Here is a 55,933-nt window from a genome sequence, read left to right on the forward strand (position 1 = left end):
CCGTCACAGCCCCGAAAATCCCGATTTATCGCGCCTCCCTCTCTTCATTTATCTCACTCCCGTTCAGTAGGCGCCCTCGGGGTTGCGCTGCGCGGGCGGCAGCACGTGCGAGTGGCCCAGCGACTGCTGCTTTGCGGTGCGCACCGCCATCCATTGGCCGCGCATCTGGTCGTACATCTCGCTGCCGGCCACGCCGCCCCAGGCGGTGCGCAGCAGGTCGCGCGGCGCGGCATAGAACTGCGCCATGGTGGCGATGCCGCAGCGCGCGAGCCGCGCCTGCATGCCGGGGCCGATGCCGGTGATGGCGGCCAGCGGCAGGTGCAGCAGCGCGGCGGGCAGGTCGCGCTGCTCCAGCACCACCAGGCCGTCGGGCTTTTGCATGTCGGAGGCCAGCTTGGCCAGCAGCGTGTTGGGCGCGATGCCGATGGAGGTGCGCAGGCATTCGCCCAATTCGCCGCAGATCGACTGCTTGATGCGCCTGGCGATCTCCAGCGCCTTGGCGCGCTGGCGCCAGGAGCCGGTCAGCTCGCATTCCATCTCGTCGATGGAGCGCACCTGCCGCACGGGCGCCACGCGCTCCACGGCGGCCAGCGCGCGCTGGTGGTAGTCCACGTACACCTCGGGGCGCGACTGCACGAACACGATGCCGGGACACAGGCGCCGCGCCTCGGCCACGTTGGTGCCGGTGCGCACGCCAAAGGCGCGGGCCTCGTAGCTGGCGGCGATGCAGCAGGTGCTGTCGGTCATGAGCTGCACCACGCCCACGGGCCTGCCGCGCAGGCGCGGGTCGGCCTGCTGCTCCACCGAGGCGAAGTAGGCGTTGAAGTCGATGAACAGGCTGCGCAGCATGGCTTTCCTCGGAATCTGTCGATGACTGTAATTAAAAACAGTATCATGCGCACTGTCCACCGCCATTTCCGGCGTCGGGCATGGGGTGAAGCCGAAAGGCAATCTCGACAGGGGGCTGGGGCCGATGCGACCGATGACGAAGAAACTGGCAGCGGCCGTGCTGCTGCTCATGGTGACCGGCCAGGCCGCGCTGGTCTGGGCCGAGCCCGCGCCGTGGTACCGCTGGCGTAGCCGCGTGAGCGGGGCCGTGGTGTGTGCGCAGGCCTCGCCCGGCGAAGGTTGGGTGCGCGGCGGCGGGCCGTTCCGCGACGCGCGCTGCGCGAAGCTGGTTCGGCCACCGGGCCAGTGAGCGGCGCACGTGCATTGCGCTTGGCAGCGCTACCATAATGGAGCCATGACTGAACTCATCCTCGTGCGCCACGGCGAAACCGACTGGAACCGCGAACTGCGCTTCCAGGGGCACATGGACGTGCCGCTCAACGCCGCGGGGCTGGAGCAGGCCCGCCGCGTGGCCGAGCGGCTGGCGGGCGAGGCGGCGCACCACCTAGCCTGCAGCGACCTGCTGCGTGCGCGCCAGACCGCCGAGCCGCTGGTGCGGCAGTTGTGGCCCGGGCTGCGGCTCGATATGGTGGCCAACGCGGCGCTGCGCGAGCAGCACTTCGGCATGATGGAGGGCCTGCGGTGGCAGGACATCGAGCGCGATCACCCCGAGGCATGGGCGCATTGGCGCACGTTCGGCGCCGACAGCGGCATGCCCGGCGGCGAGACGCGGCGCGAGTTCCATGCGCGCGTGATGGCCGCACTGCGTGCGCTGGCGGCGGCGCACGCGGGCCGCACGCTCGTCGTCGTCACGCACGGCGGCGTGCTCGACATGGTGTGGCGCACCGCGCGCGGCACGGGGCTCGATGGGCCGCGCCAGAGCGAGATTCCCAACGCCGGCATCAACCGCGTGCGCCTCGCGGGCGAGGCGGTGGAGATCCTGCAATGGGCCGATACGCGCCACCTCGCCGGCATGCCCGCGCAGCCCGTGTACGACCAGCGCGCGGTGGTGGCCCAGGCATCGGCCACGCCCTCGCGCCTGGATTCTCTGGCGTGATCCGCAGATGAGCTGCATGGATGGGGCATCAGGCACTCGCGCAGAGGGAAGGCAGGCGGTACCAGCACCGTAACCATGGTCTGGGAGATGCCGGTGAAACCCCGGCCCGGCAAAGAGCCGCGCAGTCCATTACACTGCCTTTCGCCGCAGGGTGCGGCTGCGTGCCGGCGCAACACCGGTCGCAAGAAGAATGATAGGAAAAACTTCCATGGAGATTCAGCATACCGGGCGGTCCGCCATGCGCGGCCTCCGTACCCTTGCTGCTGCGGGTGTTCTGCTGGCTTGTGGCGCGTCGCAGGCGCAGGAACTGGGCCTTTTGGTGGGTAATTATCATGGCAACCACCGGGTGACCCTGCTCTATACGGCAGCGGTGCCGTGGTACAGCAGCGAACTCGCGGGGCATACATTCGAGGTGGTGCCCGAGGCGGGCGTTTCGCGTTATTCCGCCTCGCAGGGCCCGGACCGCGTGCTCTACCAAGTGCATGCCACGCCCACGCTGCGCTATTGGCTCGGCGACCTGTATCTTGAAGGCGGCATAGGCGTGTCGCTGCTCGACGGCACCCGCCTGAATGAGCGAAGACTGTCCACGGCGTTCCTGTTTTCCGACCATCTCGGCCTGGGGTACAGGGTCTCGCCCAAGGTGCGTGTCGGCTACCGCTTCACCCATGTGTCCAACGCCAGCATCAAGCAGCCCAACATGGGCATCGACATGCAGCAGTTGTTCGTTAGCGTGGCGTTCTGACGAATGCTATTTATTTGATAGCTGTAAGTGTAGGTAAATCCTGCGCTGGAGGCCATTTTTATCTCAGGCGCCGGCCACGGTGCGGGAGCGGCAGAACCAGTGGCAGGTGTGCTGCATCAGCATCAGTTCGGCCAGCACGATGAAGGCGCGTTCCTTGGGCGGCAGGCGCGCCGCCCCGGAGGGTGCGCATGTCGAAGGTGGCGGAGGCGGTCATCGGGTCGGCTCCATGAGGGCATGGCGGGGGAAGGGAGGCAGGATTCCGCTGCGGCAGCGCCGCATTATCCTGGCACGGTGCAAGGGGGATGGGACGGCGCGGGATAATCGCGCCATGCCGAGCAGCCGCTTTTGCGACCAGAGTTTCCTCCGTCCCCGGGAGGGGCCGCCATGGCGTTGATGATCACCGACGAGTGCATCAACTGCGACGTCTGCGAGCCCGAGTGCCCCAACCAGGCCATCTACGCCGGCGCGCAGATCTACGAGATCGACCCTGGCAAGTGCACCGAGTGCGTGGGCCATTTCGACGAGCCCCAGTGCGTGCAGGTCTGCCCCGTGGCCTGCATTCCCGTGAACCCGGCGCACGTGGAAAGCCGCGCGACGCTGTGGCAGAAGTACCAGCGGCTGCAACTGGCGCAGTGAGGCCGGAGAAGTACCGGGGCGCGCCGCCACATCGGCTGGTACGTCTTTGCTCATGACCGCCCGCTGCCACGCAGCGGGCTCAGGCGGGCTGCGCGGCCATGGATCATCCTGGAAACAGCAGTTGACCGCTTTGCATCCCTTGCCAGGCCGCATGAAATCAAGCGTTGACGGCTTCGATGCGTTCACCTCATGGGTGAGAACGCTATGCACCTGCCAGCACCGCGCTCGGGGCGCCATGTGGCGTTGCTCCTCCTTGCGGGCAGTAGCCCGCCGCGTCGTCTCGCCTTGCCTGGCACCCCGATCACGGCACCGGCGGGCGCATCCAACTGCCGTTTCCAGGATCATCCGCGGGTGGTGTCCTGGCCTTGCGGCGCCTCGGCGGGGCGGGGCGGCTTGGGGCGCGGAGGCTTGCTCGTGTGCACGAGCAGCATGGCCTTGTCCATGTCGCCCGCGAGGAAGGCAGGTACGGCCTTGAGCGTGCGCTCTATTGTCTCGTCGATGGCGCGGCGGTGGTCGGGCGAGGGTTTCTTGAGCACCCAGTGGATTACCTCGCTCTTCACGCCGGGGTGGCCGATGCCGATGCGCAGGCGCCAGTAGTCGGGCGTGCCGAGCTGGGCCTGGATGTCGCGCAGACCATTGTGCCCTGCGTGGCTGCCGCCCTTCTTGAGTTTGGCCTGACCGGGCACCACGTCGAGCTCGTCGTGCGCGACGAGGATTTCGTCGGGCGCGATCTTGAAGAAGCGCCCCAGTGCCGCCACCGATTTACCCGAGAGGTTCATGAAGGTCTGCGGCTCCAGCAGCCAGACGGTTTGGCCCTGCACGCTGGTACGCGCCACGAGGCCGTGGTAGCCGCGATCCGGCACGAGCGATACCTTGAGCTCGCGCGCCAGCGCGTCGATCCACCAGAAGCCTGCGTTGTGGCGCGTGCCCTCGTACTCGGAGCCCGGGTTGCCGAGGCCGACGAACAGTTTGATCATGCTGCGATTATCGAGGCCTGAAAGCAGAACGGCCCGCGCAAGGCGGGCCGTGGATGCGATGGCGCTTTTCAGCGGACCATTACTTCTTGGCAGCCGGCGCTGCGCCGGCTGCCGCGGCTGGCGCAGCAGCGGCTTCGGCGGCCGTCGGCTCTTCGGTGCCTACCGTCGGCAGCGTGGCGTTCACCAGCACCGGGTTGGCGTCATGGCCATGCAGGCGCACGGTCACGCCCTTGGGCAACTGGACGTCACTCAGGTGCAGCGTGCCCTTCTTGAGGCTGCTCAAGTCCACCGCGATGAACTCGGGCAGATCGGCAGGCAGGCACGACACTTCGAGTTCGGTGACGATGTGGCTGACGAGGCACTTGTCGTCCTTGACGGCGGGCGAATTCTCTTCGCCGCTGTAGTGCAGCGGCACCTTCATGTGCAGCTTGGTCTTGGCGTCCACGCGCTGGAAGTCAACATGCAGCACGAACTGCTTGAACGGATGGTATTGCACGTCGCGCAGCAGCACCTTGGTCGCATTGCCGGCCAGTTCCATGTCGAGCACGCTGGAATGGAACGCTTCCTTCTTCAGCGCGTGCCACAGCGCGTTGTGGTCCAGCTCGATGAGCTGGGGCTCCCCGGTGCCACCGTAGACGATGCCGGGCGTCTTGCCCGAGTTGCGCAGACGGCGGCTCGCACCCGTACCTTGCTTGGCGCGCTCAAAAGCGACGAATTTCATCAAAGACTCCTCATGAAGCCGACCGCGACCAGTGCGGCTCCGGTTGCAAAAAGGCTCCGGGGAAACCGGAGCCGCTGTAAGCCCGGCAGCATCTGCAGCCGGGCGAATTTCTTTGGCTCAGAACAGGTTGACCTGGTCGGAGAACAGGCTCATCACCGAATCGCCCTTGGCGATGCGCTGGATGGTTTCGGCAAACAGCGGCGCCACCGTAAGCTGGCGGATCTTCGGGCAGGCCTTGGCCGCGTCGCTGAGCGGGATGGTGTTGGTGACCACCACTTCGTCGAGCGCGGGGCCCTGGGCGATGCGCTCGATGGCGGGGCCCGAGAAGATCGGGTGCGTGCAGTAGGCGTAGACGTTCTTGGCACCGCGCTCTTTCAGCACCTCGGCGGCCTTCACGAGCGTGCCGGCGGTGTCGATCATGTCGTCCATGACGACGCAGTTGCGGCCGTCGATGTCGCCGATCACATGCATGACTTCGCTCACGTTGGCCTTGGGGCGACGCTTGTCGATGATGGCCAGGTCGGTGTCGAGTTGCTTGGCCAGTGCGCGCGCGCGCACCACGCCGCCCACGTCGGGCGAAACCACGATCAGGTTGTCGTAGTTTTTCTGGCGCAGGTCGCCCAGCAGCACGGGCGAGGCGTAGATGTTGTCCACCGGGATGTCGAAGAAGCCCTGAATCTGGTCGGCATGCAGGTCCATGGTCAGCACGCGCGCCACGCCCACGGTCTGCAGCAGGTTGGCCACCACCTTGGCCGAGATCGGCACGCGCGTGGAGCGCGGGCGGCGGTCCTGGCGCGCATAGCCGAAGTAGGGGATCACGGCGCTGATGCGCTCTGCCGACGCGCGCTTGAGCGCATCGACCATGACCAGCAGTTCCATGAGGTTGTCATTGGTTGGCGCGCAGGTGGACTGCACGACGAACACGTCGCGGGCGCGCACGTTCTGCTTGATCTCGACGGTGACTTCACCGTCGGAGAAGCGACCGACATCTGCCGCGCCCAGCGAAATGCCGAGGTGGGCGGCAATTTCGGCGGCCATGCCAGGATTGGCATTGCCGGTGAAGACCATGAAATCGGGGTGATGAGCCTGCATGAGAGCACCAGCGAGCTGAAAGAATTGCCTGTACGCTGCAACGTATTTGGCAGGGGAGGAAGGACTCGAACCCTCGCATGCCGGAATCAAAATCCGGTGCCTTGACCAACTTGGCGACTCCCCTACACGGGTTGGCGCTGAAAATCAGACGCCCACCGATGACTTGTCGCTGGGTGCCCAGCCCACCAGGGGATGGACATCCAAATTACTGCACTGCCTGACCTGCCAGCCCGAAGGCGCGTCGGACAGATCGATATCGTGCGCCATTCGCGCAAACACTGCACTTCCGGAGCCCGTCATGCGGGGCTGCAAGCCTTTCGCGGCAAGCCATCCAAGGGCCTGCGTCACGTCGGAGCACAGCATCTGCGCAACAGGCTGGAGGTCGTTGTGGCCAAAGCCGTAGTGATCTGCAGCAAAGCCTGCAATTGTAGCAGGCTTTGAATCGCGTTTCAGTGCCGGGTGGGAAAAAATTGACGCGGTTTCCAGGCCCGCGGCAGGGCGTGCCACCGCGAATCGGGCGGGCGGCGGCGCGCAGGCGCCTTCCAGCGGCGTGATGCGCTCGCCCACGCCTTCGACCCAGGCATTGCGCCCGCGCAGGAAGAAGGGCACGTCGGCGCCGAGCGCGAGCCCGATGCGTTCCAGTTGTTCCAAACCCAGGTGCAGCCCCCAGAGCCGGTTGAGCGCCAGCAGGCAGGACGCGGCATCTGAAGAGCCTCCACCCATGCCGGCCTGCGCCGGCACGCGCTTGATGATGCCGATGTGCGCGCCCTGTGCCGTGCCCGTGGCGGCTTGCAAGGCTCGCGCGGCGCGCGTGGTCAGGTCGTCCGGCGGCAACGCAGGGCCCAGGTCCTCGCGGCTGATGCGTCCATCACTGCGCAACGCGAAGTGCAGGCTGTCGGCCCAATCGATCAGCATGAATGCCGACTGTAGCTGATGGTAGCCGTCGCTGCGGCGTCCCACGATATGCAGGAAAAGGTTGAGTTTGGCCGGCGCCGGTACGTCGTAGAGGACCTGCATGGTCGCTCACTGGTCGAGCACAAGGCGCAGTGTTGCGGCGGGCTGCGGCGCGAGGCGCGACGCCACAAGCCTGCCCTCGCCGGCCTGACGCAAGTCGGCCTGCCAGCCGGCGACGGTGGCAGGCTCGCCCGCGAGCCATTGGAACAGCGCGGCCACGGGGATGGCTGTACCGGTCACCTGCTGCAGCAATGCGTCAACCGACGCGAATGCGTGCGTGCCGTGTTCGTCGCGCAAGGTGGCGGTGCTGGCGTCCCAGCGGATTTGTGCGAGCGTGCTGCCGAGCGGCGTGTACAGGGTCAGTTCGCCCTGTCCGACATCGCCCTGCAGATCGAAGGAGGCGAAGAACGATTGCGGCTCGGGTGATTCGATCTGCAGCGCGAGCCGACCCGACCAGTGGTTGCTGGCGGCGGACGCGTCTGCATCCGGCTTGCGCGCCGGTGCGGCGCAACCCGCCGCCAGGACGGAAGCTGCCAGCACGGCCACGGCCAAGCACAGAAAACCGCGCCGCGCGCTTGCTGGCGGCATGCCGCCGGTCACAGCCGGGCCCGCAGCCGCTTGACCGTTTCGCGCAGCGTTTCGTTGTCGGCGCCACGCTGCATGCCTTCTTTCCAGATTGCCGTGGCGCGGTGGTATTCGCCCATGGTCCACAGCACTTCACCCAGGTGCGCGGCGATTTCGGGGTCGGGGCGCGACTTGTAGGCGCCTTCGAGCAGGCGCAATGCCTCGTTGTTGTTGCCCATGCGGAACTCGGCCCACGCCAGGCTGTCGACGATGAAGGGGTCGCCGGGCGCGTATTCGAGGGCCTTCTGGATGAGCTGCTTGGCTTCGGGCAGGCGCACGCCGCGGTCTGCGAGCGAATAGCCGAGGGCGTTGTAGGCGTTGTGGTAGTCGGGCTTGGCCGCGATCACGCGGCGCAGCAGTTGCTCCATGGCGTCGAGCCGATTGAGCTTTTCGGCGACCATGGCCTGGTCGTAGAGCAGATCGGGGTCGTCGGGCGTGGCCTTGGCGGCCTGCTCCAGCAGGTCGAAGGCAGCCTGGAACTGCCGCGCGTTGCGCAGCAGTTCCACCTCGGCCATGAGTTTGGCGCGCTGCTGCGCTGGCGTGTCAGCGGGTTGCCGCTGGATCAGCTTGCGCGCCTCGTCGAGCTTGCCTTGCGCGGCCAGCAGGGATGCGCGCCGCACCTGGGCGCTGAATACGTCGTCGGCATTGTCGATCTTGTCGAGCCAGGATTGGGCCGCGGCGTAGTCCTTGCGCTTTTCGGCGATCTGCGCCAGCAGCAGGTAGGCTTGCGTCTTCGCGCGCGCATTGTCGGTGGGGGCGCCTTCAGACGGGTTGTCCAGACGCGCGAGGTACTGTTGCAGCGAGGCTTCGGCGCGGGCGTACTGCCCCTCTTGCAGCAGCAGCGAGCCTTGCACCAGCCATGCCTGCGCCAGTTCGGGCTTGTCCTGCGTGACGATCTGCAACTGGCGCGCCGCTTCGCTGTAGCGCTGGGCTTCCAGTAGCGCGCGGGCATAGGCCATGCGCACCTCGGGCAGCGGCTTGCCCGCCAGGTAGGCGAGTACGATGGCTTCGGCGTTGGGCTGGCGGTTTTCCATCAACTCCAGTGCCAGTATCGCTGCGCCTTCGTTGGCAGGATCGGCGGCTTGCGCATTGCGCGCTGCGGCGATGGTTCCGTCGTGATCGCTGGCCGCCAGGCGCATTCGGCCTATCGTGACCCATGCCGTGGATGCCAGCGCCGGGTCGCTGCGCGCCGCTGTCAGGGCGTCTTCCACGATGGTGGCCGCCAGGGCCTTGTCGGCCACCCGCGCATACAGCGACGGGATGCCCTGCATGCTGGCAATCCTTCCCATTTCAGGGGCCAGCGAGAGTTCCGTGCGCAGGGGCTCCAGACTCTCCGCCACGCGGTTGAGCGCCACGAGGATCTGCAGCACGTAGCGGTTGGCCTCCTGCGAGCCGGGCAGGCTTTCCTTCCATGCCCGTGCCGCCGTCAGCGCTGCGTCGCCCGAGCGCGACTGCAGGGCAATGTCGGCGGCACGCTTGAAGAGTTCGGGGTCGCTGCTGCGGCGCGCAGCGTCGAGCATGAGGGCGAATCCCGCCCCCGGGTCGCTGCCTGCCGCGTTGAGCTCGCCCAATAGCACTTCGTAAAACAACTCCGCATCGCGCAGTGTGCTGTTGATGGAGCGTGGAATAGCTGGAGCAATGGTGGGCGCAGGGGCGCTGGGCGCGTCGCTCGTGGGGGTTTGGGCAAGCGCTGGAATGCCCGCCGCAAAGGCGGCCGCGGCCAGTAGAAAGACCGCGAAACGAGAGGACTGCGTCATCAAACCATGATAATCCAAGGCCGTAAACTCCATGTATCCATGCCCGAACTGCCCGAAGTAGAAGTCACCCGGCTGAGCTTTGCCGATCGCATCGCCGGGGCGCAGATCGAATCCGTGCGCATGGGCAAGCCGCTGCGCTGGCCCTTTGGGGGCGACCCTGCAGCACTCGTGGGCCGCAGCGTGCGGGCCGTGCGCCGGCGCGGCAAGTACCTGCTGCTCGATCTGGACGAAGGCATGCTGATTCTGCACCTGGGCATGTCGGGCAGCCTGGGCTTCGCTGCACAACTGCCCGCTGCGGGCCCGCACGACCATTTCGACATGGGTACTTCGCGCGGCATGCTGCGCCTCAACGACCCACGCCGCTTCGGTGCCGTGGTGCTCACGGCGGGGGAATCCTACCCGGAGGCGCAAAAACTGCTGGGGCGGTTGGGCATGGAGCCGCTGTCGGACGGCTTTGACCCGCATGCCTTCCATGCGGGACTGCAGCAGCGGCGTGCGCCAATCAAGCAGGTACTGCTGGCTGGAGAGGTGGTCGTGGGTGTGGGCAACATCTATGCGTCCGAGGTATTGTTCCTGGCCGGCATCCATCCAGAAACGCCGGCTGCACGCATCGGTGCCGTGCGCGCGCAGCGCCTCTGCGGCGCCATTCGCGGCGTGCTGGCACGGGCGGTGAGCAGGGGCGGCAGCACGCTGCGCGATTTTTCCAACGCCCATGGCGAAAGCGGCTACTTCCAACTTGAAGCCAATGTATACAACCGTGCCGGGCAGCCTTGCCGCACCTGCGCCACGCCGATACGCCTGCTGCGGCAGGGGCAGCGCTCCACGTATTTTTGTCCCCGCTGCCAGCATTTCTGAAAACAAGGCGCATGGCGGGTCGGTGCTATATTCTTTGAGCTTTCCACCGCTGGATCCGACCAGCCATCCCAGGGGCACCGTGAGCATATCTTTCAACGAGCAGTTCGACAGGCATGGCGCGTGGCGGCGCGAATTCGCGCTGCGGCTCAAGCTGCTGGACGATTGGCTGGCCAGCCACGACCTCATGGACGCCGCGGTGCAGGAGCGGCTGCAGCGGCTTGAAGAGCAGGTGCGCGCCGACAAGGTAACGGTCGCCTTCGTGGCCGAATTCTCGCGCGGCAAGTCCGAACTCATCAATGCCCTGTTCTTCGCGGGCTATGGCCGCCGCATCATGCCGGCCAGTGCAGGGCGCACCACCATGTGCCCAACCGAACTGGGCTATGACGCCGCGTTGTCTCCAAGCCTGCGCCTGCTGCCCATCGAAACGCGCCTGCAGCCGCAAGGCCTGGCCGAATGGCGCTCCACCCCCGAGAAATGGGCGCACACGCCGCTGGACATGCAGGACGCATCCCAGCTCGCCGCCGCCATGGAAAAAGTGGCGGAGGTGCGCAAGGTCACGAAGGCAGATGCCCAGGCGCTGGGTTTCTGGCACGACGACATGCCCGACGAGAACCCCTTGCCGGATGCGCAGGGGCTGGTCGAAGTGCCGATGTGGCGCCATGCCGTCATCAATATTCCCCATCCGCTGCTCAAGCAGGGGCTGGTCATCCTGGACACGCCGGGCCTCAATGCGGTGGGTGCCGAGCCCGAGCTGACCGTCAATCTGATCCCCCAGGCCCACGCCGTGGTGTTCATCCTGGGAGCCGACACGGGCGTCACGCGCTCCGACCTGACCATCTGGCGCGAGCATCTCGTGGTGCCGAGCGGCAGCGAGGCGCGCCTGGTCGTGCTCAACAAGATCGACACGCTCTGGAACGCGCTCAACACTCCGGCCCAGGTGCAGGCGCAGGTGGAGCGCCAGCGCGCCACGTCGGCGGAGATGCTGGGCCTGCCGGTCGGCCAGGTCATAGCCGTGTCGGCGCAGAAGGGTTTGATCGCCAAGATCAACCACGACGACGCGCTGTTGAAGAGCAGTGGCTTGCCCGTGCTCGAGGACGTGCTCGGCAAGGGCATCATGGGGCAGCGTCAGGTGATATTGCGGGCTGCAGTATCCGCCGGCATCGCCAGCCTGCGGTCCGAAACGGCGCGCGTCATCAACATCCGCCGCCGCGACCTCGATGACCAGATGCTTGAGCTGCGCAGCCTGCGCGGCAAGAATGCTGCAGTCATCGGCGCCATGCGTTCGCGCATCGAACAGGAGCAGCGCGAGTTCGACCAGAGTACGTCCAAGATACACGCCGTGCGCGCCGTGCACATCAAGCTGCTGCGCGAGGTGTTCCAAATGCTGGGCGGCCCCGCCATCAAGAGCGAGATGGCCGAACTGACGCAGATGCTGCAGCAGCGCGGGCTGAAGCTCGGCGTGCGCAAGGCGTATGTGCAGACCTTCGAGCGGCTACGCGCCATCCTGGAGCGCGCGGGCAGCGCGGGCATCGAGATCCATGCCATGCTGGGTGCGACCTTCCGCCAGCTCAATGCCGAATACGGGTTCTCGCTGCAGCCGCCGGGCGAGCCGGAACTGGCGCGCTTTACCGATGATCTGGCACGCATCGAGCAAGGGCATATGCAGTACCTGGGCGTCACCAATGCGCTCAAGCTCGCGCAGCCAGAATTCGCGCAGCGGCTCGTGCGTGCGCTGGCAACGCGGCTGCGTACGGTGTTCGAATCGGCAGCCAACGAGCTGGAGATCTGGAGCAAGTCCGCCACCGCGCAGCTCGATGCGCAACTGCGCGAGCGCAGGCGCAGCTTCGCGCGCCGCATCGAGGCGATCGACCGCATCCAGCATGCGGCCAATGGGCTGGCCGAGCGCATCGAAGAAATCGAGTCGCAGGAGCAGGCCCTGGCCGACCTCGAGTCCCGTCTGCAGGAACTGACCGGGCAGTTGCTCGCGCCGCCCGCGGCGGATGCAGCGCCGCCTGCGGTGGGCAGCCTGCAGCCGGCATGATGCAACAGTACGAGAGTTTCGCCGACGCCGTGGTGCGCTGGCAAGCGGCGCATGGCCGCAATGGCCTGCCCTGGCAGCAGACGCGCGACCCCTACTGCGTCTGGCTGTCGGAGATCATGCTGCAGCAGACGCAGGTGGCGACCGTGCTGGCATATTTCCCGCGTTTCGTCGCGCGATTTCCGGATGTGCATACACTGGCCGCTGCCTCGGGCGACGAGGTGCTGGGTCTCTGGAGCGGCCTGGGCTACTACAGCCGCGCCCGCAACCTGCACCGCTGCGCCCAGCGCATCGTGGCCGAGCACGGCGGGCAATTTCCCCTCACTGCTGAAGCATTGCAGACACTGCCCGGCATAGGCCGCTCGACCGCCGCGGCCATCGCGGCGTTCTGCTTTGGCGAGCGCGCGGCGATTTTGGACGCCAACGTCAAGCGCGTGCTGACGCGGATGCTGGGCTTCGACGCCGATCTGGCCGATGCTCGCAACGAGCGCTTGCTGTGGGCGCACGCCACGGACCTGCTGCCCGCCACGCAACTGGCTGACGCCATGCCGCGCTACACGCAGGGCCTCATGGATCTGGGCGCCACCGTCTGCCTGCCGCGCAAGCCTGCCTGCCTGCTGTGCCCCGTGCGCGAGCGTTGCACGGCGCATCGCCAGGGGCAGCCCGAACGCTACCCCGTCAAGACCCGCAAACTGCGCCGCAGCAGCGAAGCATGGTGGATGCTGCTGGTGCGCGATGCCGGTGGGCGGGTGTGGCTGGAGCGGCGTCCGTCGGCAGGCATCTGGGCGGGCCTGCACTGCCTGCCGACGGCCACGGGTATCGATGCCTGGCGCGGCTCGGCGTTGGGGAACGACGCATCGCAATGGCGCGAGCTGCCAGCATTCGTGCACGTGCTGACCCACAAGGACCTGCACCTGCACCCCGTGCTGGTCGACGGCGTGGCACCGCATGCCCTGGGAGGGCAGGGCGACTGGTTCAGCCCGGACCAGTGGCAGGCGCTGGGTCTGCCGGCGCCAGTGCGCCGACTGCTGCAGTCGGCGTGAAGGTCTGCGCGGACGGATTGTTGTCCAGTTCGCGGTGGCGCTTGAGCGTCACCCAGCGCGTGCCGAAGTGCGCTGCCAGGCGCTCGACCAGGTAGACCGAACGGTGCTGCCCGCCCGTGCAGCCGATGGCCACGGTGACATAGCTGCGGTGGTCGCGCGCCAGCGGCTCCAGCCAGTGGCCGAGAAACTGTTCGATGTGCGCGGCCATGTGCTCCACCGCCTCGTGCCCGGCCAGGAATGCGGCCACGGGCGCGTCCTTGCCCGTGAGCGGACGCAGCGCTGGCTCGTAGTGCGGGTTGGGCAGCATGCGCACGTCGAAGACGAAATCCGCATCCACCGGAATGCCGCGCTTGAACGCGAAAGACTCGAACACCAGCGTCAGGTGGCTCGCGGGCACGGAGAGCAGATCTTTCACATAGCTTTGCAGCTGCGCGGTGCGCATCAGGCTGGTGTCGAGGACGTGGGCCTGGTCGCGCAGGTCCGACAGCAGCTCGCGTTCCAGCTCGATGGCCTGCACCAGCGCGCGCTGGCGGTCCGTGATGTCGGCGCTGGAGAGCGGGTGGCGCCGGCGCGTTTCCGAATAGCGGCGCACCAGCGTGTCGGTCGTGGCGTCTAGGAACAGCGGCCGGATGCGTACGCCCTGGCTGCGCAGCGCGCCCAACTGCTGCGGCACCAGTGGCAGTGAAGTGGCGCTGCGCACGTCCACCGCGATGGCGACCCGGCCCGCCGCCTGGCTTTGCTGCAGGGCGACGAACTGCAGCAGCAGCTCGGGTGGCAGGTTGTCCACGCAGTAGTAGCCCGCGTCCTCCAGCGCATGCAGCGCCACCGACTTGCCCGAACCCGACATGCCGGTGATGAGCACGATGTCCAGTGCCATGCTCATGCGTCCTTCGGCGCCAGCATCTCGCGTGCATGCGCCAGCGTGGTGCCCGACAGCCGCTCGCCGCCCAGCATGCGCGCGACCTCCGCAACGCGCTGTTCGCCGACTACGGCGTGCACCGTGCTGGTCGTCGCGGCTGCGTTGCGCTGCTTGGCTACCACGAGGTGATGGTCCGCGTAGGCCGCCACTTGCGGCAGATGCGTGACCGCCAGCACCTGCCGGTCGCGGCCCAGTTGCTTCATGAGCCGACCCACGGTTTCCGCCACCGCACCGCCGACGCCGGCATCCACTTCGTCGAAGATCAGGGTCTGTGCCGTGCCCAGTTCGCTGGTCGTGACGGCGATGGCCAGGGCGATGCGCGACAGCTCGCCGCCCGAGGCCACCTTGCCCACGGGTCGCGGACTGGCGCCCGGATGGGCGGCCACGAGGAAGGCGACATCTTCGAGCCCGCTAGCCGATGGCGCGGGAAGCGGCTCCAGCACAACCTCGAACCGCCCGCCCTGCATGCCCAGCCCCTGCATGGCCTGCGTGATGGCGTGTGACAGCCTGGGCGCGGCCTGGGCGCGGCCTTGTGACAGGGCGTGGGCCGCTTTCTGGTAGCGCTGCGCTGCGACGGCTTCGGCGGCCTCCAGCGCCTGCAGGTCGGAGGCACTGTCGAGGCGCTGCAGTTCCTGCTGCCAGCCTGCCAGCAGCGCGGGCAACTCGTCGGGTGTGCGTTTGTAGCGGCGCGCCAGCGACATCCATTGCGCCACCCGCTCGTCGAGCTCGGCCAAGGCCTGAGGATCGACATCGGCGCGCCGCAGGTAGGCGTGCAGCGAGTGCGCCGCGTCCTCGGCCTGGGCCAGGCTCGATGCGATGACATCGGCCAGCGCCGCGAATTCAGGTTCCAGGTGCTGTTGCCCCTGCAGTGCCGCATGGGCGCGGGCGAGTGCTGCCGTGGCCCCGGCATCGTCGTCTTCCAGCGCCGCGGCGGCCTGCTGGCTGGCGTCGATGAGCGCCTGCGCGTGCGACAGCCGGGTATGGCGCGCGTTGAGTTCGTTCCATTCGTGCGCGCCGGGCGCGAGTTTGTCGACTTCCGCGATCTGCCATTGCAGCCGCTCGCGTTCGCGCAGCAGGCTGTCCTGGGCCTGGCGGGCCTGCTCCAGCGCCTTTTGCGCGCCGCGCCAGTCCTGCCAGCGCAGGCCCACGTCCTTGGCCGACAAGCCCGCATAGGCGTCGAGCAGCCCGCGCACCGCGTCGGCGCGCGTCAGGCTCTGCCAGGCATGCTGGCCGTGGATGTCGAGCAACTGCTCGCCCAGCGTGCGCAACTGCGCCGCAGTGGCGGCGCTGCCGTTGATCCAGGCGCGGCTCTTGCCGTGGCTATCCACCGTGCGGCGCAGCAGCAGCGATTCGGAGGCTTCGAAGCCGGCCTCGTCGAGCCATGCGTGCAGCGCGCCTGGACAGTCGAACTCGGCGCTCATGTCGGCGCGCGGCGCGCCTTCGCGCACCACGCCCGCGTCGGCGCGCGCGCCCAGCATGGTCTGCAGCGCATCGACGAGGATGGATTTGCCGGCGCCGGTCTCGCCGGTCAGCACCGTGAAGCCGGCGGCAAGGTCGAGGTCGAGCGTCTGCACGATCACGAAGTCGCGCAGCGCAATGCGCCGCAGGGCCATCGTCAGCAGCCTCCCTCGTTCCAGTGCAGTTTCTTGCGCAGCGTGTCGAAGTAGCTCCATCCGCGCGGATGCAGGAAGCGCACGTGATGCTGTGAGCGCCGCACCGTGATGCGGTCGCCGCGCAGCAGCGAGGCGAGCGACTGCATGTCGAAATTGGCGCTTACGTCGCGGCCCCCGGCGATCTCGATCGCGACTTCGGTCGCGTCGGGCAGCACGATCGGGCGGTTGGACAGCGTGTGTGGTGCGATCGGCGCCAGCACCCAGCCCGGCACCGACGGGTGCAGTAGCGGCCCGCCCGCCGACAGCGCATAGGCAGTGGAGCCCGTGGGCGTGGCGATGATGAGCCCGTCGGCGCGCTGGTTGGAGACGAAGCGCCCGTCCACCTCCACGCGCAACTCCACCATGCCCGAGGTGCCGCCGCGGTTGACCACCACGTCGTTCATCGCCAGCGCGTCGAACACGCATCCACCCTCGCGCATGACGCGCGCATGCATCAGGCTGCGTTGGTCTTCCTCGTATTCGCCGCGCAGCATGGGAGCCAGCGCGTCGCGGTAATTCTCGATCGGAATGTCGGTGACGAACCCCAAACGCCCCTGGTTGATGCCTATCAGCGGCACGCCGCGATGCGCCAGTTGGCGTCCGATGCCGAGCATGGTGCCGTCGCCACCCACCACCAGGCCCAGGTCGCATTGCGCGCCGATGGCCTCCACGTCGAGCGCCTCGTATGCGGTCAGGCCCGTATTGGCGGCGGTGTTGGCTTCCAGCGCCACCTCGCAGCCCTCGCGCGACAGGAAGCCCGCGATATCCTCCAGCACGGCGCGCGATGTGGCGGCCAGCGCGCCCGCCACGGGCGTCTGGTACTTACCGATCAGGGCCACGTGCCGGAATTTGGACTTCATGGCGAAATTACATCATTAAAATCAGGCATGCTCGATGACCGTGCCAAGTTGTTGCTCAAAGCGCTTGTCGAGCGCTACATTGCCGATGGGCAGCCGGTCGGCTCGCGCACGCTGTCGCGCGCCTCGGGGCTGGAGCTTTCGCCGGCCACCATCCGAAATGTCATGTCCGATCTGGAGGAACTGGGACTGATCGCCAGCCCGCACACCTCCGCCGGGCGCGTGCCCACGGCGCGCGGCTACCGGCTGTTCGTGGATACCATGCTCACCGTGCAGCGCGAGCGGCTTAGTGCGCCCGAGATCGCGCCAGAGCAGCCCCAGCGCGTCATCGCCAACGCGGCCCACCTGCTGTCGAGCCTGTCGCAGTTCGTCGGCGTGGTGATGGCGCCGCGCCGCACCTCGGTGTTCCGCCACATCGAGTTCATGCGGCTGTCGGAGCGGCGCCTGCTGGTCATCATCGTCTCGCCTGACGGCGACGTGCAGAACCGCGTGATCTTCACCGAGGCCGACTACACCCAGCAGCAACTGGTGGAGGCGGCGAACTTCCTGAACGCGCATTACGCGGGCCTGGCGATCGAGCAGGTGCGCGAGCGCCTGAAGGCCGAACTCGATACGCTGCGCGGCGAGATCGCGGCACTGATGCAGGCGGCGGTCAACGCCAGCTCCGAGGCATTGGACGAAGCGCGCGCCGAAGTGGTGATCGCCGGCGAACGCAACCTGCTGGCGGTCAGCGATTTCTCGGGCAGCATGGGCAACCTGCGCCGTGCGTTCGAACTATTCGAGCAGAAGACCCAGATCATGCGCCTGCTCGACATCTCCAGCCAGGCCGAGGGCGTGCGCATCTTCATCGGCGGCGAAAGCAAGGTCGTGCCGTTCGAGGATCTGTCGGTGGTCAGCGCGCCGTATGAAGTGGACGGCCAGGTGGTCGGCACCCTGGGCGTGATAGGCCCCACGCGCATGCCGTACGACCGCATGATCCAGATAGTGGACATCACCGCCAAGTTGGTCAGCAACGCGCTGAGCCACCAAAAATAGGCGTCGGGGGGCGGTGGAAAGACGGCAACGGCGGAAGTGGTAGGGGCTCCGTGAGTCGAACACGGCACCAACGGATTATGAGTCCGCTGCTCTAACCAAGCATGAGCTAAGCCCCCACGCAGACCGCGATTCTACGGGCTGGCCACGTGGCGCTGCTGGGACTCTGTTGCAGAAATCGCCAGTGTGCGAGTTGATACGCTTGAGAGATGTAATGGTGGCTACGCGATGCCGGCGTGTACGAGGAAGACTGATCGCTGCTGTTGGGGCACGCTGTCAATGGGATGGCCCAACACTATGCGACCGCCACTATCGGCCGCTTGGTAGATGCGGCCAACCGCGCGCTGACGACGCGGGATCGGACAACGTTGCTCAAGGTGGTCAATGGCTGAGGAGAAGGTCAGGGGCGGAAGGCTTCGAAGAAAGTCACGCAAAAACTCACGCAGCAGCGTGATACGGGCACCGAGGCCAGGAAACGAAAAAGCCCTGCAAATCATAGACTTGCAGGGCATTCCGTTTGGTGCGGCTGGCAGGAATCGAACCCACGACCCCTTGGTTCGTAGCCAAGTACTCTATCCAGCTGAGCTACAGCCGCTAAGCAATAAATTATAGCACCATATTTCGGCCTCCCTTCGGCCTCTTCGGCCTCCCTTCGGCCTCTTCGGCCTCCCACGCCGGACGAGCCTGCGCGCATCTGTCCAGGCAGTGTCCAGGCAGGTGCGCGCGGCGCGCAGCACAATGCGGGACGTGACGGTCGCAATCCCGCCCAGCGCCGCCCCCGAGCGGCGCATCGCCCACTTGGACATGGACGCCTTCTATGCGTCCGTGGAGCTATTGCGCTACCCGCAGCTCAAGGGCCTGCCCGTGGTCATCGGCGGCGGGCGGCGGCGAGGGGATGCGGTGCTCGAAGCGCGCGAGCGGCTGCCGCTCGCGGCATTCCCGCGCCTCAAGGACTATGTGGGCCGCGGCGTCATCACCACTGCCGCCTATCCGGCGCGGCCGTTTGGCGTGGGTTCGGCCATGGGGCTCATGAAGGCCGCGCGGCTGTGCCCCGACGCCATCCTGCTGCCGGTGGACTTCGATGAGTACCGCAAGTACTCGCGCATGTTCAAGGCCGTGGTGACCAGCATCGCGCCGGTGATGGAGGACCGCGGCGTGGACGAGGTGTACATCGACTTCACCCACGTGCCCGGCGGCCAGCGTGAAGGCGGGCGCGTGCTGGCGCGGCTGATCCAGAAAAGCATTGCCGACGCCACGGGCCTCACCTGCTCCATCGGCGTGGCGCCCAACAAGCTGCTGGCCAAGATGGCGAGCGAGTTCGACAAGCCCGCGGGCATTTCCATCGTGGGTGCCGGCGATCTGGAGCCGCGCATCTGGCCGCTGGCCTGCCGCAAGATCAACGGCATCGGCCCCAAGGCCGAGGCCAGGTTGGCGGGCCATGGCATCCATACCATCGGCGACCTCGCTGCCTGTCCGCGCGCATGGCTGCTGCAGCATTTCGGTCGCGCCTATGGCGCCTGGCTGCACGAGGCCGCGTGGGGCCGCGACGAGCGCCCCGTGGTGACCGAGAGCGAACCCGTCTCCATGAGCCGCGAAACCACCTTCGAACGCGACCTGCACGCGGTGCACGACCGGCAGGAGCTGGGCGCCATCTTCACCCACCTGTGTGAGTGCGTGGCGGCGGACCTGGCGCGCAAGGGCTATCAGGGCAAGACCATCGGCATCAAGCTGCGCTACGACGACTTCCGCACCGCCACGCGCGACCAGACCATCGCCCAGCCGACGGCGGACGCGGCCACGATACGGCGCACGGCGGGCCTGTGTCTCAAGCGCGTGCCGCTGGAGCGCCGCCTGCGCCTGCTGGGCGTGCGCGTGGGCTCGCTGGTGAAGGTGGACGCGCAAGGCGCGGGTACGGCTGCGGCGGGGCGTGCGCCCGGCGTGGATGTGGAGCCGCAGCTTTTTTGATCCCAAGCCGGCAGAGCCGGAGCCAAACAGGTTGGAAATGCTGCTCTGCCGTCACTTGAAGTCTTGGGGAACCCGCATGGGTATTGGGTTTCTTCAGTTTTCCGGTTGGCTCAACTGCGGTTCAAGTTGTATTTCGGCTTGCAACCCGCGTCTTGACCCAGCGCAAGGTACGCGGGGGCTTCAGTTGCGGCTGCGGGTCAACTGCACATTGGTACTGCGCAGCCGCGCCGACAACTCCACGCCAAGGTTTTCCATGAGCCGGAAGGCCAGCGCGGGCTCCTCGCGCGCCAGCGTGTCGAAGGCGCGGCGCGACAGCACGCCGGCCACGGCGTCCTCGGCCACCACGGCAGTGGCGGAGCGCGGCGTGCCGTCGAGAAAGCCCATCTCCCCCAGCGTGGCGCCGGCGCGCACCGAGGCCACGCGCAGCCGCCCGCGGCCCACCAGGATGTTGACGCTGCCGCGCCGCAGCATGTAGAGCTCGCGCGTGTTCTCGCCCTCGGCGAACAACACCGTGCCCACGCCGAACGCCCGCTGGGTGAAGCAGGCCTCCACGCGCTGGCACTGCGCGGCGTCGAAGCCCCTGAGCAGCGCGGCGGTGTCTTCCATCCAGGCCCGCTCGTCGGCGGGCGCAGGGCGGCCGCCGGGCATCTCCAGCAGGCGGTTCTCCACGAATTCGAGCGCGCGGTCGGCATCGGCGAAATAGCGCTCGCCGTCGAGCCCATCGTCCGCCGTGAGCTCGGGAGCCTGCTCCGCGTCCAGGCCCAGCAGCAGGCGCCGCGCGGCGAAGGCCGCGTGCACCACCCGCACGCCCTGCGCGCGCGCCCGGGCCTCGAAGCGCGCCACGGTGCCGCCAATGGTGGTGTCCACCGAGATGACGGACTCCCAGTCGAGCACCACGAAGCGCGCGCCCGGCAGCGCGGCCTGCAACTGCTCGTACAGCAGGTTGGCCGAGCCGAAGAACAGAGCGCCCTGCAGCCGCACGCAGCGGATGCAGCCGCCGTAGCTGTCGAGCCAGGCCATGGCGCGGCGCGAGCGCGCGCAGTTGGAGCGGCAGGCCGCGCCCTGCCGCACGTCGCGCACCGGCGCGCGGCCGTTGCGGCGCGCGAACAGCACCAGGCCCGCCATGATGCCCACGGGCACCGCCACCAGCATGTTGGCCGCCAGCGCCGCGGCCACGACGAGCAGCCAGGTGAAAGTGTCTTCGCGCTCCAGCGCGTTCATGCGCGATCCGGCGCGTGTGCCGCCGACGAAGCGCGCCAGCGGCGCGAGGCTGGCGCGGTCCACCATGCTCCAGGCCTCGAACAGCAGCAGCGCGGCCACCGCCGCCAGCGGAATCCACGCCAGCCAGCCCGTGAGGCAGAACGCCAGCACCGCCAGCGCCAGCAGCCGCAGCGCCAAGGGCCCGAGCGCGCCCACCCGCGCCGCGCCCAGCGTGGCGCTGGAGGCCGCGCCCAGCGGCAGCGCGCCCAGCATGGCGGCCACGGCCTGCGCGGCGCCCAGCGCCAGGTTCTGCCGCAGCGTGGGCGCGGGGCGTTCGTCGGACTGGTGGTCCACCAGCGCCTGCGCGAGCGCCGTGCTCATGAACACCGCCGCGCCCAGCAGCATGCCCGCGAACAGCACGTCGCGCGCGATGAGCAGGGTGGCCGCCTGCGGCGCCAGCCAGGCCTGCCAGTCGAACGCGGGCAGGTGCGGCAGGGCCGGCAGGTTGTGCGCCAGCACCATGGGCACCGCCAGCCCGCCGGTCTTGGCGAGCAGCAGGCCCAGCAGGCTGGCCACCACCAGGCCCGCCAGGCTGGCCGGCAGGCCTGGCAGCAGCGCGCGCGCCAGCGCGGCGGCACCGATGCACGCGGCCATCAGCACCAGCATCGCGCTGGGCCGCATGCCGTGCTGCAGCACCAGCGCCTCCAGCACCGGCACCTGCCCGGCCACCACCAGAACCGCCGTGGCGTTGGTGAAGCCCGCGAACACCGGCCCGGGAATGAAGCGCGCCAGCCGCTGCGCGCGCAGCAGGTACAGCACCGGCTGGCACAGCGCTGCGGCGATGCACACCGCGGCCATCAGCGTGGCGCGGACCTGCGGTGTATCGGCCAGGCCCCAGTAGGGCATGCGCGCGGCGAAGGTGTCGAGGGCACCGGCCAGGATGGATACCGAGAAGAAGCGCACGCTGAACACCAGGGGCCGGCCCGAGAACGAGCCCGCGAAGTTCACGACCGCCAGCCCCAGCAGGCTGGCCCAGAGCAGCGGGGCGACGTAGTCGGGACCAATCTTGGCCGCCAGCCACACCACGGCTGCGATGCTGACGGGCAGCGCCATGCCCCCGCCTTCCAACGCCGCGGCGAGCGCGCGGCCCAGGCCGGGGCGCGGCGCGGCGGTGGGCATGTCGTCTAGCGGCAGTCGGGTGGTGCCCATGCGGATTCAGTCTAGAAACGGCAGGTGCATAGCGCTCTCGCCCACGAGGTGAACGCCATCGAAGCCATCGAGCGTTGATTTCATGGGCAAGGGATACAAAGCGGTCAACTGCCGTTTCCAGGGGTTCAGCCCGCCATGGCCGGCGCGGCCACGCCCCAGCGCGCCAGCGCGGCATCGTCGGACTCGCGCGCATCGACCCAGCGCGCGCCCTCGGCGGTGAACTCCTTCTTCCAGAACGGGGCCTGGGTCTTGAGGTAGTCCATGAGGAACTCGCAGGCCGCGAAGCTCTGCCCCCGGTGGCGCGCCGAGACGGCCACGAAGACGATCTGCGCGCCCGGCGGCAGCCGGCCCACGCGGTGCACGATGCGCACGCCCAGGATGTCGGCGAAGCGCGCGCGCGCCGCATCGGCCATGGCGGCGATGGCGCGCTCGGTCATGCCGGGGTAGTGCTCCAGCTCCATCGCCTGCACCGCCGCGCCGCCGCCCGCGCCGCGCACGGCGCCGATGAAGCTGCACACGGCGCCCGCCTGCAGCTCGCCCGCGCGCAGCGCGGCGATTTCGGCGCTGGCGTCGAAGTCCTCGGACTGGATGCGGATGGCTGCGGCAAAACCCATCGCGCGATTGTGACATCGCTCCCCTGGCGCACAAAGCATTCAGGTGTTTTATGCCTCCAGTGCTTTATCTGCCTGCGGTAGCAGCTATCTTTTTGAGAGCGCCACGACAATCCACCGCATGGACGACGACAACCAGATCCTCGTGCCGCCGAGCTTCACCGCCTTGTTCGCGGACGCGCGCGGACGCCTGCGGGCGAGCGCCGCCACGGTGCGCGAGCGCTACGAACTCTGCGAGGACCTGGCCTGCCACCTCGTGGAGCAGGCCGGCATGCTCTACCACGCGCAGGCACCGTCCGAGGAGGAAGTGCTGCGGCGCATCCACGCCGGCCTGCGCGCGCCCGGCGCCGGCGTCGGGCCCGCGGAGGCGGCGTGGATCGTGCTGCGCCTGGCCGAGCTGCTGCAGTGGCCGTGCCCGGACGTATCCCCCACGCCCTGACTCAGCCGCCCGTGACGGGCGGGAAGAACGCCACCTCGGCCCCGTCGGCCAAGGCTGCGGCCTCATCGCTGAGCACCTGATCGACCGCCACGCGCACGGCACGCCCGCGCGCCAGCGCCTGGGCCCAGGGGCCGCCGCGCGCGATGAGCGCGTCGCGCAGCGCGCCGACGGTGGCTGCGGGCGTGTCGAGCTGCTCGGCGCCCTGGCCCACGGCCTCGCGGATGGAGGCGAAGTAGCGCACCGTGAGTTTCATCCCAGCAGCTCCGCGAAGGGCAGGAAGCGCACCAGGTCGCCGCGTGCGATCGCGCGGCCCGTGGGGTTGTCCACCAGGCCGTCGCTCCAGACCGCCGAGGCCAGTACGCCCGAGCCCTGGTTGGGGAACAGGTCGAGCCCGCCCTGCGTGTTGCGGCGCGCGCGCAGGAATTCGCGCCGCTTGTCGGCGCGCGGCCCGTCGAAGTGCGCGGGCAGCAGCGTGGCGGGCACGTCGGCATCGCGCACGCCCTGCAGCGCCAGCAGGAAGGGGCGCACGAGAACCAGCAGCGTGACGAAGCCGGCCACCGGATTGCCCGGCAGGCCGATGAAGTGGGTGGGGCGTTCCGCGCCATCGATGCTGCCGTAGGCGAATGGCTTGCCGGGCTTGATGGCGATCTGCCAAAGATCGAGCCGGCCCAGGGCCTGCACGGCGGGGCGCAGGTGGTCTTCCTCGCCCACCGAGACGCCGCCGCTGGTGATGATGAGGTCGCAGCCCACGGCCGCCTCGCGCAGCGCGGCCTCGGTGGCGTCGCGCCGGTCGGGCACGATGCCGAAGTCGCGCACCTCGCAGCCCAGGCGGGTGAGCAGTGCGCGCAGCACGAAGCGGTTGGAGTTGTAGATGGCGCCGGGGCGCATGTGCTCGGGCGCCACGTCGCCGGGCATGACCAGCTCGTCGCCGGTGGAAAACAGCGCCACGCGCGGGCGCGCCGCCACGTCCAGGGTGGCGACACCGATGGACGCGGCCAGCCCCAGCGCGGCGGGCGTGAGCCGCCGGCCCTGGCGCAGCACGGTGGCGCCGCGCGCCACGTCTTCTCCCGCGCGGCGGATGGACTGGCCGGGCCGGGGCGCGGCGTTGACGCGCACGCGCGCGCCGCCGTCGAGTGCTTCGCATTCCTCCTGCATGACCACGGCGTCGGCCCCCTCGGGGATGGGCGCGCCGGTGAAGATGCGCGCTGCCGTGCCCGCAGCGAGCGGCTGGCCGGCCTCGCCCGCCGCGATGCGCTGCGAAACGGCAAGCGTGGCGCCCGGCGCGGGCGCATCGGCGCTGCGCAGCGCATAGCCGTCCATGGCGCTGTTGTCCCAGGGCGGCACATGCAGGGCGGAAACCACGTCCTGCGCCAGCACGCGGTGGTCCGCATCGAAGGTGGCGACGGTGTCGGTGCGGGCCAGCGGGCGGGCGTGCGCGAGCAGCGCGGCCAGCGCATCGTCGAGCGGCATCAGGGGCGGGCGGGCAGCGGTCATGAAGATGTGGGGCCGTGGTAGAGGAAGGGCTGGCGATTCTCGGCCAGCCAGTCGGCGACCTGCGCGGGCTGGTGCCAATCCAGCACCGGCAGCGCGGTCGGGGCGGGCAGGTGGCCCGGCGGCGCGTCGGTGGCGATGGCGGCGACGCACGGGTCGCCGGGGTAGCGCGCGGGCTGGGCCGGGTAGCCGTTGCCGGGGGCGCGCCAGACCTCGACCTTGGGCAGATCGCTGTCGCGGAAGCCTTCGACGATGACCCAGTCCGCGCCGGGGCTGAGCGCGGCGATGAGGGCATGCACGTCGGGCTCGGCGGGGCGGGGGTTCTCGCGCATCAGCACGGTGCGCTGGTCGGAGGCGACGAGCACCTCGAACGCGCCGGCCTGGCGGTGGCGGTACGAGTCCTTGCCGGGCTGGTCCACGTCGAAGCGGTGGTGGGCGTGCTTGATGACCGACACGCGCAGCCCGCGCACGGTGAGCGCGGGGATGAGCTGCTCGATCAGCGTGGTCTTGCCCGAGCCCGAGTAGCCGGCGAAGCACACGACTTGCATGCGGTGGCGTCCTTTTGCTCTTGTTTTAGTAGCTGCCAGCGCTTGCTGCACAAGCGCTGGAGGCCATTTTTGCTTGCAACGGCTACGCCGCGCCGCAGTGGCGGGCGATGTAGTCCTTGACCAGCGCGGCGTCTGCCGGCAGCACGTCCACGCGCTTGGGACGCGATTCGATGCCCGCGAACCGGGCCGGGCGCTCTGGCTCGCGGCCCAGGGCTTCGACGATGGTGGCGGCGAACTTGATCGGCAGCGCCGTTTCGAGCACGACCATGGGCGCGCCGCCGGGCTGCCAGTGCTCGCGGGCGACCTTCAGGCCGTCGGCGGTATGCGGGTCCACCACCACGCCGAAGCGCTGCCAGGTGTCGCGGATGACGGCCAGGCGGTCGGCATGGGTGCTGCGGCCGCTGGCGAAGCCGTAGTGGCGCGCGCAGTCGCGGAAGGCCGGGTCGGCGCCCAGGTCGAAACGGCCGCTGGCGACCAGGCCGGTGCCGAACAGCGCGCGGGTGCGCTCGCCGTCGCGGCCCAGCAGATCGAACACGAAGCGCTCGAAATTGCTGGCCTTGCTGATGTCCATCGACGGGCTGGAGGTCTCGACCGTGTCCCTGGCGGCGCGCACGCGGTAGGTGCCGGTGCGGAAGAACTCGTCGAGCACGTCGTTCTCGTTGGTGGCCACCACCAGCCGGTGGATGGGCAGGCCCATCTGCCGCGCGACGTGGCCGGCGCAGATGTTGCCGAAGTTGCCGCTGGGGACGGTGAAGCTCACGCGCTCGCCGTTGGAGCGCGTCGCCTCGAAGTAGCCCGCGAAGTAGTAGACCACCTGCGCCAGCAGCCGCGCCCAGTTGATGCTGTTGACGGTGCCGATGCGGTACTTGCGCTTGAAATCGAGGTCGCCGCTGACGGCCTTGACGATATCCTGGCAGTCGTCGAACACGCCCTCGATGGCGATGTTGTGGATGTTTTCATCTTGCAGGCTGAACATCTGCGCCTGCTGGAATGGGCTCATGCGCCCGTGCGGGCTGGTCATGAAGACGCGCACGCCCTGCTTGCCGCGCATAGCGTATTCGGCGGCGCTGCCGGTGTCGCCGCTGGTGGCGCCGAGGACGTTGAGCTGCTCGCCGCGGCGGGCCAGTTCGTATTCGAACAGGTTGCCCAGCAACTGCATCGCCATGTCCTTGAAGGCGAGCGTGGGACCGTTGCTGAGAGACTCCAGGTACAGGCCCGGCTCCAGGGGCTTCAGGGGCACGATCTCGGGCGTGCCGAACACCTCGGCGGTGTAGGTGCGCGCGCAGATGGCGCGCAGGTCGGCGGCGGGAATGTCGTCGATGTAGAGCGAGAGGATGCGCCACGCCAGCTCGGCATACGGCAGGCCGCGCCATTCGGCGAGCATGGCCGCATCGACCTGGGGGTAGCGCTCGGGCAGGTACAGCCCGCCGTCGGGCGCCAGCCCTTCGAGCAGGATTTCGCAGAAGGAGCGGCGCTGCGGGTCGCCGCGGGTGGAAAGGTATTTCATGCTTCGGGACAGAGGATGGTCACATCGGGGAAATAGGTTCGCAGACGGCGGCTGTCGCGCGTCAGCAGCGGCAGGCGGCGGACGCTGGCATGCGCACCGATGAAGAAGTCCGGCAGCGTGGCGGTGCGCTGCCCGCCAGCTTGGCGGTACTGCGCATGCGCGCGGGCCGCCAGGAACGCCATGTTCTCGTCAATGGCATCGAGTTCGATGACCAGGTCCGCCAGAAAATCCCGCACTTCGCGCTGGCTGGTGAAGTCGCGCGCGATCTCCGCGTAAACCACCGCATTGATGAATAGCGGGCCCCGGTCGCGCGCATCCACCAGTTGCTGCTCGCTCCAGTCGTACCAGCCGGGTTCGCCCTCGATCACGTCGAGCAGCACACTGGCATCCACCAGGGTCATCGCATCGCGTCCTCGCCGCGCGTGAAACGCATGATCTCCTCGGTGGATTGCTTGAGGATCCCCTTGCCGCGCCACTTGCGCAGCGCCGCGCGATAGTCCTCGGCGCCCGGCACGGCGGCCCGCACGGCGAACATGCGCACGCTGCCGTCGGGCAGCGGCTCGTAGTCGATGGCCTGCCCTGGTTCCACCCGCAGGTGCTGGCGGATGGCCTTGGGGACGGTGACTTGGCTCTTGACGGTCAGGGCGTAGCTCATGGTAATGCCTTCCGGACGAAGTATTACAAAATTGTAATACCGCGCCTCGGCCGCCACTCAGGCGAGTTCTTCCTTGCGAATGCGCGTGATGGGCTCCAGCACCGTGGGCAGGGCCTGCATCTGGGCGATGGCGTCGTTCATGGTGCCTTCGCGCGTGTCGTGCGTGAGGATGATGAGGTCGGTCTGCGGGACGCCACGTGTCCCGTCCGGTCCTGTGCCTTCGCCGCCCACCTCGTCGGCCTCGCGCTGCAGCACGGCGTCGATGCTGATGCCGGCCCCGGCCAGCAGGCCGGTCACGGTGGCCAGCACGCCGGCCTGGTCGGCCACGCGCAGGCGCAGGTAGTAGCTGGTGACCACCTCGGCCATGGGCAGCACGGGCAGGTCGCTGAGCGCATCGGGCTGGAAGGCCAGCGAGGGCACGCGCTGCGCCGCGTTGGCCGTGTGCAGGCGGGTGATGTCCACCAGGTCGGCGATCACGGCACTGGCGGTGGGCTCGCTGCCCGCGCCCTTGCCGTAGTAGAGCGTGGTGCCGACGGCGTCGGCCTGCACCAGCACGGCGTTCATGGCGCCTTCCACGTTGGCGAGCAGCCGCTTGGACGGCACCAGCGCGGGGTGCACGCGCAATTCAATCCCCTTCTCGGCACGCTTGGTGATGCCCAGCAGCTTGATGCGGTAGCCGAGCTGTTCGGCATATTTGATGTCAGCGGCCGACAGCTTGGTGATGCCCTCGACATAGGCCTTGTCGAACTGCACCGGGATGCCGAAGGCAATGGCGCTCATCAGCGTGACCTTGTGCGCGGCGTCCACGCCTTCGATGTCGAAGGTCGGGTCGGCCTCGGCGTAGCCCAGGCGCTGCGCCTCCCCCAGCGCCACGGCAAAGTCCAGGCCCTTGTCGCGCATTTCACTCAGAATGAAATTGGTGGTGCCGTTGATGATGCCGGCAATCCACTGGATGCGGTTGGCCGTGAGGCCTTCGCGCAGCGCCTTGATGATGGGGATGCCGCCGGCCACGGCGGCCTCGAACGCCACCATCACACCCCTGGCGTGCGCGGCGGCGAAGATCTCTGTGCCATGCACGGCCAGCAGCGCCTTGTTGGCGGTCACTACGTGCTTGCCCGCCGCGATGGCCTCCAGCACGAGTTCGCGCGCCAGCCCGTAGCCGCCGATCAGCTCCACCACGATGTCGATGTCGGGGTTGGCGATGATCTGGCGCGCGTCGGCCACCACCTCGGCGGCATCGCCGACGATGGCGCGGGCCTTGGCGGTGTCGCGCCGCGACACGGCGGCGATCTCGATGCCGCGGCCCGCGCGGCGCGTGATTTCTTCCTGGTTGCGGCGCAGCACCTCGAACACGCCGCTGCCCACGGTGCCTATGCCCAGCAGGCCTACTTGGATCGGTTTCATGGATTTTCTATGAGTCGAAAAGGGCCGCAGCGCTTCATTTACCTGCGCAGATCGCTATCTTTTCGATAGCTTTCGAGGAACTTGGCGATGCGCCCGACGGCCAAGCGCAGGTCCTCCTCGTGCGGCAGGAAGACGATGCGGAAGTGGTCGGGCCGGGGCCAGTTGAAACCCGTGCCCTGCACCAGCATCACCTTGGTCTGCTCCAGCAGTTCCAGGAAGAACTGCTGGTCGTCCTCGATCGGGTAGACCTTGGGATCCAGGCGCGGGAACATGTAGAGAGCCGCGCTGGGCTTGACGCAGGTGACGCCGGGGATGGCCGTGATGAGCTCATAGGCGAGGTCGCGCTGGCGGCGCAGGCGCCCGCCCTCGCCCACCAGTTCGTTGATGCTCTGGTGGCCGCCCAGCGCGGTCTGGATCGCCCACTGGCCCGGCACGTTGGCGCACAGGCGCATGTTGGAGAGCATGTTCAGGCCCTCGATGTAGTCCCGGGCGGGCCTCTTGTCGCCCGAGACCACCATCCAGCCTGCGCGGTAGCCGCACGAGCGGTAGCTCTTGGAGAGCGAATTGAAGGTCAGCGTGAGCACGTCGGTCGACAGGCTGGCCAGCGCCGTGTGGCGCACGCCGTCGTACAGCACCTTGTCGTACACCTCGTCGGCGAAGACCACCAGGCCGTGCTCGCGTGCCAGCGCCACGATGCCCTTGAGCAAATCGTCCGAGTACAGCGCGCCCGTGGGGTTGTTGGGGTTGATGACCACGATGCCCTTGGTGCGCGGCGTGATCTTGGCGCGGATGTCGTCTAGGCTGGGCATCCAGCCGTTGTCCTCGTCGCACAGGTAATGCACCGGGGTGCCGCCCGACAGGCTGACGGCGGCGGTCCACAGCGGGTAGTCGGGCGCGGGCAGCAGCATCTCGTCGCCGTCGTCGAGCAGCGCGTTGGTGGCCATCACGATGAGCTCGGAGGCACCGTTGCCGAGGTAGATGTCGTCTAGCGTCACGCCCTTCACGCCCTGCTGCTGGGTGTAGTGCATGACGGCCTTGCGCGCCGCGAAGATGCCCTTGCTGTCGGAATATCCGGCCGAAGAGGGCAGGTGGCGGATCATGTCCTGCTGCACCTCCTCTGGCGCGTCGAAGCCGAACACGGCGAGGTTGCCGATGTTGAGCTTGATGATCTTCTGGCCCTCTTCCTCCATCTGCCGCGCAGCGTCCATGATGGGGCCGCGGATGTCGTAGCAGACGTTGGCGAGCTTGGCGGACTTGTGGATGGTCTTCATCGGTGCCTGCGCGCCCCTTGTCGCCATACCCTGGCGGGGCGTGTTCTCAATGGGAAAAGCCTACAATTTGACCACAGTTCGCACCCGCGCCCTCCCTCTTTGCCCCCCCTCATTTCCCATGAAGCTGCAGCCCGACCGCTTCGACATGCAGTCGATCACCGCCTACGGCCCGGGCTGGGTCGGCGTGGACGGCGAGAAGATCACCGCCAGCGTGGTGCTCGGCTCGCGCGGCCAGCGGCTGGCCTGGCACTGCGAGCGCTTCGCCGACCTGACGCCCGCGCACTTCGCGCAGTTGGCTGAGCTGGAATGCGAGCTGGTGCTCTTCGGCAGCGGACTGCGCAACCGTTTCCCCCCGCCGGCCTGGCTGCAGGCGCTGATGGCGCGGCGCATCGGCCTGGAAACCATGGACACCCATGCCGCCTGCCGCACCTACAACATCCTGGCCGGCGAGGGCCGCAGCGTGGTCGCCGCGCTGCTGCTGGAAAGCCCGGGGAACGGCGCGGGCTGCGAGCGGGGCGTTTCGGGGTAAAATCAGGCGTTGCGGTCGAGGGATTTCCTGCAACGTTTATGCCCTCGGCTTTCTTCCAACGGCCACATCCTGTCACACGAGATTGAGTCTTATGGCGATCGTTGTCAACAAGCCCATTCCAGAATTCGAAGCCAACGCCACGAATGGGATCAAAGTATCCAACACGTCCCACCTGGGTCAGGTTCTGGTTCTCTATTTCTACCCCAAGGACAACACGCCGGGCTGCACCACCGAAGCGATGCAGTTCCGCGACAAGTACAAGGACTTCGTGAAAGCCGGCGCCGTGGTGTTCGGCGTATCGCGCGACAACATGAAGTCGCACGACGACTTCAAGGCCAAGCTCGAACTGCCGTTCGAACTCATCGCCGACACCGAAGAAAAGATGTGCCACATGTTCGGCGTGGTCAAGAACAAGATCATGTACGGCAAGAAGGTCAAGGGCATCGAGCGCAGTACCTTCCTGATCGGCCCCGACGGCATCCTGCAGCAGGAGTGGCGCGGCCTCAAGGTGCCGGGCCATGTGGACGAGGTGCTCAAGTCGGTGAAGACGCTCAAGTCCCTCGTCAAGAAAGCCGCCTGAAAACCGCGAAACAACACTGCGCGGCCCGCGCGCCGCAGTAGTCAGTCAGTCAGTCAGTCAGGCCGGGCGCGGCAAGACCTGTCACACTCATGGCCCCGACGCCCCGACGCTTTGCCGCCCCCGTTCATGGCCGACCGCACCCCTGCCGAAATCGCACGCGAGACGCTCAAGCAACTGGCCGTGCGCAAGCTCTCCCCCACTCCTGACAACTACCAGCAGCTCTACGACGAGATCGCGGGTACCCGCAGCGCCGGCCCGTTCCCCGAAGGGCCGCTGTGGCAGATCGCCCGCGTGCTGCCGGGCCAGACGGCAGCGCAGAAGCGGCTGCTCAGCCAGTTCCAGAAAGCCGTCGGCGAACACAGCTGGACGGGCCTGCAGAGCGCCATCGCGGGCTATGCAAACCTGGGCCTCACCGCGCCGCCCGCGCCGGGGCTGGAGGTGCTGCAGGACATATCCCTCTGCGCCGTGCCGGGCGACCTGGCCGAGCAGATCGCCCGGCTCGTCGAATACGTGCTGCCATCCCTTGCCGCCGACGACGAGCGCCTGCACAAGCTGGGCGAGGAACTGCTGGACTACCTGCGCAGCGCTGCGCCCAGCGCGCCCGCGCTCAAGATCATGCTGTCGAACTTCGGCTTTCGCCTCTCGTTCGCGGCGGAGGAGCAGACCGCCATCCGTGCCACGCTGCTGTCGCTGCTGCACCTGGTGTTCCAGAACATCGAGCACCTGAGCATCGACGACCGTTGGCTGCAGGGCCAGGCCGAGGCGCTGGTCAGCGCCGCCGCGCCGCCGCTCACGCTGCGCCGCCTCGACGACGTGGCGCTGCGCCTGAAGGACGTGATCTTCAAGCAGTCCGAGGCCAAGGCGCGCGAGGTGCAGGCACAGGAGCAGATGAAGGAAATGCTCGCCGCCTTCATCGAGCGGCTGGCGCGCATCACCGAGTCGAGCGGCATGTACGGCAGCACCATCGAGCGCTGCGCGGTGCAGTTGAGCAGCGCATCCTCCATGGCCGCGATCGCGCCCGTGCTGGAAGAAATCATGTCCGCCACGCGCGCCATGGCGCTGGACACGCGCGTCTCGCGCGAAGAACTGCAGGCCATGCGCGAGCGCGTGGAAGCCACGCGCGCCGAGATCGACCGGTTGCAGGACGAACTCGACCGCGCCAGCGCCCAGGCCCGGCACGACCCACTGACCGGCAGCCTCAATCGCAAGGGGCTCGACGAAGTGATGGAGCGCGAGATCGGCCGTTCGCGCCGCCTGGGCTCGTCGCTGTGCCTGGCACTGCTGGACCTGGACAACTTCAAGAATATCAACGACGACCTCGGCCACGAGACCGGCGACGCGGCCCTGGTGCACCTGGCGCAGGTCGCGAAGGGCTCCATGCGCCCCCAGGACATGCTGGCGCGCTACGGCGGCGAGGAATTCGTGCTCGTGCTGCCCGACACCGCGCTCGCCCAAGGCGTGGAAGCCATGCAGCGCCTGCAGCGCGAGCTGACCCGGCACATCTTCCTGCGCGACGACAACCAGGTGCTCATCACCTTCAGCGCCGGCGTGGCCGAACTGCTGCCCGACGAAACCACGACCGACGCCATCAAGCGCGCCGACCAGGCCATGTACCTGGCCAAGCGCGCCGGCAAGAACCGGGTCATGGCGGCCTGACCGTGTCACGTGCCGCACCACCCGCCAGCCGCCGCGCGCTGCTGCGGCTGGCCGCCGCGACGGCAGCGGCGGGCACCCTGCCGCGCTGGGCCTGGGCCGCCGCGCCCGCGCTGGCGCGAAACCCGTTCGCCCTCGGCATCGCCAGCGGCGACCCCGCGCCCGACGGCGTGGTGCTGTGGACGCGCCTGGCCGTGCCCGAGGGCACGGGCGCGCTCACCGTACGCTGGGAGATCGCCGACGACCCGGCCTTCCGCCGCATCGTGCAGGCGGGCCAGGCCGGCGCCCTGCCCGCGCTGGCCCACAGCGTGCACGTGGAGGTGGCGGGCCTCGCGTCGGGGCGCTGGTACTGCTACCGCTTCATGCTCGGTGACGCCGTGAGCGCCACGGGCCGCACCCGCACCGCGCCCGCGGCGAATGCGCCGGACGCGCGCCTGCGGCTGGCCTTCGCCTCGTGCCAGCGCTGGGAGCACGGCTACTACGCCGCGTGGCGCCACCTCGCGGCGGACGCGCCGGACCTCGTCGCCTTCCTCGGCGACTACATCTACGAATACGCCACGCCGGCAGACAGCACGGGCCTGGCGCGCACCCACGCCTTGCGCCATGCCCGCACGCTCGACGACTACCGCGACCGCTACGCCCTGCACAAGAGCGACCCCGACCTGCAGGCCGCGCACCGCGCCTGTGCGTGGATCGTGACCTGGGACGACCACGAGGTCGAGAACGACTACGCCGACGACGCGGGCCGCGATGCGCAAGGCTTCGCCGCCAGGCGCGCCGCCGGCTACCAGGCGTTCTACGAGCACATGCCGCTGCGCGCTGCCGCGCTGGCCGCGGGCATGGACCACCTGCGCCTGTACCGCAGCGTGGCCTGGGGCCGGCTGGCGCGCTTCCACCTGCTCGACGACCGGCAATACCGCGCGCGCCAGGCCTGCCGCCCGCCGGGCGCCAGCGGCGCGGCCAGCGTGAAGGCCGGGTGCGCCGAGCTGCAAGCGCCCGAGCGGTCGCTGCTCGGGCTGGAGCAGGAACGCTGGCTCGACGGCGCCCTGGCCCGCGATGCGGAAGAGGGCGCCGCGCGCTGGAGCGTGATCGCGCAGCAGACGCTGTTCTCGCCGCGCCACTACCCGTCGGGCGTCACCGCCACCGACAACTGGGACGGCTACCCCGCCGCCCGCGCGCGCCTGCTGGCCAGCGTGCGGCAGCGCCAGCCGCGCAACACCGTGCTGATCGGCGGGGACATCCACCAGAACTATGTCTGCGCGGTCCACGCGGACCCCGAACGGCCCGGCTCGCCCGTGCTGGCCAGCGAGTTCTGCGGCACCTCCATCACCTCGCGCTCCGGCACCACGCAGGCCAAGGTGGACGCTGTCGTGCGCCGCAATCCCCACGTGCTGCTGGCCGACTGCGAACACCGCGGCTACGTGCTGGCCGACATCGCGCCGCAGCGCTGGAGCACCCAACTGCGCGTGCTCGACGACGCGGCGCGGGCCGACGCCAGCATTTCGACGCTGGCGCGCTTCGTGGTGGAAGACGGGCTCCCCGGGCCGATGCGCGATGGCGCTTGAGCGGCCCACGCATTGCGTCAAGCTATTAAAAACATAGCTTCCACCGCTTGTATTACGGACACTTCATATACATTTGATATTGAAAGTTCCTGAAACAAAGCGGTAGCAGCTATCAATAGAAGAGCGCTCCGGCATGGTCGGACAATAGCAGGCGTGTCCATTCCCCAATCTTTCATCCAGGAGCTTCTCGCGCGCACCGACGTGGTGGAGGTGGTGGGCCGCTACGTGCAGATCAAGAAGAGCGGGGCCAATTTCTCCGGCCTGTGCCCGTTCCACAGCGAGAAATCGCCGTCCTTCACGGTCAGTCCGTCCAAGCAGTTCTACCATTGCTTCGGCTGCGGGGCCAACGGCAACGCCATCGGCTTTCTGATGGAGCACGCGGGCCTGGGCTTCGTCGAGGCGGTGAAGGACCTGGCCCAGCAGGCTGGCCTGCAGGTGCCCGAGGACGACCTGCCGCCCGAGGAGCGCGAGCGCGCCGCCCGCCAGCGCCAGCAGCAGGCCACGCTCACCGATGTGCTGGAGAAGGCCGCCGCCGCCTACCGCAGGCAATTGCGCCTGTCCGACAAGGCCAAGGACTACCTCAAGGGCCGCGGCCTGACGGGCGAGATCGCCCGCGCCTTCGGCCTGGGCTACGCGCCCGAGGGCTGGCGCCACCTCGCCAGCGTATTCCCCGACTACGACGACCCGCTGCTGGCCGAGAGCGGCCTGGTCATCGTGCACGACGACGACGGCAAGCGCTACGACCGCTTCCGCGACCGCGTGATGTTCCCGATCCGCAGCGTCAAGGGCGAATGCATCGGCTTCGGCGGGCGGGTGTTCGGCGACGAGAAGCCCAAGTACCTCAACTCGCCCGAAACCCCGGTGTTCAGCAAGGGCCGGGAGCTGTACGGCCTGTTCGAGGCCCGCACGGCGCTGCGCGAGCACGGCTACGCGCTCGTCACCGAGGGCTACATGGACGTGGTGGCGCTGGCGCAGCTCGGCTTCGCCAACGCCGTCGCCACGCTGGGCACCGCCTGCACGCCCGAGCACGTGCAGAAGCTGTTTCGCTTCACCAGCGCAATAGTCTTCAGCTTCGACGGCGACGGCGCGGGCCGGCGCGCGGCGCGCAAGGCGCTCGACAGCGCGCTGCCCTTTGCATCCGATACGCGGTCGGTGAAGTTCCTGTTCCTGCCGCCCGAACACGACCCCGACAGCTTCATCCGCGCCCACGGGCCCGAGTCCTTCGCGCGCTTCGTGGGCGACGCGGTGCCGCTGTCGCGCTTCCTGCTCGACGCCGCCGCCGAGGATTGCGACCTGGGCACCGCCGAAGGCCGCGCCCACATGGCCAGCAACGCCCGTCCGCTGTGGACCGCCCTGCCCGAAGGGGCGCTGGCGCGCCAACTGCTGGCCGACATCGCCGCGCAGGCCCAGTTGGGCGTGCATGAATTGAGCGAACTCTGGGGCCTGGCGCCCGCACATGCGCCGCAGAAGCGCCTGGACTATCAAAACAATAGCTACCAGCGCAGCAGCGACAAGCGCTACGGGCACTTTTCATCGGATTACGCGGCGCCCGCGCGGCGCGGCGCGCGCACCCCGCCCGTGAGCCGGGCCGACCACGCGGCGCGGCTGCTGCTGTCGCACATGGATTTCATGGAAGAGCTGTCGCAGGAAGACCACGCCCTGCTCTGCGCGCTGGAGGGCCCGCACGGGCTGCTCTTCGTATGGCTGGAGCGCTGGTTCCACGAACACGGCGTGCAGTCGTGGGCCGTGCTGCGCGAGGCCCTGCGCGAGCAGCCCGACTGCGAAACGCTGGCGCTGCGGCTCATGACCGGCGCGCACGCCCAGACCGAGGGCGACCTGCGCGACCTGCGCGCCGAGCTGCGCGACCTGCTCGACCGCATGCTCGTGGAGCAGCTCAAGGCGCAGGAAACCGAGGCCATCGCCGCCGCCCGCACCGACCCCGCCGCGCTGGAGCGCTACCGCGCGCTGCAGCAGCGCCGGCTGGCGCTAGAGGCCGCTGGCACACGGCTTGCATCTTGATTTCGCGCGTTTCGGTATAATGTAGGGTTTTGCCAGGCAAGAGCGACAGCAGCACCTCCGGGCCAGGCCGCGCGCGGCACGCACCGCGCGCCAGGAACGAAGACGTACCCGGGCCACTCTCCACCGCAAGGACTGCACACCAAATGTTCGCCCAGACATCTTGCCGGGCCGAGGATTCCTCCTCGCCCAAGGCGAAGGCTCGTCCTCGCCGTTTCGTCTCCCGCGCCGGGGTCGTGGCGCTTGTTTTTCTTTGTGTTCGTCTTTGAAGTCCCGAGGTTGTCCCATGCCCGCTCAAAAGTCCGCGAAGGCCGTCAAGTCCACTGTCAAACCCGCCGCGAAAGCCGTGTCGAAAACCGCCGCCAAGCCCGCGAAGGCTGCTCCCGCCAAAGCATCCAAGGCCGTCAGGCCCGCAGCGAAGGCCGCAACGAAAGCCCCTACAGTGCCCGCATCGAAGTCCACCGCCAAGACTGAAACCGCCTCCGAAAAACTGAAGAAGAAGCCCGCCAAGGCCGCCGCTGCCGCAGACGATCTGAAGAAAAAGCTCGGCCGTCCGTCCAGGGCTGCGGCAGAGAAAGCCGCCAGCGCCAAGCGCGACCGCAAGCCCAAGGCCGGCGAAGCCGGCAGCGACGACACCGACCTGTCCGACATCGAATCCGACCTGGAGGGCGAGGTGGAGGCCGTGGCGCCCGAAGTCGCGGTGGCGGTCGAGAAGGCCAAGCCGCTGCGCATGAAGATCAGCAAGGCGAAGGAGCGCGCCTTGATGAAGGAATTCGGCCTCGACGAGACCGTCCTGTCCGAGGAAGACCTGGCCAAGCGCCGCTCGCGCCTGAAAACCCTGATCACGCTGGGCAAGACGCGCGGCTACCTGACGCAGGTGGAAATCTCCGACCACTTGCCCGACAAGCTGGTCGATGCCGAGACGCTGGAAGTCGTGGTCGCCATGCTGGGCGACATGGGCGTGGCGGTGTACGAGCAGACCCCCGACGCCGAGACGCTGTTCCAGAACAACGTGACGCCGACCGCCGCCACGGTGGAAGAAGCCGAGGAAGAAGCCGAGGCCGCGCTTTCCACCGTCGACAGCGAATTCGGCCGCACCACCGACCCGGTGCGCATGTACATGCGCGAGATGGGCACGGTGGAGCTGCTGACGCGCGAGGGCGAGATCGAGATCGCCAAGCGCATCGAGGGCGGCCTGCAGGACATGATGGAGGCCATCAGCGCCTCGCCCGCCACCATCGCCGTGATCCTGGCCATGGGCGAGGAAATCCGCGAGGGCAAGGTCGTCATCTCCACCGTGGTGGACGGCTTCGTCAACTCCGACGAGGCCGACGACTACGTGGCCGAGGAAGACTTCGACGAATTCGACGAGGCGGACGACGACGACGGCAACGGCGGCTCCAAGGCGCTGACCAAGAAGCTCGAGGAGCTGAAGAAGGAAGCCCTCTCGCGCTTCGACACGCTGCGCGAGATGTTCGAGAAGGTGCACAAGGTCTACGACAAGGAAGGCTACGGCACGCCGGCCTACATGAAGGCCCAGCACGCGCTGTCGGCCCAGTTGATGACCATCCGCTTCACGGCCAAGACCATCGAGAAGCTGTGCGACCTGGTGCGCGCGCAGGTGGACGAAGTGCGCAAGAACGAGCGCGAGCTGCGCCGCATCATCGTGGACAAGTGCGGCATGCCGCAGGAAACCTTCATCAAGGAATTCCCGCCCAACCTGCTCAACCTCAAGTGGGTCGAGAAGCAGGCCGCCGCCGGCAAGCCCTGGAGCACCGTCATCGCGCGCAACATCCCGCCGATCCAGGAGCTGCAGCAGAGGCTGACCGACCTGCAGTCGCGCGTGGTGGTGCCGCTGCCCGAGCTGAAGGAAATCAACAAGCGCATGAACGACGGCGAGCGCGCCAGCCGCGACGCCAAGAAGGAGATGATCGAGGCCAACCTGCGCCTGGTGATCTCGATTGCCAAGAAATACACCAACCGCGGCCTGCAGTTCCTCGACCTGATTCAAGAGGGCAACATCGGCCTCATGAAGGCGGTGGACAAGTTCGAATACCGCCGCGGCTACAAGTTCTCGACCTACGCCACCTGGTGGATCCGCCAGGCCATCACGCGCTCGATTGCCGACCAGGCGCGCACCATCCGCATCCCGGTGCACATGATCGAGACCATCAACAAGATGAACCGCATCAGCCGCCAGCATTTGCAAGAGTTCGGCTTCGAGCCCGATGCGTCGATCCTGGCCGCGAAGATGGAGATTGCCGAGGACAAGATCCGCAAGATCATGAAGATCGCCAAGGAGCCAATCTCGATGGAAACGCCGATCGGCGACGACGACGACAGCCACCTGGGCGACTTCATCGAGGACAGTTCCAACACCGCGCCGGTGGAGGCCGCCATGCAGGCCGGCCTGCGCGACGTGGTCAAGGACATCCTCGACGGCCTGACCCCGCGCGAGGCCAAGGTGCTGCGCATGCGCTTCGGCATCGAGATGAGCACCGACCACACACTGGAAGAAGTGGGCAAGCAGTTCGACGTGACGCGCGAGCGCATCCGCCAGATCGAGGCCAAGGCGCTGCGCAAGTTGAAGCACCCGAGCCGCAGCGACAAGCTGCGCAGCTTCATCGATTCGCTGTAGACCTGCGCAACTGCACGCTCGCCGCGCAGCGCCCGGTACATTGCGTGCCGGGCTTTTTTGTGTGCCGGGCTTTTTGTGTGCTGTGGATGTTTTTGGCCGCCAGCGCCCAATCCGCCTGCGCTGGCAGCTATCAAAAAAGGAGCTGCCGCGCGATGCTATGACACGGGCACCAGCCGCGGCGCGCGCTGGTTCACCTGCGCGAAGCCGGCGGTCACCGCCTCGTCCACCGCCGCGGTGGTGTCGCGGCGCTCCTCGTCAGTCAGGTAGAACATCAGGTCCGCGTCGTGCCGCACATAGCGCGCGGGCAGGCGGTTCAGCGCCATGCAGGCCACATCGGCCAGCAGGGCATCGGTGAAGTGCGGGTACTGCGCCGCTCGGCGCGCCACCTCTTCGAGCACCAGGCGTTCGTAGTGGTTGTGGATCTGCTCGAAATCCCTGCTGCTCATGGTTTTCTCCTTGCCGTGCAACGCGGCTGCGCACAGCCTACCAGCAGCGACCCGCGCGCGGCAAGCGCGATACATTCGAGGGCCATGCGGATATTCCCCCAGCCTTCCCGCCCGCCTGCGCCACGCGGCGCCCGGCTGCCGTAGCGCCGCCATGCTGCACGCCCTCCTGGCCTGGACGCCGTCCGTCACGCAGCACCTGCTGTTCAGTGCCATCGCGGTACTGGTCTACGTGCTGACCACGCGCGCGCGGCGCGAGCAGCGTGCGCCCGCCACCGCCATCGCCTGGGTCATGGGCCTGGCGCTCGTGCCCTACCTCGTGCTGCCGATGTACCTGGCGTTCGGCCAGCGCAAGCTGCGGCCGCGCCGCGCCGGGCCTGTGCCGCCGCCACCGGCACCTGCCGCGCGGCACTGGGCCTGCGCGCTCATCGAGAGCTTCGGCCTGGCCCCGGCGGGACTGTGCAGCGACATGCACTTCCACGCCGACGGCGCGCAGGCGGCGCAGGCGCTGTGGGACACGATTGCCCGCGCCCGCGAACGCATCGACGTGTGCACCTTCATCATCGGCCGTGACGCCTTCGGCCGCGCGGTGGTGGAGCGGCTGGCCGAGCGCGCCCGCGCGGGCGTGCAGGTGCGCGTGCTGCTCGACGGCTTCGGCGCGCTGCTGGTGCCGCGCGGCCATTTCGACACGCTGCGCGCCTCGGGCGGCAGCGTGACGGTGTTTCGCCCACTTTTCACGCTGCGGCCCACGGGCCCGCGCAACCTGCGCAACCACCGCAAGTTCGTCATCGCCGACAGCGTCTGGCTCTGGTGCGGCGGGCGCAACCTGGCGTCGCAATACTTCCTCGGCAAGCCAGGCCAGGCGCCATGGCTGGACCTGTCGTTCGACCTGCGCGGCCCGGTGGCCACGGCGGCGGCGTACCAGTTCGAGCTGGACTGGTGCGACACGCGCCGCATCCCGCCATGCCCCGCGCCCGTGCCTGCCAGCGCCGCCGCGCCCCGCACGCCGCCCGACACGCTGGCGCAACTGCTGCCCAGCGGGCCCGACCAGGTGGAGGACACGGCCCATGCGCTGCTCATCGACGCGTGCTTCCGCGCGCGGCAGCGCATCGTCGTGGCCACGCCGTACTTCATCCCCAGCAATCCTCTGCGCGATGCGCTGCGGCTGGCGGCGCGGCGCGGCGTGGAGATCACCGTCGTCATGCCGCAGCGCTCCAACCACCGCCTGGCCGACTTCGTGCGCACGCGCGCCATGCGCGACCTGGCCGCGCACGGCGTGCGCTTCGTGCTGCTGCCGACGATGTGCCACGCCAAGGCCGTGGTGGTGGACGCGCAGATGGCGCTGTGCGGCTCCATCAACCTGGACCTGCGCAGCCTGCTCATCAACCACGAGGCGTCGGTGGTGTTCTACAGTGCGCGCGAAATCGAGTGGCTGGCCCGCTGGACGCTAGACGCCGCCCATGCCGGCCAGCCCTACGAGGCCCACCCGCCGGGCCTGCTGCGCGACGTGGCCGAGGGCCTGCTGCTCACGGTGGCGTTCCAGTTGTGATGCAAGACTGCCACATTACTGACGCAATAGGCGCTCAGGCCCTGTCCTACCTGCGCACGAAGCTATTAAACTCGTAGCAATTCGATTTCTGCGCTATAGTCCGCCGCCTGAGCCACCGGCCCGCAATGCACGGGCCCCGGGTGCGCATATTCCAACGTGCCGAGGAGAACCGCCGCATGAGCTTCAAGGAAAACGCCGCCGTCAACCAGCTCTTCGAACTGCTGGAAAGCCGCTACGCCCTGCGCGTGCTGTGGGCGCTGCGCGACCGGCACCCGCAGACCTTCCGCCTGCTCCAGGACAGCGTGGGCGGCATCACCCCCAATACCCTGAACACCCGCATCAAGGAACTCCGCGAAGCCGGCCTTGTAGACCACGCGAGCGAAGGCTACGGCATCACCGAGCAGGGCGCCGACCTGGTCAAGCGCCTGTCGGACGTGCAGGCTTTCGCTGCCCGGTGGGCCACCGGGCAGGCGCGCAAGAAGGACAAGTAGCCCCCGGGCACCCCTCCGCTTTCTTGCGGAGCAAAACGGCTGCCAGCGCAGGTAAAACAAGCGCTTGCAGCTATTTTTTCGATAGCATCACAAGGACACGGCGACCATGGCGCTCACCACCACCTCCTCGGGCCTGCAGTACGAAGACACCGTTGTCGGCAGCGGCGCGCAGGCGCAGGCCGGGCAGAACGTGCGCGTGCACTACACCGGCTGGCTGCACCACGAGGGCGTGCGCGGCGCGAAGTTCGATTCGAGCCGCGACCGCAACGACCCGTTCGTGTTCGCGCTCGACGCGGGCATGGTCATCCGCGGCTGGGACGAGGGCGTGCAGGGCATGAAGATAGGCGGCAAGCGCACGCTGGTCATCCCCGCCGCGCTGGGCTATGGCGCGCGCGGCGCGGGCGGCGTGATTCCGCCGAACGCCACGCTGGAGTTCGAGGTCGATCTGCTGGGCATCGCGTAAGCGGCCCCGGCAGAAAGCGGACGCCCCCGCCGAATTGCCATCAGAGCGATACCTGCGTTGCTCCACCGGTTCTCGCTTCGACTGCAAATCGGCGTCAGTCCTTGAGCGCACGCTCCAGCGGCGTGTATTTGTCGGCGCCCACCGCATCGCGAATCTTCGGCGCCAGGGCCAGCAGTTCCGCATAGCTGCCCACCGCCTCCACCGCGAGGTTCAGGCGCAAGCCGCGCAGGCCCAGGCCGGCGGTGAGCTGCGTGGCCAGCGGGTAGGCGTCCTGGTAGCGCTGCTGCGGGGTGCGTCCGCTGCCCGGCGCCGGCGCGGCGGCAGGCGCAGCGCCGCCCTGCATCGGCGCCAGCAGACCCTGGTCGATCATGGCCTGCACGTCGGCCTGCGTAATGCCCATGGCCGCCGTGGCCGCCAGCACATCGTCGAGGCTGCGCTTGCCGTCGAACAGGATGAAGGCCGCGCGCTGGCGCGGCGTCATGCTGCCCTGGCGCTCCTTGAACGCCAACTGCCCCGCCTCGGTCTTGATGAATGCCATTGCGCCCTCGCCGCCCGTGGCCGCATGGATTGGGCCGTTGTGCGCCACAAGGTTGGCATGCACATGCGGGGTTTTGAATTGGGGTTATCCTGGAAACGGCAGGTGCATGGCGCTCTCACCCCCACGAGGCGAACGCCATCGAAGCCGTCAACGCTCGATTTCATGCGGCCTGGCAAGGGATAGAAAGCGGTCAACTGCCGTTTCCAGGGTTATCCATGCGGGGCGCCATGCTCCGCCCTTGCGCCATGTCACAAGCCGTCGTCGGGACGCGGCAGCGCTGCCGCGGCGCTGGGCCGGTCTGACCAACTGGCAAGCCACGTGGCCGCCAGGCCCGCGGGAACGCCGAACACGCCGGCGGAAATGGGCTGTATGCCCAGCCACAGCGTGCCCGGCCCCGGCAGGCCCAGCACGCCGCGCACGGCAGGCACATGGGCCAGCATGTAGTACACCGTGACCCCCAGCCCCGCCAGCATGCCGGCCACCGCGCCCCGGCGCGTGGCACCGCGCCAGAAGATGCCCAGCACCATCGCCGGCACGAAGGCCGAGGCGGCGAGCGAGAACGAGGCGGTGACCAGCGGCAGGATTTCCGACGGCTTGAGCGCCGCGACGAAAGCCGCCAGCAGCGCCACGGCCAGCAGCGCGAACTTGGTCAGGATGACGCGCTGCTCGGAGTTCGCCCGGTGCGCATCGGTGCCGCGCAGGTCGCGCACCAGCGCGTTGCTGATGGTCAGCAGCAGTCCGTCGGCGGTGGACAGCGCCGCCGCCAGCCCGCCCGCCGCGACCAGGCCCGAGACCACGTAGGGCAGCCCGCCCAGCTCGGGCGTGGCGAGCATGATGAGGTCGGCGCCCAGCCGCAGCTCGCCGAACTGCAGGATGCCGTCGCCGTTCACGTCCGCCGCCGACAGCAGCGCGCCGTCCACCTTGGCCCACTGCGCCATCCAGGCGGGCAGCGCATCGAAGCGGCTGCCCACCAGGTGCTGCATCACCTCGTACTTCACCAGCGCCGCCAGCGCCGGCGCGCTGAGGTAGAGCAGCGCGATGAAGAACAGCGACCATGCCACCGAGGCCCGCGCACCCGCGACGCTGGTGGCCGTGTAGTAGCGCGTAAGCAGGTGCGGCAGGCCCGCAGTGCCCACCATCAGGCAGAACATGAGCGCGAGGAAGTTGGCGCGCGAGGCGCTGAATGCCTCCTGCTCGGCGGGCGTGCCCTGCGGATCGCCCACGAACGCCTGGCTGTGCCGCGGCAGGCCGCCGAGCGGGCGGGCGCGCTCGTAGTTCTCCTGCATGGCGCGGCTCCACTGCGCGCGCGCGGTGGCCGCGTCGCGCGGCAGGGTCGCCAGCGCCCGGTTGGCGGCCACGATCTGCGCGATGTCGCCGCTGCCCGTGCGCAGCGTGCGCAGGTGGTCCTGCGCGGCGGCGTGCTCGCGCGCCAGCGCGCCCTCCACGTCTCGCAGACGCTCCTCGTACATGTGCGCGCGGCGCAGGTATTCGGCGATCACGGCCTGCTCGGCGGGGTCGTCGATGAGCTTTTGCTCCAGCGCCGCGATCTTGCCGAGCTGCGCGCCGTAGACCAGCGGCGCCAGCGGACTGCCGAGCTGCTTGTAGGCCAGCCACGAAACGGGGATCAGGAAGGCCAGCAGCAGCATGATGTACTGCGCCACCTGGGTCCAGGTGATGGCGCGCATGCCGCCGAGGAAGGAGCACAGCAGCACGCCGCCCAGCCCCAGCATGATGCCCAACTCGAACTGCACGCCCGTGAGGCGCGAGGCGATCAGCCCCACGCCGTAGATCTGCGCCACCACGTAGGTGAACGAGCAGCCCACCGCCGCCAGCGCCGCGATGACGCGCGGCCAGCGCCCGCCGTAGCGCACGTGGAAGAAGTCGGGGATGGTGTAGAGGTTCATCGCCCGCAGGTACGGTGCGATGAGCAGCGCCACCAGGCAGAAGCCGCCGGTCCAGCCCAGCAGGTAGGCCAGCCCGCCGGGCTGCCCCGGCGCGCCCGAGAATCCCTGCAAGTACAGCGCGCCGGCCATGCTGATGAACGAGGCGGCGCTCATCCAGTCGGCGGCGGCGGCCATGCCGTTGTAGAGCGCGGGGATGCGCCGGCCCGCCACGTAGTATTCCTCGGGGTCGGTGGTGCGGCCCCAGATGCCGATGGCGGCATACGCCATGACCGTCATGAACAGGAAGATCGGTCCGATCCACTGGCGCGACAGGCCCTGGTTTTCCGCCCACGCCATGAAGAGCAGGAAGGCCAGCACGCCCACGGTGTAGCAGGCGACGATGCGGTGCAGCCGGCGCTGGTAGGCGCGCTGGCCGGCATCAGGCATTCCGGGCGGCCTCCGCGCGGCGGCGCTCCATACGGTTGGCAACGCCGGCATAGACCGCGACGATGGCGATGAACACCAGCACCGCGCCCTGCGCGGCCATCCAGTAGTGGAAGGGCCAGCCGGCTACCAGGAACTGCAGGTCGCGCGCAAAAAAGCACGCACCGAACGAGAACGCCGCCCACAGCGCGAGCAGCACGGCCTTGAGGCGCAGGTGCGCGGGCTCGTGCAGGTCGGTATAGGCGGGCGGCGGAGACGAAGGCGGCGCGGACATGACGCGATCATCGCACCGCGCGCCGACCTTCCCATGAGGGCTTGCCCCGGGGGGCAGGCCGCGGCCTGGCTCAGGAAGCGGCCAGGCGCTGCCAGGTGTCGATCACGCTGTCGGGGTTGAGCGAGATGGAGACGATGCCTTCATTGGCCAGCCACTGGGCGAAGTCCGGATGGTCGCTGGGGCCCTGGCCGCAGATGCCCACGTACTTGCCCTGCGCCTTGCAGGCGGCGATGGCGCGCGACAGCAGGGCCTGCACGGCAGGGTCGCGCTCGTCGAAATCGGCGGCCAGCAGCTCCAGCCCCGAATCGCGGTCCAGCCCCAGCGTGAGTTGGGTCAGGTCGTTGGAACCGATGGAGAAGCCGTCGAAGAATTCGAGGAAGCGCTCGGCAAGGATGGCATTGGAGGGCACCTCGCACATCATGATGACCTTCAGCCCGTTTTCGCCGCGCTTCAGGCCGTGCTGCGCCAGCAGCCCCGTGACGCGCTCGGCCTGCCCCAGCGTGCGCACGAAGGGCACCATGACCTGCACGTTGGTCAGACCCATGTCGTCGCGCACGCGCTTCAGCGCCGCGCATTCCATGGCGAAGGCCTCGCGGAATTCCTCGCTGATGTAGCGCGCCGCGCCACGGAAGCCCAGCATGGGGTTCTCTTCCTCGGGTTCGTAGCGGCTGCCGCCGATGAGCTTGCGGTATTCGTTGCTCTTGAAGTCCGACAGCCGCACGATGACCGGCTTTGGCCAGAACGCCGCGGCGATGGTGGCTACGCCCTCGGCCACCTTGTCCACGTAGAACGCGCGGGGGCTGGCATGGCCGCGCGCCACGGATTCGACGGCCTTCTTCAGGTCGGCATCGACGTTCGGGTAGTCGAGGATGGCCTTGGGATGCACGCCGATGTTGTTGTTGATGATGAACTCCAGCCGCGCCAGGCCCACGCCGTCGTTGGGCAACTGGGCGAAGTCGAAGGCGAGCTGCGGGTTGCCCACGTTCATCATGATCTTGGTCTTGATGGGCGGCATCTCGCCGCGCTGGACCTCGGTGATCTCGGTTTCCAGAAGACCGTCGTAGATTCGGCCCGTATCGCCTTCGGCGCAGCTCACGGTGACCAGCGTGCCGTCCTTGAGCTTTCCGGTGGCGTCACCGCAGCCCACCACCGCGGGAATGCCGAGCTCGCGCGCGATGATGGCCGCGTGGCAGGTGCGCCCGCCGCGGTTGGTGACGATTGCCGAGGCGCGCTTCATCACCGGCTCCCAGTTCGGGTCGGTCATGTCGGTCACCAGCACGTCGCCGGGCTGCACCTTGTCCATCTCGCGGATGTCGTGCACCAGGCGCACGGGACCGGTGCCGATCTTCTGGCCGATGGCGCGGCCCTCGGCCAGCACGGTGCTGGTGCCCTTGAGCTTGAAGCGCTGTTCGGCCTTGCCGGCGGCCTGGCTCTTCACCGTCTCGGGGCGGGCCTGCAGGATGTAGAGCTGGCCGTCGGTGCCGTCCTTGCCCCATTCGATGTCCATCGGGCGTCCATAGTGCTGCTCGATGACGAGCGCGTATTGCGCGAGCTGTTGCACCTCGGCGTCGGTGAGCGAATAGCGGTTGCGCTGCTCCGTGGGCACGTCGACGGTCTTCACCAGCTTGCCGCTGGCGGCCTTCTCCTCGGCGCTGGCGAACACCATCTGGATCAGCTTGGAGCCCAGGTTGCGCCGGATGACGGACTGCCTGCCCTCGGCCAGCATGGGCTTGTGCACATAGAACTCATCGGGGTTCACCGCGCCCTGCACCACGGTCTCGCCCAGACCGTAGCTGCTGGTGATGAACACGACCTGGTCGAAGCCGGACTCGGTGTCGATGGTGAACATCACGCCCGCGGCGCCAAGGTCGGAGCGCACCATGCGCTGCACGCCCGCAGAGAGCGCCACCACGTCGTGCGCGAAGCCCTTGTGCACGCGGTAGCTGATGGCGCGGTCGTTGTAGAGGCTGGCAAACACCTCCTTCATCTTGTGCAGCACGTCCTGGATGCCGACCACGTTGAGGAAGGTTTCCTGCTGGCCGGCGAACGAGGCGTCGGGCAGGTCTTCCGCCGTGGCGGAGGAGCGCACGGCGAAACTGGCCTGGCTGTTGCCCGCACTGAGCGCGGCGAAGGCATCGTGGATGGCCTTTTCCAGGTCGGACGGAAAGGGCTGGGCTTCAACCCAGGCACGGATTTCGGCGCCGGCGGTGGCAAGCGCACGCACGTCTTCGGTATCCAGCGCGGCCAAGCGCCGGCTGATGCGGTCGGCCAGACCCTCATGGGCCAGGAACTGGCGGAACGCGTGCGCCGTGGTGGCGAAGCCCGTGGGTACCCGCACGCCCTGGGGCAACTGCGAAATCATCTCGCCGAGGCTGGCGTTCTTGCCGCCGACCGCCTCGACATCGGTCATCCTCAGGTTTTCAAACGGAACGACCAGGGCGGTCGGGCTGAAAAGTGCAGACATGGGAAAGCTCCAGAAGTTGAAACCGGGTCTGCGCGCAGCCTCGTCAAAGGGAGACCAGCCGCTGCCATGCACGCCACGGAGCTGACGCTTTGTTGTTGCTCTACGGGAAAGCCGCGTTGGTGCATGGTGGGAATTTGGATCACGACTTACGCAAAACGGGTTCAGGACAACATGTCCGCCCTTGGGCGCAACGGCTGGCACATGCCTGTCCGCGTGAGTCCTACGGATAATGGACGCCATTTTAGGCGCCCCGCCCGGAGCGCCCGCAACCGCCGGCAAATCACCCCATGCATACCCGCACCATATTCCTCATCTCCGACGGCACCGGCATCACCGCCGAAACCTTCGGGCAGGCCATCATGGCGCAGTTCGACGTCAAGGCCCGCTACGTGCGCCTGCCCTTCATCGACACGCCCGACAAGGCGTTCCAGGCAGTGCGGCAAATCAACCACACGGGCGATGTGGAAGGGCGCAAGCCCTTCGTCTTCTCCACACTGGTGGACCCGGGCGTGCTCAAGGTGCTGGAGGACGGCTGCCGCGGCCTGCTGATGGACATGTTCGGCACCTTCCTGCGCCCGTTGGAGCAGGAGCTGGGCCTGAAGTCGCTGCACCGCGTGGGCCGCTTCGCCGACATCAGCAAGAGCCAGGCGTACACCGACCGCATCGAGGCCATCAACTTCAGCCTGGCGCACGACGACGGGCAGAGCAACCGCGACCTCGAAGGCGCCGACGTGATCCTCGTGGGCGTATCGCGCAGCGGCAAGACGCCCACTTCGCTCTACCTCGCCATGCAGTACGGCCTGAAGTGCGCCAACTACCCGCTGATCCCGGAGGACTTCGAGCGCAAGCAATTGCCGCCCGCGCTGGTGCCGTTCCGCAAGAAGATCTTCGGCCTGACGATCGCGCCCGAGCGTCTGAGCGAAATCCGCAACGAGCGACGGCCCAACTCGAAGTACGCGAGCCTGGACAACTGCCGCATGGAAGTGGCCGAGGCCGAGTCGATGATGCGCCGCTCGGGCATCCGCTGGCTGTCCACCACCACCAAGAGCATCGAGGAAATCGCCACCACCATCTTGCAGGAAGTGCGGCCCGAGCGGTTGGCATACTGATGATCCTGGAAACGGCAGGTGCATAGCGCTCTCACCCATGGGGTGAACGCCGCCAGCATGCCTGGGCGGCGGGTGTACTGAGGCAGGGTATGTTTCCAGCTCAATTCGTAGGCGCCGTGCTGCGGATCAGATGGTCGAAGGCGGAGAGCGCGGCCTTGGCGCCCTCGCCCGCGGCGATGATGATCTGCTTGTACGGCACCGTGGTGCAGTCGCCGGCGGCGAACACGCCGGGCACCGAGGTCTGGCCCCGGGCGTCGACAATGATCTCGCCGAAGCGCGACAGCTCCACCGTGCCCTTGAGCCAGTCGGTGTTGGGCAGCAGGCCGATCTGCACGAACACGCCTTCGAGGCCGAGCTGCTTCGCTTGGCCCGACACGCGGTCCTTGTAGGTCAGGCCATTGACCTTCTGGCCGTCGCCCAGCACCTCGGTGGTCTGCGCGTTGACGACGATGTCCACGTTGGACAGGCTCCTGAGCTTGCGCTGCAGCACGGCGTCGGCCTTCAGCTCGCCCGCGAATTCGAGCAGAGTTACATGCGCGACCACGCCGGCCAGGTCGATGGCCGCTTCCACACCCGAGTTGCCGCCGCCCACCACGGCCACCTTCTTGCCCTTGAACAGCGGGCCGTCGCAGTGCGGGCAGTAGGTCACGCCCTTGGTGCGGTATTCCTGCTCGCCGGGCACGTTCATGTCGCGCCAGCGCGCGCCGGTGGCGATGATGACGGTCCTGGACTTCAGGCTGGCCCCGTTCTCGAACTGCACTTCCACCAGTTCGCCAGGCACCAGCGCGCGGGCACGCTGCAGGTTCATGATGTCCACGTCGTAGGCGCGCACGTGCTGCTCCAGCGCAGCCGCGAACTGTGGGCCTTCGGTCTTGAGCACCGAGACGTAGTTCTCGATGTCGAGCGTATCGAGCACCTGGCCGCCGAAGCGCTCGGCGGCCACGCCGGTGCGGATGCCCTTGCGCGCGGCATAGACGGCGGCCGCCGCGCCCGAGGGGCCGCCGCCGACGATCAGCACGTCGAACGGCGCCTTGGCGGCGAGCTTGGCGGCGTCGCGCGCACCGGCGTTCTTGTCGATCCTGGCGACGATCTCGCCGAGTTCCATGCGGCCCTGGCCGAAGCGTTCGCCGTTGAGGAACACCGTGGGCACGCCCATGATCTCCCGGCGCTCGATCTCGTCCTGGAAGATGGCGCCGTCGATGGCCGTGTGGCGGATGCGCGGGTTCAGCACGCTCATGAGATTGAGCGCCTGCACCACGTCCGGGCAGTTGTGGCAGGAGAGCGAGTAGTAGGTCTCGAACTCGTAGTCGCCGTCGAGGCTCTTCACCTGCTCCAGCAGGTCCGCTGCTTCCTTGGAGGGATGGCCGCCCACTTGCAGCAGCGCGAGCACGAGCGAGGTGAATTCGTGGCCCAGCGGCACGCCGGCAAAGCGCACGCCCGTATCCGCGCCGGGGGTGGTGAGGAGGAAGGACGGCTTGCGCACCGGCGCGTCGTTCTTCTCCACCACGGTGATCTTGTCGGAGAGCGCGCCGATCTCGTGCAGCAGCTCGCGCAGTTCGCCGGACGCCTTGCTCTCGTCGAGCGTGGCGACCAGCTCGATCGGGCGGGTGACGCGCTCCAGGTAGGCCTTCAGTTGGGATTGGAGGTTGGTGTCCAGCATGGCTTTCATTCCTATTGACTCGTTGATTTCGATAGTTATGCACTAACAGTGGAAAAAAAAGCCTGGGCGCGCCCAGGCTTTTCCCACGCTGACTTTTAGATCTTGCCCACGAGGTCGAGCGAAGGCGTCAGGGTCTTGGCGCCTTCCTTCCACTTGGCCGGGCAGACCTGGCCGGGGTTGGCGGCCGTGTACTGCGCCGCCTTGAGCTTGCGCAGGGTTTCCGACACGTCGCGGGCGATTTCGTTGGAGTGAACCTCGGCCGTCTTGATCACGCCGTCGGGGTTGATGACAAAGGTGCCGCGCAGCGCCAGGCCCTCTTCGGGGATCAGCACGTCGAAGGCGGTGGACAGCGCATGGGTCGGGTCGCCGACCAGCGGAAACTTGGCCTTGCCCACGGCGTCGGAGGTCTCGTGCCAGACCTTGTGGGCGAAATGGGTGTCGGTCGAGACGATGTAGACCTCGGTGTTGAGTTTCTGGAATTCGGCGTAGTTGTCGGCCGAGTCCTCGATTTCGGTCGGGCAGTTGAAGGTGAACGCGGCCGGCAGGAAGATGAAGACCGACCACTTGCCCTTGATGGTTTGTTCGGTCACTTCGATGAACTCGCCCTTGCCGTTACGGTTGACGAACGCCTGGGCCTTGAAGGGCTGGACTTGCGTGTTGATGAGCGACATTGCGGTTTCCTTTCAGTTGCTGCTGGAGTTGGGTGGCACCCGAAAAGCGGGCACGGGTGGAAGCATAAGTCCGACCGACCCATCAATCCAATGAATTGATTGCATTGATCCGATTGTTTACATCTATTCATGGCGGATCTGTATGCAAACGCATATCGCCATCACAAGCCAAGCCGCCCGACCACTTGGCGCAGGGGCTTGGCGCGTCCGCCGCGCCACGCATCCCGAGAATGCCCCATCCGGCCACACACAACACCCCCCGAAGGGAGCCCCATGTGCCGTAGGCAGGTCCTAATCGACCTGCACGCCGCGCAGCGCCGGATTGGCCGGCGGCGGGCATAGGTCCAGCCCGGCCAGCGTGTCGCGCACCACGGTGGCGACCATCAGGTTGCGGTGGGTCTTGGAATCCGCCGGCACGATGGTCCAGGGCGCCCAGGCGGTGTGGGTAGCCCCCAGCAGGTCTTCGTAAGCGCGCTGGTATTGCGGCCATTGCTTGCGCACGTCGAGGTCGCCGGGGTTGAACTTCCAGTTCTTGGCCGGGTCGTCGAGCCGTTCCTGCAGGCGTGCGCGCTGCTCGCCGTAGCCGATGTGCAGCATGAACTTGCAGATCACGGTGCCGGTCTCGGCCAGCATGCGTTCGAAATCGTTGATGTGCTCGAAGCGCTGGCGCTGCTGCTCGGGCGTGATCCAGCCGTTCACCACGGGCACCAGCACGTCCTCGTAGTGGCTGCGGTTGAACACCACGATCTCGCCGGCCGCTGGCACGCAGCGGTGGATGCGCCAGAGGTAATCGTGCGCGCGTTCGTCCTCGGTGGGGGCTTTCCAGCCGACAGCGTGCACGCCCAGCGGGCTGGTGCGGTTGAACACGTCGCGGATGGTGCCGTCCTTGCCGGCGGTGTCCAGCCCCTGCAGCACCACCAGCAGTTTGCGTGCGCGATTGGCATACAGCAGATTCTGCAGCGCGTCGATCTGCTGCGCCAGCGAATCGACCTCGATCTTGTCGCGCGTCTTGTCGCCCACCGAATACGGCGTGGCATCGCTGTCGAACTTGTCCAGATCGACGCGGCCCTTGCCGGGCTGCCATGCCGCGAGGCGCTTGCCGTTGGTGGGTTTGCCGTTGTCAGCCATGGTGTTTCCTTTCTTTCCTCCCGGTCAGCGGACACCGATGCGCTGGAGCGCGGCGCTGCGGATGCCCGTGAGCGTGCTGCGCGTGGTGATGACCTCCGGCGACAGCGGTATCTCGATCAGCGTGCCCGTATCGGCGGCCAGCGCGCGCAGCAAGGCGGCCTCGAAGTCTGCCGCGCGCGTGACCTGCTCGGCCTGGTAGCCAAAGGCGCGCGCATAGGCGCAGAAATCGGGGTTGCGCAGCGCGGTGCCGCTGACGCGCGTAGGGTATTGCCGCTCCTGGTGCATGCGGATGGTGCCGTACATGCCGTTGTTGAGCAGCACGATGATGCTCTTGCCTCCGTGCTGCACGGCGGTGGCGAGCTCCTGCGCGTTCATCAGGAAATCGCCGTCGCCCGCGATGGTGAAGGCGGTGCGGCCCGTGGCGATGGAGGCGCCGATGGCCGCCGGCACGCCGTAGCCCATGGCGCCCGAGGTGGGCGCGAGCTGCGTCTTGAAGCCCTTGGACCAGCCATGGTACCGGTAATAGCGGTGCAGCCAGCTCGCGAAATTGCCTGCGCCGTTGGTCAGCACCGCGTCGGCGGGCAGGTGTTTCTGCAGCGTGGCGATGATGGCCGGCATGTCCACCGCGCCGGGCGCGCCCATGTCCAGGCCCGGCAGCGGCTGCGGCGCGATGGCTGCAAGGTAGTCGGCATGCGCGGCGGCTGCCCAGGCGGCCCAGGGCAGCGTCTCGGCCACGCCGGGCGCGGCCAGCGTGGCCAGCGCGGGTGCGGCGGCGTCCATGCTCGCGTTGATGGCCAGGTCGGGGAAGTACACGCGGCCCAGTTCCTCGGCGCCGACGTGGATGTGCACCAGCTTCTGCCGCGTGCGCGGCGCTTCGAGCAGGGTGTAGCCGCTGGTCGTCATCTCGCCCAGGCGCGGGCCGATGGCGATCACCAGGTCGCTGTCGCGGATGCGCTGCGCGAGCTGGGCGCTGGGGGCGATGCCCACGTCGCCCGCGTAGAGCGGGTGGTGGTTGTCGAACGTGTCCTGGAAGCGAAAGGCATTGCCCACCGGCAGCATCCAGTTCTCGGCGAAGCGCTCCAGCGCCTGGGCCGCGCGCGGCGTCCAGCCGCCGCCGCCGGCGATGACGAAAGGACGCTCTGCTTTCAATAGCAGCTCCCGCAGGTCTTGCAAGCGCTGCGGGCCTATTTCAATGGTAACGGGCTGCACGGCGGGCAGCGGTGGCACGTCCACCTCCTGCGCCAGCATGTCCTCGGGCAGCACCAGCACCGCGGGGCCGGGGCGGCCCTGCATGGCGGTGGCGTAGGCGCGGGCGATGTATTCGGGGATGCGGCGCGCGTCGTCGATGCGCTCCACGCGCTTGGCCATGCCCTTGGTCGAGGGGCCGAAGAAGGCGGCGAAGTCCACCTCCTGGAACGCCTCGCGGTCGCGGAAGTCGCTGCCCACGTCGCCCACCAGCAGCACCATGGGCGTCGAATCCTGGAACGCCGTGTGCAGGCCGATGGCGGCATTGGTGGCGCCCGGCCCGCGCGTGACGAAGCACACTCCGGGGCGGCCCGTGAGCTTGCCGTGCGCGTCGGCCATGAAGGCCGCGCCGCCCTCCTGGCGGCAGGTGACGAAGCGGATGCGGTCGGCGTACCGGTGGAAGCCGTCGAGCACGGCCAGGTAGCTTTCGCCCGGCACGCCATAGACATGGGTGGTGCCTTGCGCGGCCAGGCATTCGGCGATCAGGTGCCCTGCGAGTTGACGGGTCATGGTGGAAGGCGATCTCTGGAGTTATGGAGGAGGGGAGGGGGCGGCATAGCGGGGGCGCCGCGGCATGCGCGATTATCGCGAACCGTTTGCCGGCATACTCGGCGTAGCGCCCATTGCCCACGACACAGGAGCAGCACCCTATGGATATCCGTGAAGCCGTCGCCAGCCGTTTGTCCGTCCGCGATTTCCTCCCCGATCCGGTACCCCACGCCACCATCGCGCGCGTGCTGCAGCAGGCCCTGCGCGCGCCCTCGGGCGGCAACCTGCAGCCGTGGCACCTGCAGGTGGTGGGCGGCGCGGCGCTCGTGCGGCTGAAGGCGGCGATGCACGAGGCCACCGCCGAAGGCGCGGCACGCGAAGCGCCCGCCTACGACGTCTATCCGCGCGAACTGGCCTCGCCTTACCGCGAGCGGCGCTTCCAGGTGGGCGAGGACATGTACGCGCGGCTGGGCATCGCGCGCGAGGACAAGCCCGCGCGCCGCGCATGGTTTCGCCGCAACGCGCAGGCGTTCGGCGCGCCGCTGGTGGTGTTCTGCAGCGTGGACCGTCGCATGGGGCCGCCGCAGTGGTCCGACCTGGGCATGCTGCTGCAGACCTTCATGCTGCTGCTGCGCGCCGAGGGGCTGCACAGTTGCGCCCAGGAATACTGGTCCGCCTTCCCCGAAACCGTGGGCAGCTTCCTGGCCCTGCCGCCCGAGCGCATGCTGTTCGCGGGCGTGGCCGTGGGCCATGTCAACATGGAACACCCGGTGAACCGGCTGGTCACGGCGCGCGCAACGCTCGACGAGGTGGCGCAATTCATCTACGAATAAGCCGCACCTGACGCAAACCGGGTTCGGGCGAGACGCCCGGCCCTCGGGCGCAACGGCTGGTGCATCCTTGTTCGCGTCAGTCCATCAGCATCCGCCCGCAGCGCCCGCGGGGCTGCTCCTACAATGCCGATCGCGGCCTGCCCTTGGGCAGGCCGCGCCAAGCGTTCTCAGGGTGAGGGTGCGATTTCCCACCGGCGGTGATGGCGGGCTTTGCGGCCCGCACGAGTCCGCGAGCGCCCGGGCTGCGCACAGGAAGCCGCGGGGTCAGCAGAGCCGGCGTGATTCCGGCGCCGACGGTCACAGTCCGGATGGAAGAGAGCGCGAAGCCCCGGGCCCCGTGCGCGTGCGCCCTGATTGCTGGAAACCTTCCTGTCATCGCAGAGCAGAAGACACACCATGAGTCAGACTGAACTTGTCCCCTCCTCCGTGCTCGCCCACACCCTGGCCCCGGCCCAGGGCGGCCAGCGCATCGCCTTCATCGAGGCCCAGTGGCACGCCGACATCGTGCGGCAGGCGCGCGACGCCTTCCTGGCCGAGATGGACCGCAGCGGCGTGCCCGCCGGGGCCATCGACGTGATCGACGTGCCCGGCGCGTTCGAGATCCCGCTGCACGCCAAACGCCTGGCCGCCTCGGGCCGCTACGCGGCCATCGTGGCCTGCGCGCTGGTGGTGGACGGCGGCATCTACCGCCACGAATTCGTCGCGCAGACCGTGGTGAACGCGCTCATGACGGTGCAGCTCGAAACCGACGTGCCGGTGTTCTCCGCCGTGCTCACGCCGCACCACTTCCACGAACACGTGGAGCACCGCAAGTACTTCCACCGCCACTTCGGCATCAAGGGCTCGGAAGTGGCCGAGGCCTGCGTGCGCACGCTGGAGAGCCTGCACCAACTGGAGACGGTGCTGGCCAAGGAGAGATGAAACACTCCCCCAGGCTTGCCCACTGCGTGTGGCCGCCAACCCCCTCGCCGGGGGCGATACCGGCGGCCCGGCAAAGCCGGTTGCGCGGTATCCCTGGCATTGGGCTGCGCCAGTTTCATGCGCTGCGGGTGGCGCGCGAGCGCCATGGATAACTGAGATGGAACACTCCCCCAGGCTCGCCCACTGCGTGTGGCCGCCAACCC

The 55,933-nt window shown here is 68.2% G+C and carries 50 protein-coding genes, 3 tRNA genes, 1 pseudogene and 1 riboswitch; of the genes and pseudogenes, 22 read left to right on the forward strand and 32 right to left on the reverse strand.

Features of this window, described 5'->3' with window-relative positions; translation table 11 throughout:
* Positions 1–63: 63 nt before the first annotated feature.
* Positions 64–849, reverse strand: a complete 786-nt coding sequence (locus PY257_RS03535) for a DNA polymerase Y family protein (protein ID WP_275738818.1) — start codon at positions 847–849, stop codon at positions 64–66.
* 133 nt (positions 850–982) lie between these two features.
* Here PY257_RS03535 and PY257_RS03540 point away from each other — a divergent pair, with 133 nt between their 5' ends.
* The 4 genes from PY257_RS03540 to PY257_RS03555 all read left to right on the forward strand — a co-directional run bounded on the left by PY257_RS03540 (position 983) and on the right by PY257_RS03555 (position 3,323).
* Positions 983–1,198: a hypothetical protein gene (locus tag PY257_RS03540; RefSeq protein WP_275738820.1), complete on the forward strand. Its 216-nt coding sequence runs from the start codon at positions 983–985 to the stop codon at positions 1,196–1,198.
* 45 nt (positions 1,199–1,243) lie between these two features.
* Positions 1,244–1,945 carry a histidine phosphatase family protein gene (locus PY257_RS03545; RefSeq protein ID WP_275738822.1) on the forward strand — a complete coding sequence of 234 codons (702 nt, stop codon included), beginning with the start codon at positions 1,244–1,246 and terminating at the stop codon, positions 1,943–1,945.
* Between the two features lie 208 nt (positions 1,946–2,153).
* A complete protein-coding gene (locus PY257_RS03550) occupies positions 2,154–2,687 on the forward strand; it encodes an acyloxyacyl hydrolase (protein WP_275738823.1) in 534 nt (177 codons plus the stop codon).
* 384 nt (positions 2,688–3,071) lie between these two features.
* Positions 3,072–3,323: a YfhL family 4Fe-4S dicluster ferredoxin gene (locus tag PY257_RS03555; RefSeq protein WP_275738825.1), complete on the forward strand. Its 252-nt coding sequence runs from the start codon at positions 3,072–3,074 to the stop codon at positions 3,321–3,323.
* Positions 3,324–3,664: 341 nt separating this feature from the next.
* Here the strand turns inward: PY257_RS03555 and pth are convergent, their stop codons facing one another.
* The 7 genes from pth to PY257_RS03590 all read right to left on the reverse strand — a co-directional run bounded on the left by pth (position 3,665) and on the right by PY257_RS03590 (position 9,448).
* Complete coding sequence (gene pth, locus PY257_RS03560; RefSeq protein WP_275738827.1) at positions 3,665–4,300, reverse strand: aminoacyl-tRNA hydrolase; 636 nt, start codon at positions 4,298–4,300, stop codon at positions 3,665–3,667.
* 79 nt (positions 4,301–4,379) lie between these two features.
* The gene (locus tag PY257_RS03565) at positions 4,380–5,021 is read right to left on the reverse strand and encodes a 50S ribosomal protein L25/general stress protein Ctc (RefSeq protein ID WP_275738829.1); all 642 of its coding nucleotides are present in this window, start codon (positions 5,019–5,021) and stop codon (positions 4,380–4,382) included.
* Between the two features lie 117 nt (positions 5,022–5,138).
* On the reverse strand, positions 5,139–6,113 hold the full coding sequence (locus PY257_RS03570) for a ribose-phosphate pyrophosphokinase (protein ID WP_275738831.1): 975 nt from the start codon (positions 6,111–6,113) through the stop codon (positions 5,139–5,141).
* 47 nt (positions 6,114–6,160) lie between these two features.
* Positions 6,161–6,237: transfer RNA gene (locus PY257_RS03575), tRNA-Gln, on the reverse strand.
* A 20-nt stretch (positions 6,238–6,257) separates the two neighbouring features.
* Positions 6,258–7,130, reverse strand: a complete 873-nt coding sequence (gene ispE, locus PY257_RS03580; RefSeq protein ID WP_275738833.1) for a 4-(cytidine 5'-diphospho)-2-C-methyl-D-erythritol kinase — start codon at positions 7,128–7,130, stop codon at positions 6,258–6,260.
* Positions 7,131–7,136: 6 nt separating this feature from the next.
* Complete coding sequence (locus tag PY257_RS03585; RefSeq protein WP_275739133.1) at positions 7,137–7,613, reverse strand: outer membrane lipoprotein LolB; 477 nt, start codon at positions 7,611–7,613, stop codon at positions 7,137–7,139.
* A gap of 50 nt (positions 7,614–7,663) precedes the next feature.
* Entirely contained in the window at positions 7,664–9,448 is a 1,785-nt protein-coding gene (locus tag PY257_RS03590) for a tetratricopeptide repeat protein (RefSeq protein WP_275738835.1), read from the reverse strand.
* Between the two features lie 39 nt (positions 9,449–9,487).
* Between PY257_RS03590 and mutM the strand changes: the two genes are divergently transcribed.
* The 3 genes from mutM (at position 9,488) to mutY (ending at position 13,384) form a co-directional block, all read left to right on the forward strand.
* The gene (gene mutM / locus PY257_RS03595) at positions 9,488–10,303 is read left to right on the forward strand and encodes a bifunctional DNA-formamidopyrimidine glycosylase/DNA-(apurinic or apyrimidinic site) lyase (RefSeq protein WP_275738838.1); all 816 of its coding nucleotides are present in this window, start codon (positions 9,488–9,490) and stop codon (positions 10,301–10,303) included.
* A gap of 79 nt (positions 10,304–10,382) precedes the next feature.
* The gene (locus tag PY257_RS03600) at positions 10,383–12,344 is read left to right on the forward strand and encodes a dynamin family protein (protein WP_275738840.1); all 1,962 of its coding nucleotides are present in this window, start codon (positions 10,383–10,385) and stop codon (positions 12,342–12,344) included.
* Positions 12,341–13,384, forward strand: a complete 1,044-nt coding sequence (gene mutY / locus PY257_RS03605) for an A/G-specific adenine glycosylase (RefSeq protein ID WP_275738842.1) — start codon at positions 12,341–12,343, stop codon at positions 13,382–13,384. Before PY257_RS03600 ends, mutY begins: the two co-directional genes overlap by 4 nt.
* 22 nt (positions 13,385–13,406) lie before the next feature.
* Here mutY and rapZ read toward each other — a convergent pair.
* The 3 genes and pseudogenes from rapZ to PY257_RS03620 form a co-directional block, all read right to left on the reverse strand.
* Positions 13,407–14,261, reverse strand: a pseudogene (rapZ, locus tag PY257_RS03610) (RNase adapter RapZ); the annotation flags it as partial.
* A gap of 2 nt (positions 14,262–14,263) precedes the next feature.
* Complete coding sequence (recN, locus tag PY257_RS03615) at positions 14,264–15,916, reverse strand: DNA repair protein RecN (RefSeq protein ID WP_275738844.1); 1,653 nt, start codon at positions 15,914–15,916, stop codon at positions 14,264–14,266.
* 2 nt (positions 15,917–15,918) lie between these two features.
* On the reverse strand, positions 15,919–16,815 hold the full coding sequence (locus PY257_RS03620) for an NAD kinase (RefSeq protein WP_275738846.1): 897 nt from the start codon (positions 16,813–16,815) through the stop codon (positions 15,919–15,921).
* A gap of 27 nt (positions 16,816–16,842) precedes the next feature.
* On the opposite strand from PY257_RS03620, the gene hrcA reads away from it, so the two are divergent.
* Positions 16,843–17,847, forward strand: coding sequence for a heat-inducible transcriptional repressor HrcA (gene hrcA, locus PY257_RS03625; RefSeq protein WP_275738848.1), 1,005 nt, complete (start codon positions 16,843–16,845; stop codon positions 17,845–17,847).
* A gap of 37 nt (positions 17,848–17,884) precedes the next feature.
* Here hrcA and PY257_RS03630 read toward each other — a convergent pair.
* Both PY257_RS03630 and PY257_RS03635 read right to left on the reverse strand, forming a co-directional pair.
* A tRNA-Ile gene (locus PY257_RS03630) sits at positions 17,885–17,963 on the reverse strand.
* A 399-nt stretch (positions 17,964–18,362) separates the two neighbouring features.
* A tRNA-Arg gene (locus PY257_RS03635) sits at positions 18,363–18,439 on the reverse strand.
* A 143-nt stretch (positions 18,440–18,582) separates the two neighbouring features.
* On the opposite strand from PY257_RS03635, the gene dinB reads away from it, so the two are divergent.
* A complete protein-coding gene (gene dinB / locus PY257_RS03640) occupies positions 18,583–19,809 on the forward strand; it encodes a DNA polymerase IV (protein WP_275738850.1) in 1,227 nt (408 codons plus the stop codon).
* A gap of 180 nt (positions 19,810–19,989) precedes the next feature.
* Here dinB and PY257_RS03645 read toward each other — a convergent pair whose 3' ends face one another.
* Together PY257_RS03645 and PY257_RS03650 are read right to left on the reverse strand one after the other, a co-directional pair.
* On the reverse strand, positions 19,990–22,218 hold the full coding sequence (locus PY257_RS03645) for a cyclic nucleotide-binding domain-containing protein (protein ID WP_275738852.1): 2,229 nt from the start codon (positions 22,216–22,218) through the stop codon (positions 19,990–19,992).
* Between the two features lie 125 nt (positions 22,219–22,343).
* Entirely contained in the window at positions 22,344–22,832 is a 489-nt protein-coding gene (locus PY257_RS03650) for a molybdenum cofactor biosynthesis protein MoaE (RefSeq protein ID WP_275738853.1), read from the reverse strand.
* A 118-nt stretch (positions 22,833–22,950) separates the two neighbouring features.
* On the opposite strand from PY257_RS03650, the gene PY257_RS03655 reads away from it, so the two are divergent.
* The gene (locus PY257_RS03655; protein WP_275738855.1) at positions 22,951–23,268 is read left to right on the forward strand and encodes a hypothetical protein; all 318 of its coding nucleotides are present in this window, start codon (positions 22,951–22,953) and stop codon (positions 23,266–23,268) included.
* A 1-nt stretch (position 23,269) separates the two neighbouring features.
* Here the strand turns inward: PY257_RS03655 and moaD are convergent, their stop codons facing one another.
* The 8 genes from moaD to PY257_RS03695 form a co-directional block, all read right to left on the reverse strand.
* Positions 23,270–23,521, reverse strand: coding sequence for a molybdopterin converting factor subunit 1 (moaD, locus tag PY257_RS03660; RefSeq protein WP_275738856.1), 252 nt, complete (start codon positions 23,519–23,521; stop codon positions 23,270–23,272).
* Positions 23,518–24,762, reverse strand: a complete 1,245-nt coding sequence (locus tag PY257_RS03665; protein ID WP_275738857.1) for a molybdopterin molybdotransferase MoeA — start codon at positions 24,760–24,762, stop codon at positions 23,518–23,520. Before PY257_RS03665 ends, moaD begins: the two co-directional genes overlap by 4 nt.
* Positions 24,759–25,307, reverse strand: coding sequence for a molybdopterin-guanine dinucleotide biosynthesis protein B (gene mobB, locus PY257_RS03670; protein ID WP_275738858.1), 549 nt, complete (start codon positions 25,305–25,307; stop codon positions 24,759–24,761). Before mobB ends, PY257_RS03665 begins: the two co-directional genes overlap by 4 nt.
* An 82-nt stretch (positions 25,308–25,389) precedes the next feature.
* Entirely contained in the window at positions 25,390–26,814 is a 1,425-nt protein-coding gene (gene thrC / locus PY257_RS03675) for a threonine synthase (RefSeq protein ID WP_275738859.1), read from the reverse strand.
* Positions 26,811–27,215: a type II toxin-antitoxin system VapC family toxin gene (locus PY257_RS03680; protein ID WP_275738861.1), complete on the reverse strand. Its 405-nt coding sequence runs from the start codon at positions 27,213–27,215 to the stop codon at positions 26,811–26,813. The genes thrC and PY257_RS03680 overlap by 4 nt, the downstream gene beginning before the upstream one ends.
* Positions 27,212–27,469 (reverse strand): AbrB/MazE/SpoVT family DNA-binding domain-containing protein, encoded by a 258-nt coding sequence (locus tag PY257_RS03685; RefSeq protein WP_275738863.1) that lies wholly within the window; start codon positions 27,467–27,469, stop codon positions 27,212–27,214. Before PY257_RS03685 ends, PY257_RS03680 begins: the two co-directional genes overlap by 4 nt.
* Before the next feature lie 57 nt (positions 27,470–27,526).
* Positions 27,527–28,873 carry a homoserine dehydrogenase gene (locus tag PY257_RS03690; protein ID WP_275738865.1) on the reverse strand — a complete coding sequence of 449 codons (1,347 nt, stop codon included), beginning with the start codon at positions 28,871–28,873 and terminating at the stop codon, positions 27,527–27,529.
* A 38-nt stretch (positions 28,874–28,911) separates the two neighbouring features.
* Positions 28,912–30,144, reverse strand: a complete 1,233-nt coding sequence (locus tag PY257_RS03695) for a pyridoxal phosphate-dependent aminotransferase (protein WP_275739135.1) — start codon at positions 30,142–30,144, stop codon at positions 28,912–28,914.
* 118 nt (positions 30,145–30,262) lie between these two features.
* Here PY257_RS03695 and PY257_RS03700 point away from each other — a divergent pair, with 118 nt between their 5' ends.
* From PY257_RS03700 to rpoD, 6 genes are all read left to right on the forward strand, one after another.
* Complete coding sequence (locus PY257_RS03700) at positions 30,263–30,673, forward strand: Mth938-like domain-containing protein (RefSeq protein WP_275738867.1); 411 nt, start codon at positions 30,263–30,265, stop codon at positions 30,671–30,673.
* Between the two features lie 91 nt (positions 30,674–30,764).
* Positions 30,765–31,253, forward strand: coding sequence for a peroxiredoxin (locus PY257_RS03705; protein WP_275738869.1), 489 nt, complete (start codon positions 30,765–30,767; stop codon positions 31,251–31,253).
* Positions 31,254–31,379: 126 nt separating this feature from the next.
* Positions 31,380–32,909, forward strand: coding sequence for a GGDEF domain-containing protein (locus PY257_RS03710; RefSeq protein WP_275738871.1), 1,530 nt, complete (start codon positions 31,380–31,382; stop codon positions 32,907–32,909).
* A 2-nt stretch (positions 32,910–32,911) separates the two neighbouring features.
* Positions 32,912–34,471, forward strand: coding sequence for an alkaline phosphatase D family protein (locus tag PY257_RS03715; protein WP_419095649.1), 1,560 nt, complete (start codon positions 32,912–32,914; stop codon positions 34,469–34,471).
* A 153-nt stretch (positions 34,472–34,624) separates the two neighbouring features.
* On the forward strand, positions 34,625–36,490 hold the full coding sequence (dnaG, locus tag PY257_RS03720) for a DNA primase (RefSeq protein WP_275738873.1): 1,866 nt from the start codon (positions 34,625–34,627) through the stop codon (positions 36,488–36,490).
* A gap of 283 nt (positions 36,491–36,773) precedes the next feature.
* Positions 36,774–39,125: an RNA polymerase sigma factor RpoD gene (rpoD, locus tag PY257_RS03725; RefSeq protein ID WP_275738875.1), complete on the forward strand. Its 2,352-nt coding sequence runs from the start codon at positions 36,774–36,776 to the stop codon at positions 39,123–39,125.
* Positions 39,126–39,280: 155 nt separating this feature from the next.
* Here the strand turns inward: rpoD and PY257_RS03730 are convergent, their stop codons facing one another.
* Complete coding sequence (locus tag PY257_RS03730; protein WP_275738877.1) at positions 39,281–39,571, reverse strand: late competence development ComFB family protein; 291 nt, start codon at positions 39,569–39,571, stop codon at positions 39,281–39,283.
* A 151-nt stretch (positions 39,572–39,722) separates the two neighbouring features.
* Between PY257_RS03730 and PY257_RS03735 the strand changes: the two genes are divergently transcribed.
* From PY257_RS03735 to PY257_RS03745, 3 genes are all read left to right on the forward strand, one after another.
* Positions 39,723–41,117 (forward strand): phospholipase D-like domain-containing protein, encoded by a 1,395-nt coding sequence (locus tag PY257_RS03735; RefSeq protein WP_275738879.1) that lies wholly within the window; start codon positions 39,723–39,725, stop codon positions 41,115–41,117.
* Positions 41,118–41,293: 176 nt separating this feature from the next.
* On the forward strand, positions 41,294–41,608 hold the full coding sequence (locus tag PY257_RS03740) for a winged helix-turn-helix transcriptional regulator (protein WP_275738881.1): 315 nt from the start codon (positions 41,294–41,296) through the stop codon (positions 41,606–41,608).
* 106 nt (positions 41,609–41,714) lie between these two features.
* Entirely contained in the window at positions 41,715–42,071 is a 357-nt protein-coding gene (locus PY257_RS03745) for an FKBP-type peptidyl-prolyl cis-trans isomerase (protein ID WP_275738882.1), read from the forward strand.
* 94 nt (positions 42,072–42,165) lie between these two features.
* Here PY257_RS03745 and PY257_RS03750 read toward each other — a convergent pair whose 3' ends face one another.
* The 4 genes from PY257_RS03750 to ppsA all read right to left on the reverse strand — a co-directional run bounded on the left by PY257_RS03750 (position 42,166) and on the right by ppsA (position 47,674).
* On the reverse strand, positions 42,166–42,609 hold the full coding sequence (locus tag PY257_RS03750; RefSeq protein ID WP_275739139.1) for a hypothetical protein: 444 nt from the start codon (positions 42,607–42,609) through the stop codon (positions 42,166–42,168).
* Positions 42,610–42,857: 248 nt separating this feature from the next.
* On the reverse strand, positions 42,858–44,939 hold the full coding sequence (locus PY257_RS03755) for a VC_2705 family sodium/solute symporter (RefSeq protein ID WP_275738884.1): 2,082 nt from the start codon (positions 44,937–44,939) through the stop codon (positions 42,858–42,860).
* Positions 44,932–45,210, reverse strand: coding sequence for a DUF4212 domain-containing protein (locus PY257_RS03760; RefSeq protein ID WP_275738886.1), 279 nt, complete (start codon positions 45,208–45,210; stop codon positions 44,932–44,934). Before PY257_RS03760 ends, PY257_RS03755 begins: the two co-directional genes overlap by 8 nt.
* A gap of 70 nt (positions 45,211–45,280) precedes the next feature.
* Complete coding sequence (gene ppsA, locus PY257_RS03765) at positions 45,281–47,674, reverse strand: phosphoenolpyruvate synthase (RefSeq protein ID WP_275738888.1); 2,394 nt, start codon at positions 47,672–47,674, stop codon at positions 45,281–45,283.
* Between the two features lie 287 nt (positions 47,675–47,961).
* Here ppsA and ppsR point away from each other — a divergent pair, with 287 nt between their 5' ends.
* On the forward strand, positions 47,962–48,783 hold the full coding sequence (gene ppsR / locus PY257_RS03770; RefSeq protein WP_275738890.1) for a posphoenolpyruvate synthetase regulatory kinase/phosphorylase PpsR: 822 nt from the start codon (positions 47,962–47,964) through the stop codon (positions 48,781–48,783).
* Between the two features lie 100 nt (positions 48,784–48,883).
* Here ppsR and ahpF read toward each other — a convergent pair whose 3' ends face one another.
* From ahpF to PY257_RS03790, 4 genes are all read right to left on the reverse strand, one after another.
* On the reverse strand, positions 48,884–50,443 hold the full coding sequence (gene ahpF / locus PY257_RS03775; protein WP_275738892.1) for an alkyl hydroperoxide reductase subunit F: 1,560 nt from the start codon (positions 50,441–50,443) through the stop codon (positions 48,884–48,886).
* Positions 50,444–50,538: 95 nt separating this feature from the next.
* On the reverse strand, positions 50,539–51,114 hold the full coding sequence (gene ahpC, locus PY257_RS03780) for an alkyl hydroperoxide reductase subunit C (protein WP_275738894.1): 576 nt from the start codon (positions 51,112–51,114) through the stop codon (positions 50,539–50,541).
* 291 nt (positions 51,115–51,405) lie between these two features.
* Positions 51,406–52,242: a PPK2 family polyphosphate kinase gene (locus PY257_RS03785; protein WP_275738896.1), complete on the reverse strand. Its 837-nt coding sequence runs from the start codon at positions 52,240–52,242 to the stop codon at positions 51,406–51,408.
* Positions 52,243–52,266: 24 nt separating this feature from the next.
* Positions 52,267–53,997 carry a thiamine pyrophosphate-binding protein gene (locus PY257_RS03790; protein ID WP_275738898.1) on the reverse strand — a complete coding sequence of 577 codons (1,731 nt, stop codon included), beginning with the start codon at positions 53,995–53,997 and terminating at the stop codon, positions 52,267–52,269.
* A gap of 140 nt (positions 53,998–54,137) precedes the next feature.
* On the opposite strand from PY257_RS03790, the gene PY257_RS03795 reads away from it, so the two are divergent.
* Together PY257_RS03795 and PY257_RS03800 are read left to right on the forward strand one after the other, a co-directional pair.
* Complete coding sequence (locus PY257_RS03795; protein WP_275738900.1) at positions 54,138–54,809, forward strand: nitroreductase; 672 nt, start codon at positions 54,138–54,140, stop codon at positions 54,807–54,809.
* 159 nt (positions 54,810–54,968) lie between these two features.
* Positions 54,969–55,133: riboswitch (FMN riboswitch) on the forward strand.
* 72 nt (positions 55,134–55,205) lie between these two features.
* On the forward strand, positions 55,206–55,730 hold the full coding sequence (locus tag PY257_RS03800; RefSeq protein WP_275738902.1) for a 6,7-dimethyl-8-ribityllumazine synthase: 525 nt from the start codon (positions 55,206–55,208) through the stop codon (positions 55,728–55,730).
* The last annotated feature ends 203 nt before the right edge of the window (positions 55,731–55,933 follow it).

The sequence above is a fragment of the Curvibacter soli genome, from assembly GCF_029211125.1.
Lineage (GTDB): Bacteria > Pseudomonadota > Gammaproteobacteria > Burkholderiales > Burkholderiaceae_C > Curvibacter_A > Curvibacter_A soli.

Coding starts and splice junctions, on each gene's coding strand:
- PY257_RS03535 (WP_275738818.1), bottom strand. CDS start 849: ATGCTGCGCAGCCTGTTCATCGACTTCAACGCCTACTTCGCCTCGGTG.
- PY257_RS03540 (WP_275738820.1), top strand. CDS start 983: ATGACGAAGAAACTGGCAGCGGCCGTGCTGCTGCTCATGGTGACCGGC.
- PY257_RS03545 (WP_275738822.1), top strand. CDS start 1,244: ATGACTGAACTCATCCTCGTGCGCCACGGCGAAACCGACTGGAACCGC.
- PY257_RS03550 (WP_275738823.1), top strand. CDS start 2,154: ATGGAGATTCAGCATACCGGGCGGTCCGCCATGCGCGGCCTCCGTACC.
- PY257_RS03555 (WP_275738825.1), top strand. CDS start 3,072: ATGGCGTTGATGATCACCGACGAGTGCATCAACTGCGACGTCTGCGAG.
- pth (WP_275738827.1), bottom strand. CDS start 4,300: ATGATCAAACTGTTCGTCGGCCTCGGCAACCCGGGCTCCGAGTACGAG.
- PY257_RS03565 (WP_275738829.1), bottom strand. CDS start 5,021: ATGAAATTCGTCGCTTTTGAGCGCGCCAAGCAAGGTACGGGTGCGAGC.
- PY257_RS03570 (WP_275738831.1), bottom strand. CDS start 6,113: ATGCAGGCTCATCACCCCGATTTCATGGTCTTCACCGGCAATGCCAAT.
- ispE (WP_275738833.1), bottom strand. CDS start 7,130: ATGCAGGTCCTCTACGACGTACCGGCGCCGGCCAAACTCAACCTTTTC.
- PY257_RS03590 (WP_275738835.1), bottom strand. CDS start 9,448: ATGACGCAGTCCTCTCGTTTCGCGGTCTTTCTACTGGCCGCGGCCGCC.
- mutM (WP_275738838.1), top strand. CDS start 9,488: ATGCCCGAACTGCCCGAAGTAGAAGTCACCCGGCTGAGCTTTGCCGAT.
- mutY (WP_275738842.1), top strand. CDS start 12,341: ATGATGCAACAGTACGAGAGTTTCGCCGACGCCGTGGTGCGCTGGCAA.
- recN (WP_275738844.1), bottom strand. CDS start 15,916: ATGGCCCTGCGGCGCATTGCGCTGCGCGACTTCGTGATCGTGCAGACG.
- PY257_RS03620 (WP_275738846.1), bottom strand. CDS start 16,815: ATGAAGTCCAAATTCCGGCACGTGGCCCTGATCGGTAAGTACCAGACG.
- hrcA (WP_275738848.1), top strand. CDS start 16,843: ATGCTCGATGACCGTGCCAAGTTGTTGCTCAAAGCGCTTGTCGAGCGC.
- dinB (WP_275738850.1), top strand. CDS start 18,583: ATGCGGGACGTGACGGTCGCAATCCCGCCCAGCGCCGCCCCCGAGCGG.
- PY257_RS03645 (WP_275738852.1), bottom strand. CDS start 22,218: ATGGGCACCACCCGACTGCCGCTAGACGACATGCCCACCGCCGCGCCG.
- PY257_RS03650 (WP_275738853.1), bottom strand. CDS start 22,832: ATGGGTTTTGCCGCAGCCATCCGCATCCAGTCCGAGGACTTCGACGCC.
- PY257_RS03655 (WP_275738855.1), top strand. CDS start 22,951: ATGGACGACGACAACCAGATCCTCGTGCCGCCGAGCTTCACCGCCTTG.
- moaD (WP_275738856.1), bottom strand. CDS start 23,521: ATGAAACTCACGGTGCGCTACTTCGCCTCCATCCGCGAGGCCGTGGGC.
- PY257_RS03665 (WP_275738857.1), bottom strand. CDS start 24,762: ATGACCGCTGCCCGCCCGCCCCTGATGCCGCTCGACGATGCGCTGGCC.
- mobB (WP_275738858.1), bottom strand. CDS start 25,307: ATGCAAGTCGTGTGCTTCGCCGGCTACTCGGGCTCGGGCAAGACCACG.
- thrC (WP_275738859.1), bottom strand. CDS start 26,814: ATGAAATACCTTTCCACCCGCGGCGACCCGCAGCGCCGCTCCTTCTGC.
- PY257_RS03680 (WP_275738861.1), bottom strand. CDS start 27,215: ATGACCCTGGTGGATGCCAGTGTGCTGCTCGACGTGATCGAGGGCGAA.
- PY257_RS03685 (WP_275738863.1), bottom strand. CDS start 27,469: ATGAGCTACGCCCTGACCGTCAAGAGCCAAGTCACCGTCCCCAAGGCC.
- PY257_RS03690 (WP_275738865.1), bottom strand. CDS start 28,873: ATGAAACCGATCCAAGTAGGCCTGCTGGGCATAGGCACCGTGGGCAGC.
- PY257_RS03695 (WP_275739135.1), bottom strand. CDS start 30,144: ATGAAGACCATCCACAAGTCCGCCAAGCTCGCCAACGTCTGCTACGAC.
- PY257_RS03700 (WP_275738867.1), top strand. CDS start 30,263: ATGAAGCTGCAGCCCGACCGCTTCGACATGCAGTCGATCACCGCCTAC.
- PY257_RS03705 (WP_275738869.1), top strand. CDS start 30,765: ATGGCGATCGTTGTCAACAAGCCCATTCCAGAATTCGAAGCCAACGCC.
- PY257_RS03710 (WP_275738871.1), top strand. CDS start 31,380: ATGGCCGACCGCACCCCTGCCGAAATCGCACGCGAGACGCTCAAGCAA.
- rpoD (WP_275738875.1), top strand. CDS start 36,774: ATGCCCGCTCAAAAGTCCGCGAAGGCCGTCAAGTCCACTGTCAAACCC.
- PY257_RS03730 (WP_275738877.1), bottom strand. CDS start 39,571: ATGAGCAGCAGGGATTTCGAGCAGATCCACAACCACTACGAACGCCTG.
- PY257_RS03735 (WP_275738879.1), top strand. CDS start 39,723: ATGCTGCACGCCCTCCTGGCCTGGACGCCGTCCGTCACGCAGCACCTG.
- PY257_RS03740 (WP_275738881.1), top strand. CDS start 41,294: ATGAGCTTCAAGGAAAACGCCGCCGTCAACCAGCTCTTCGAACTGCTG.
- PY257_RS03745 (WP_275738882.1), top strand. CDS start 41,715: ATGGCGCTCACCACCACCTCCTCGGGCCTGCAGTACGAAGACACCGTT.
- PY257_RS03750 (WP_275739139.1), bottom strand. CDS start 42,609: ATGGCATTCATCAAGACCGAGGCGGGGCAGTTGGCGTTCAAGGAGCGC.
- PY257_RS03755 (WP_275738884.1), bottom strand. CDS start 44,939: ATGCCTGATGCCGGCCAGCGCGCCTACCAGCGCCGGCTGCACCGCATC.
- PY257_RS03760 (WP_275738886.1), bottom strand. CDS start 45,210: ATGTCCGCGCCGCCTTCGTCTCCGCCGCCCGCCTATACCGACCTGCAC.
- ppsA (WP_275738888.1), bottom strand. CDS start 47,674: ATGTCTGCACTTTTCAGCCCGACCGCCCTGGTCGTTCCGTTTGAAAAC.
- ppsR (WP_275738890.1), top strand. CDS start 47,962: ATGCATACCCGCACCATATTCCTCATCTCCGACGGCACCGGCATCACC.
- ahpF (WP_275738892.1), bottom strand. CDS start 50,443: ATGCTGGACACCAACCTCCAATCCCAACTGAAGGCCTACCTGGAGCGC.
- ahpC (WP_275738894.1), bottom strand. CDS start 51,114: ATGTCGCTCATCAACACGCAAGTCCAGCCCTTCAAGGCCCAGGCGTTC.
- PY257_RS03785 (WP_275738896.1), bottom strand. CDS start 52,242: ATGGCTGACAACGGCAAACCCACCAACGGCAAGCGCCTCGCGGCATGG.
- PY257_RS03790 (WP_275738898.1), bottom strand. CDS start 53,997: ATGACCCGTCAACTCGCAGGGCACCTGATCGCCGAATGCCTGGCCGCG.
- PY257_RS03795 (WP_275738900.1), top strand. CDS start 54,138: ATGGATATCCGTGAAGCCGTCGCCAGCCGTTTGTCCGTCCGCGATTTC.
- PY257_RS03800 (WP_275738902.1), top strand. CDS start 55,206: ATGAGTCAGACTGAACTTGTCCCCTCCTCCGTGCTCGCCCACACCCTG.